The following is a 55969-nucleotide window of genomic DNA, read 5'->3' on the forward strand; positions in this document are numbered from 1 at the left end:
CGATGACCGAACGGTCATTGGCGTCGACCCGCGGGTAGCCTTCGGGCCAGTCCCACAGACCTTGGTCCCAGTCGAAGGCCTGGAGGGTCGAGGCGTCCTTGGCCAGATCCAGCCCGACCAGGCCCTGCCAGGCGCGGGCCTGCGCAACCAGGGCGCCCAGATCGAATTGTCCGTCGGCACTGTGGGCGATCACCGCGTGCGGCGCGCCACTCTCGCGGATGCGCGCGGTCAGGGCCCGGGTGTCGACCCCGGCCAGCCCCACCACATTGCGGCTCTTCATCCAGTCATCGAAGGACTGGCCCGACCGCCAGTTGGCCGGCGTTGTGGGCACATCGCGAAAGATGGCGCCGCGCGCCGAGGTGGCCGCGCTCTCGCCCATCTGCTCGACGTCTTCGGCATTCACCCCGACATTGCCGACATGCGGGAAGGTGAAAGCCAGGATCTGGCTCATGTACGACGGGTCGGTCAGGATTTCCTGATAGCCGGTCATGGCGGTGTTGAAGACGACTTCGCCCAGCGAAGAGCCCTCGGCGCCACAGCCGAGGCCCTGCAGGATGGTGCCGTCGGCAAGCGCCAGCACGCCGGTTACGCCGGGAAGGGTTCGGGTCATGGCGGCATCCTATCGCGGAGTTCGCCCCCGCGCACCCGTCGCGTATCGACAGGGGCCGGAAGCGGCCGGGTGTTAGGGGCCATGCTCCGTCCGGTCAACCTCTGCCGCTAAAGGCTGAGGGGCTCCATGGGGGCGAACACCGCATGGGTGGCCCCCGCCTCGTGGGCCGCCGGCGCCCAGTCCGGCCTCAGATTGACCAGCAGTACCGTCGGCGCCACGCGTCGGGCGGTTGCGATCAGGTCCCGGGCCTCGGCCTTGCCCTCGGGGGACAGGTGATCGACGCCGGCAAAGTCGAGGCACAGACAGGAGGCCCGTGTCGCCGCCGCATGACGGACGATACCGATATCCGGCGCGGCATGCAGGATCATGCCGATCGGCCCGCTCTGGAACTGCTCGATGACGTCGGCCACCGCGTCCAGCCGCGACGTCTCGGTGCCGCCCATGATTTCCATCGACAGGCCGGCGGGGCGGGTCTCGTCGTTCGTGCCGGCATACAGCAGGGCAAACCGGCCATGGCTGGTGGCCAGGGTCCGCCAGAAAACCGGCAGGACGCCTGTCAGCCCCGGCGTACGGCGCAGCAGGTCCAGACCGATCCGCAGGGTCTGCAGGTCGATCCGGCGCAGGTCCGCGCCCTCCAGTGTGCCGCGGCCGAACAGGTTCAGCCCGGCCTCGCCCCCGGTATGGCGAATGATCCGACGCACGCGGCGCGATACCGCCTCGCCGCTGTCCAGGTCGACAATATCCTGCGCGATCAAGCTGACCGCCAGCCCCCGCCGTCCGCGCGTCACCAGCTCAAAGCCCGCGTGCTCGGGGGCGAACTGCAGCGGCGGCGAGGACAGGCTGGCTGTGCCCGCCAAGGAAGCATCTGTAGGCCCGGCGGAGCCCGCCGGGTCATTGGGAAAGGTCCGCATGGGCCACCTCCAGGTGACAAGTCGGTCCCCGACGCCTGCAGGATGCGCCCCGGATCGTCTACGGACGATCAACAAAGGCGGTGAACCGCCGGTTCACCCTCTTTTCCGCTCAGGCAGGGATGCGCTGGCCGTCCCACGCAAAGACACCGCCGCTGTCTCCGGGGGTCAGCCCCTCGACCACCGACAACAGGGCGGATGCCGAATGCTCCGGTGTGAACAGTTTTTCGGGCGCGACTCCGGCCTGAAACGGCGCGCTCAGGTCCGTCGCCACAGTGCCGGGATGCAGGCCGACCACGATGCCCGCCTTGTGCGTCCGGCCATGCTCGATGGCCAGATTGCGGATCAGCATGTTCAGCGCGGCCTTGGACGCCCGATAGGCGTGCCAGCCGCCCAGCCGGTTATCCCCGATCGACCCCACCCGCGCCGACAGGGCAGCGAACACCCCCCGGTCCTGCCGCGGCATCAGCGGCAGGATGTGTTTGGCCACCAGCGCGGGCCCGACGGCATTAAGCCGATAGTCGCGCATCAGATGCTCGGCCGTCAGCATGCGATAGGCGCGTTCAGGCTGATGGTCGCCGTGCAGCACCCCTGTGGCTACGATCACAAGCGCGGGGGGCGGCCCCTCGGCAATCCGCGCGGCGGCCGCCGCGATAGAGGCCTCATCTTCCAGATCCAGCCCGGTGCCTGACCGCGACAGGGCATGGACGACCGCATGGTGGCCCGCAGCCTCCAACTGCCGGACCAACGCTGAACCGATGCCGCCCGACGCGCCGATCACGACCGCAGATGTCTCGCTCATGGCCTCTCCCAAACGCCTGATTCCGGTGTTAGGCAGCGCGCCATGCGCATCACCACCCTCGGCCTCGATGCCGACGACACCCTCTGGCACAATGAGACGATCTTTCGCCTCACCCAAGCCCGCTTTCTCGACCTTCTGACCGATCACGACAATGCGGTGATCGCGCACAGGCTGGCCGAGGTCGAGCGTCGCAACCTGCGTCTCTACGGCTATGGCGTGAAGGGGTTCACCCTGTCGATGATCGAGACGGCGATGGAGCTGTGCGACGGCGATCCCCCGTCCTCGGCCATCCGCGAGATCCTGGCCGCCGGGCGCGAGATGCTGTCCCACCCCGTCGAGACCCTGCCCGGTGTCGCCGAGACCCTGGCGCAGCTGACCGACACCTACCGGCTGGTGCTGGTGACCAAGGGCGACCTGATGGATCAGGAACGCAAGCTGGCCGCCTCGGGTCTGGGCGAGCTGTTCTCGGGCGTCGAGATCGTCTCGGAAAAGGACCGCTCGACCTATGAACGGGTCTTCGCCCGCCACGGCACCGGTCCGGAAGAGGGCGTCATGGTCGGCAATTCCATGCGCTCGGATGTGCTGCCCGCGATCGAGGCCGGCGCGTGGGGCGTGCATATTCCCTATGAGGTGACCTGGGCCCATGAACTGGCCGACGCCCCCGAAGGCCACCCCCGCTATGTCACCCTGGCCCGCTTCGACGAGCTGCCGGAATGGCTGGCGCGAATTGAACGCGATCCGGGCTGATTCAGGCCTTGCTAGCAGGCCCCCGCGTCTTTAGACCGGCCGCTTAACCGACAACCAGACGTGACCGCGCCGGGGGCCCTCCCTCCGTCGGGTTTTCGTGCGCCGAAGGACCGCCGTTCCGTGACCGCTGCCGATATCCCGCATGACGAGCGTGATGCCATGATCCGGGCAGCCCTGGCGGAGCAGGGCGACAGCGGCCTGACCCCGCGCCACACCCTGTTCTACTTCTACGGCGAGGGCGACCACGACGATCTGAACGAGGTCGCCCGCCGGGCCGGCTTCATCACGCGTGGCGCCGACGACTCGACCATACTTGAGACGACCATGGCGGTGGACGAAGCCTCGTTCGCGCCCGTTTCCGCCATGATGCAATCCTGGGCCGCGGCCTTCCAGCTGGACTATGACGGCTGGGAGTGTGCGGTCGTGACGAACTGACAAGAAGAGGCCGCGATGCCCAGACGCACAGACATCCAGTCGATCCTGATCATCGGCGCCGGGCCGATCATCATCGGTCAGGCCTGCGAGTTCGACTATTCGGGGGTTCAGGCCTGCAAGGCGCTGAAGGCCGAGGGCTATCGGGTCATTCTGGTGAACTCGAACCCCGCCACCATCATGACCGACCCGGAGGTGGCCGACGCCACCTATATCGAGCCGATCACGCCCGAGTTCGTCGAGAAGATCATCGAGAAGGAACGCCATGTCCTGCCCGGCGGCTTTGCCCTGCTGCCGACCATGGGCGGCCAGACGGCGCTGAACACGGCCCTGGCGCTGGATGCCTCGGGCGCGCTGGCCCGTCATGACGTCGAGATGATCGGCGCCCGCGCCGATGTCATCGACAAGGCCGAGGACCGCCAGAAATTCCGCGACGCCATGGACAAGCTGGGTCTGGAAAGCCCCCGCTCGCGCGCCATCCACCACATCGACGAGGCCGAGGAGGCGCTGGAGTTCGTCGGCTTGCCCGCCATCGTGCGCCCCAGCTTTACCCTGGCCGGGACGGGTGGCGGCATCGCCTACAATGTCGAGGAATACCGCGAGATCGTCGAGCGCGGTCTCGACCTGTCGCCGACCACCGAAGTGCTGATCGAGGAAAGCGTCCTCGGCTGGAAGGAGTATGAGATGGAAGTCGTCCGCGACAAGGCGGACAACTGCATCATCATCTGCTCGATCGAGAACATCGACCCGATGGGGGTCCACACCGGCGACAGCATCACCGTCGCCCCGGCCCTGACGCTGACCGACAAGGAATATCAGCGGATGCGGACGGGCTCGATCAACGTCTTGCGCGAAATTGGGGTCGAGACGGGCGGCTCGAACGTCCAGTGGGCCATCAATCCGGCCGACGGCCGCATGGTGGTCATCGAGATGAACCCGCGCGTGTCGCGGTCCTCGGCGCTGGCGTCCAAGGCCACCGGCTTCCCGATCGCCAAGGTCGCGGCCCGTCTGGCGGTCGGCTATACGCTGGACGAACTGACCAATGACATCACGGGTGTGACCCCGGCCTCGTTCGAGCCCTCGATCGACTATGTGGTCACCAAGATCCCCCGCTTCGCCTTCGAGAAATATCCGGGCTCCGAGCCGCTGCTGTCGACCTCGATGAAGTCGGTGGGCGAGGTCATGGCCATCGGCCGGACCTTCCAGGAATCGATGCAGAAGGCCCTGCGCGGGCTGGAAACCGGTCTGTCGGGCTTTGACGAGATCGAGATCGACGGCACCACCGACACCGATGACGAAGGTGCCATCCGCGCGGCCGTGGTGCGGGCCCTCGGCACGCCCACGCCCGACCGCATCCGCGTCATCGCCCAGGCCTTCCGCCACGGCTTGACGGTGGAAGAAGTCCAGGCCGCCTGTTCGTACGAGCCCTGGTTCCTGCGCCAGATCCAGGAGCTGATCCGCGACGAGGGTCATCTGCGGGTGCGGGGTCTGCCGACCGACGCCCGCGCCTTCCGCCAGCTCAAGGCCAAGGGCTTTGCCGATGCCCGCATCGCCGCCCTGACCGGCACCACCGAGGCCGCGGTGCGCAAGGCCCGTCGCGCGCTGGACGTCCGCCCCGTGTTCAAGCGGATCGACACCTGCGCCGCCGAGTTCGCCTCGGCCACCGCCTATATGTACTCGACCTATGAGACCGGCGCCGTCGGCCAGATCCCCGAGTGCGAGTCCCGCCCGTCGGATCGGAAGAAGGCCATCATCCTCGGCGGCGGGCCGAACCGGATCGGGCAGGGGATCGAGTTCGACTACTGCTGCTGTCATGCGGCCTTTGCCTTTGCCGAGATCGACGTCGAGTCGATCATGGTCAACTGCAACCCCGAGACCGTCTCGACCGACTATGACACCTCGGACCGCCTCTATTTCGAGCCGCTGACCGCCGAGGATGTGCTGGAGCTGATCGACGTCGAGCGCTCGAAGGGCGAGCTGATCGGCGTGGTCGTGCAGTTCGGGGGCCAGACGCCGCTGAAACTGGCCCATGCCCTGCAGGAGGACGGCGTGCCGATCCTTGGCACCAGCGTCGACTCCATCGATCTGGCCGAGGACCGCGAGCGTTTCCAGGTCATGCTGCACGACATCGGCCTGATGCAGCCGCCCAACGGCCTGGCCCGCTCGGCCCAGGAGGCCGCCGACAAGGCGGACGAGGTCGGCTATCCGGTGGTGCTGCGTCCCTCATATGTGCTGGGCGGCCGCGGCATGATGATCGTTCATGACCGCGAACAGCTGGACCGCTACGTCGGCGAGGCCATGCGGGTGTCGGGCGACGATCCCGTCCTGATCGATCACTATCTGAACCGCGCCACCGAGGTCGACGTCGACGCCCTGTGCGACGACGAGACCGTCTTTGTCGCCGGCGTGCTGGAGCATATCGAGGAAGCCGGCGTCCATTCCGGCGACAGCGCCTGTTCCATGCCGCCCTATTCCCTGTCGGCCGAGGTGGTGGCCGAGCTGATGCGCCAGACCGAGGCCATGGCCAAGGCGCTCAAGGTGCGCGGCCTGATGAACGTCCAGTTCGCCATTGAGAAGCCGCATAGCGACACCCCGCGCATCTTCGTGCTGGAGGTCAATCCGCGCGCCAGCCGTACGGCGCCCTTCGTTGCCAAGACCATCGGCCAGCCGATCGCCGCCATCGCCGCCAAGGTCATGGCCGGGGTGCCGCTGGCCTCGTTCGGGCTGGAGCACCGCCCCTATGACCATATCGCGGTCAAGGAAGCGGTCTTCCCCTTCGCCCGCTTTGCCGGCGTCGATACGGTTCTGGGGCCCGAGATGCGCTCGACCGGCGAGGTCATGGGGCTGGACTGGAAGCGCGAGGGCGAGCCCGACATGGCCGACGCCTTCGCCCGGGCCTTTGCCAAGAGCCAGATCGGCGGCGGCACCACCCTGCCGGTCCAGGGCTGCGCTTTCGTCTCGGTCAAGGATTCGGACAAGCCCTTCATCGTCGAACCGGTCGCCCTGTTGCTGAAACAGGGTTTCGAGGTGATCGCCACCGGCGGCACCCACGCCTGGCTGGTCCAGCAGGGCCTGCCGGTCGGCCATGTTAAAAAGGTGCTGGAGGGCCGGCCCAACATCGTCGACGCCATGAAGAACCGCGACGTCCAGCTGGTCTTCAACACCACCGAGGGCAAACAGTCCCTGCAGGACAGTTTCAGCCTCCGGCGCACAGCCCTGATGATGAAGATCCCCTACTACACCACCACCGCCGGGGCCCTTGCCGCCGTCCACGCCATCGCCGCCATCCGCAACGACGATCTGGACGTCCGCCCGCTGCAGGCTTACGCCTGACAGAAGTTTAACGGGACAACCGTCTCCTCGACTGGCCTCATGGGTCGGGGAGGTGCGCCATGGTCAGACGACAGCGGATCGGAGCGGGATTCTACGTCCTGCTCTTCGGGGTGATGGTCCTGACCTTCGTGATGCACGAGGCTGGCCACTGGGCTGCGGGCCGCGCCCTTGGCTATGAGGCCTATTTCAGCCTGAACAGCGCGGGCGTGCGCGACCCGTCGATCCCCGTGGAACACATGATCGCCGTCCGCGCCGGTGGCGTGGTCGTGACGCTGCTTCAGGCCCTGCTGGGGCTGACGCTGGTCCTGACACGCGGCAGTCTCGCGGCCTATGCGGTCCTGTTCTCGGCGGCCTTCATGCGCTTCATGGCCGCGGTCATGACCCTGATGCAGCCGAACGACGAGGCCGCCATCACCCTGGCGATGGGGTGGGGACGGTGGTCGGGCCATGCCCTTGTGGTGGCTGTGCTGGTCGGGATGACGATCTGGGGCGCCCGGCACCTCCGGATCGGCTGGAAGGCCAATCTTCTGGCCTGGGCAGTCGCCAGCGTGGCCGTTACCGCCGTGGTCGGGCTGGACATGGCCTTGCAAGGCGGGCTTTGATCCGGACTTCATCCCTCCCGAGCGCCGGACGCCCTCATGATCACCGTACATCACCTGAACGACAGCCGGTCCCAGCGGGTGCTGTGGCTGCTCGAGGAACTGGGCCTGCCCTATGAGGTCAAACGCTATCAGCGCGATGCGAAAACCATGCTGGCGCCGCCCGAGCTGAAGGCCATCCATCCGCTGGGCAAGTCCCCGGTGGTCGATGACGGCGACATTCGCGTCGCCGAGACCGGCGCCATCGTCGACTATCTGGTCGAGACCCACGGCAAGGGGCGGCTGGCCCCACCGTCCGGCACCGAGGCGGGGCGCCGCTATCGCTACTGGCTGCACTACGCCGAGGGCTCGGCCATGCCGCCGCTGTTGCTCAAGCTGGTGTTCAGCCAGCTGCCCAAACGCGCGCCCGGTCTGGTGCGGCCGCTGGTCAACTCCATCGCCGGCAAGGCCCAGTCGGGCTTCATCGATCCCCAGCTGCAGTCGCATATCGATTTCTGGGAAGCCGAGCTGACCGCCCATCCGTGGTTCGCGGGTGGCGCGTTCTCGGCCGCCGACATCATGATGAGCTTTCCGATCGAGGCGGGCGCCACGCGCATCCCCGGCTTTGGCCGGCGTCCGAAGCTGAAGGCCTTCCTCGAGACCATCCACGCCCGCCCGGCCTATCAGCGCGCCCTCGAACGCGGCGGTCCCTACAGCTACGCCTGAGGCGGTCAACGGCGAGTGTGGCATCAACAGCGCACGCGCGCTGAACCTTCACTCACGCCCGAACCGGTGAAACCAGCCGCGCGGGACGGCGTTAATCCGTCATGAAGATCACTGTCCTCTATCTTGCCGCCGTTGCGCTCGTCGTCGTCGCCTTCAGCCTGGCACTGGTGTTTGCCAAGCTGGCGCTGGTGTCCGTGGCGTTCATGGTCGCGGCCTTGGCCGGCCTCGCCTGGCTGACCCGCAGCCTGATGCACAAGGTGCGCCGCACAAGGATGCGTCCGACCGCTTGAGTTCAGCGAGATCGTGACCTATCCTTTTTGCCCCGGTCGCGCGCGCCCCGCGACCTTCTATCAAGGTTGACCTTCCTCTCCGCAGTCGGGCGAAACAAGAAACTCACCATCCTATGGAAAAAGTGCCGATGACGGCCCCCGGCTATCGCGCCCTGGACGATCAGCTCAAGCAATTGAAGTCCGTGGAACGTCCCGCGGTGATTTCGGCGATCTCGGAGGCCCGTGAGCACGGCGACCTGTCCGAAAACGCCGAGTATCACGCCGCCAAGGAACGCCAGGGCTGGATCGAAGGCCAGATCGCCGAGATCGAGGACCGCATGTCGCGGGCCCAGGTCATCGACGTGTCCAAGCTTTCGGGCGAGCAGGTGAAGTTCGGCGCTACGGTCACCGTGGTCGATGAGGACACCGAGGAAGAGGCCCGCTACCAGATCGTCGGCGAGCACGAAGCCGATGTGAAACAGGGCCGGATCTCGATCACTTCGCCCCTGTCACGCGCCATGATCTCGAAAGAGGTCGGCGACGTCGTCGAGGTCAACACGCCCGGTGGCGTCAAGGCCTATGAAATCCTCAAGGTCGAGTGGATCTGACACGCGACAGCGCGTCTCCCCTCCGGATCCGGGTCGTCTCTGACGGCCGGGCCGGCATCCAGAATCAGGCGCTGGGACTGGCCGAGGCTGTCCAGCGCCTGCGTCCGGCCGCCATCGAAGTCTGCCGTATCGGTTGGCGTCCCGCTTTCGACAAATGGCCCTCCGCGCTGAAACAGCCGTGGATGCGCAATCCGGCATCCGATCCTGTCCTGCCGCCCGATGGCGCGCCCTGGCCGGACATCTGGATCGCCACCGGCCGTGCCTCCTTGCCGCTGTCTGTCAGGGCCACAAGCGCGGGACCTGATCGTCCCTTCGTCGTCCAGACCCAGGACCCGCGCTGGCGCACCGACCGCTTCGATCTGGTCGTCGCCCCCGAGCATGACGGGCTCAGCGGGCCCAATGTGGTCTCCATCCTCGGCTCTCCCCACCGCATCACCCCCGCCCGGATCGCCGATGCGGTGGCGGCCTTCGCCGACCGTCTTGACCCCTTGCCCCGTCCCCGTGTGGCCGTGCTGGTAGGGGGGCGCTCGGCCAGTCACGACCTGCCGCCCGACCATGCGGCCCGGCTGGCCGATCAGATCGCAGGGGCCGTGCAGGCCGTCGGCGGCTCGGTCATGGTCACCTTGTCGCGCCGCACCCCCCCGGAGGCCGAAGCCCTCATCCGTCGGCGTCTGGACACCGGGCCCGGCTGGGTCTGGGACGGGCAGGGCGACAATCCCTATTTCGCGTTTCTGGGTGCGGCCGACCATGTGCTGGTGACCGAGGACAGCGCCAATATGGCGGCCGAGGCCGCCTCGACCGGTCGCCCGGTGCACCTTCTGCCCATGGTGGCCCGCAAGGCCGGGTCCAAGTTTGACCGCCTGCGCCAGGCCCTGATCACGCGCGGTCTGGCCCGCCCGTTCGACGGCACGCTCGATTTTCCGGCGACGCCGCGCGTGCCCCTGGCCGAGACCGACCGCGCCGCCCGCGAACTGCTCCGTCGCTACGACGCCTGGCGCGCCTAGTTCAGCAAGGACAGCCGGGCGGTATTGATGTCGCCGCGCTGACAGGTCGGTGCGCCGTCCGTGGTCGTCGACACCCCCGCCGCAGCCAGTTCGGCGACGAAGGTCTCACCCGAATCCAGACGGGCCGGTGCGGCCTCGCCCTCGGCGGGCGGGGTTTCAGGCTCGGGCGGCTGTTCCGGGCGACACATGCGGATGGCCGGGGTGGCCCGCCACCGGGACAGGGCCCAGACCGCCCGGGCACGCGCCTGCGGATCGCCCAGATCCACGGTGTCGAACAGCTGCACGGGCGGCGTCACCAGAACCGACAGGCCCTCGAACCGCTGGGTCAGGGCCGTTTCCAGCGCATAGGCGCTCTGCAGGTTCAGTCCGGCCTCGGGCCGCAACAGCACGACGGCCTGCGAGCCTTCGGTGTTCAGCATGATGGCGTCGGTGGCAAAGGGAATGGCGTCGATCAGGCGACCGCGCAGCGCCGCGACCGGATCGGGGGCCGAGACCGGGCTGGCCTGGACCGCGCGCGAGGCGGCCTGCGGATCAGCGACGACGATCTGGTCGAGGTTTGCGGCCACCGGCACATGCAGGGCTGCGGTCAGCCGCTGCTGCAACTGGCGCTCGGCGTCGGCCACCAGAGCCCGGGTGCTGATCAGGGCCGATACCGTCACCTCGCCCGACTGGCTGCGTACCTCGAGAAGGGTGATGCGGGATTCCGACCCGGCGAAGATGGCATCGACGGCCAGCCGCGTCTCGGCGGTCGCGCGGCTTTCCAGACCGATGGCGCGCAGCGACAGCGCCAGCGGGGCGGCCAGCACGGCAAAGACCAGCACCACGGCCAGTCCCCGCCACTTCACCGGTCGCTCCATCAGCCGGGGCCGGAAGCCATAGAAGCCCGCCGTCAGGGTCGCGGCCAGCGCAATGGCCACCAGGTTGGTCATGAACAGGAAGAAGGCCCCGCCGGCGATCCCCATGTCGCCGGTGCCGAGGCCAAAGCCCACCGTCGCCACGGGCGGCATCAGGGCGGTGGCGATGGCCACACCGATGATCGTCTCGCCCCGTTGCTTGATCACCGCATAGGCGCCGGCAATGCCGGAAAAGACCGCGATCAGCAGGTCAAAGAAGTTGGGCCGCGTCCGCGCCAGGATCTCGGCCGTCGGCTCCTTCAGTGGTGACAGCAGGGTCAGGACCACGGCCACGATGAGCGCCAGGCCAAAGCCGAGTGCCAGCGCCCGGAGCGCCCGGTTCATCTCGCTGAAGTCCAGCAGGGCCAGAGAAAAACCCAGGGCCACGATCGGACCCATCATCGGCGACATCAACATCGCCCCGATGACCACGGCCGGGGACGACAGCATCAGGCCCAGGATGGCGATGGCCGCCGAAATCCCGGTCATGATCAGATAGCGCCCGCTCAGGCCGCCGTTTTCATAGACATTTTCCGCGACCGCCTCGTGGTCGACGTTGCGCCGTGCGATCGCCAGAAACCGGCGAATGAAGGTCCGCGTCTCGCGCGCGCTGTGTCCGAGGTCGCTCATGCGGTCTTCTTTATCGGCCGGGGGCGGGCGTCAATCGCCGCCGCCGCCACCGCCGTCTCCGCCGCCGTCACCCGCGTCGAAATCCTTCGAGGACCGCTCGCTGGTGTCGCTGGCTGCGACGCCCGCCGACCCGTCGCCGTCCTTCTTCTTCCGGTTGCCGGCCGCCATGCCGCTGGCGCCGAGACCGGCCCCGATGGCCACGCCCAGCGCCAGTCCCAGCGCCAGATTGTCCAACGCCGTGCCCAGCGCCACACCGATGGCGATCCCCACGCCCATGCCCAGCGGCAGGAAGGCCGCGTTCTTGTTCTCACTCATCCCCAGCTCCTTCTCCACCTCGCGCCACACTAGCCATCGCATGATCGGGAATCAGCCCCTAAATAGGCGGCATGAGCAGTTCCTCTTCCCAACCCCGCACCGTCCGTGTCGCCATCATCGGGTCCGGCCCCGCCGGCTGGACCGCCGCCATCTACGCCGCGCGCGCCTCGCTTGAGCCCGTGGTCATTGCCGGCATCCAGCCGGGCGGCCAGCTGACCATCACCACGGATGTCGAAAACTATCCGGGCTTTGCCGAGGTGATTCAGGGCCCCTGGCTGATGGAGCAGATGCAGGCCCAGGCCGAACACGTCGGCACCGAGGTCATCCAGGACATTGTTACCAAGGCCGACCTCTCGCAGCGCCCCTTCCGGCTGACGCTCGACTCCGGCACTGAACTGCTGGCCGAGACGGTGATCATCTCGACGGGTGCCCAGGCCAAATGGCTGGGTCTGGAAAGCGAGCAGAAATATCAGGGGTTCGGCGTTTCGGCCTGTGCGACCTGCGACGGCTTCTTCTACCGCGGCAAACAGGTGGTGGTGGTCGGCGGCGGCAATACGGCGGTCGAGGAAGCGCTGTTCCTGACGAATTTTGCCTCGAAGGTCACGGTCGTGCACCGTCGGGACGAGTTCCGTGCCGAGAAGATCCTGCAGGAGCGGCTGTTCGCCCACCCCAAGATCGAGGTGGTCTGGAACCATGTCGTCGAGGAAATCCTCGGCCAGACGGACGGCATCGCCTCGAACGTCACCGGCGTCCGGATCCGCGAGACCGAAGGCACGGCGACACGGGACCTGCCGGCCGACGGGGTCTTCATCGCCATCGGCCATGCCCCGTCATCCGAACTGTTCAATGGTCAACTGGAAACCAAGTCGGGCGGCTATCTGGTGGTCAAGCCGGGCACGACAGCCACCTCCATCGAGGGAGTCTATGCGGCAGGGGACGTCACCGACGATGTCTACCGTCAGGCGGTCACGGCGGCGGGCATGGGCTGTATGGCGGCGCTGGAGGCGGCGCGCTATCTGGCCGAGGTCGACCACGCCCGGGCCGGCAATCCCATTTCACATGCGGAAGCAGAAAAGATCGGCGTCTGGTAAGCCTGATCAGGCCGTGCGTTCGGCCTCGTCATCGTTCGACGCTTCAGGGCGAGGGGCGTCGCTCAGGGTCCGGGCCTCGTGCAGGACCTCGCTCTGACGGGCCAGAGCGGTCTGCAGCGGACCGATAAAATCGTCCAGCCCGCCCCGTGAGTCATCCCGCATCAGCCGGCGCAGGTCGTCGATCTCGGCGGTCACAAGGACCGGGCTCAGCATGTCCCATTGCGGGAAGGCGCGCTCCGCGACCGTGCGCCGTTCCAGGACGCGAAGTTCGGTGTGGCGCTCGTCACGAAGCAGGCGGTTGATCAGATCGTCGAGCTTGTCGGCCTCGCCCTCGATCACCTGCACGAACCGGCCATCGATGGCCGTCAGGCAGCCGGTAATGCCGTCGCGCGCGTTGTTGGGGCGCGCCTCTGCCAGAATGTCTGACATGCCGATGGCGCTGCTGACGCTCCGGACACTGCGGCTGACATACACGAGCTGCTCCACGGTAGAGCCTTTCACGTCTTGCATGCTCAGGCCCGGGCACCGTCGTCGAACAACTGCAGTTGGGGCGGCGCCATATTGCGAACCTGCCCACTGCGACAATCGAGGGCATAGGCCACCGCATCCTGCACGATCCGTTCCTCGGTCGGCTTGGACAGCACACCAATGGCGCCCGCTACGCCGTTGCGGACCATGCCGGGGTTAGCCGTCATGAACAGCACGGCGACCTTGTGATCGACCGCGAGTTCGCGCCCGATCGTCACCCCGGTCGGTCCGTCCGAAAGGTGGATGTCGACCAGGGCCAGATCGACCTCGGTCTCCTTGGCGATCTTCATGGCCGCCGCCGAATCCGCAGCCGTGCCCACGACCTCGTGGCCGAGGTCTTCGAGCACGAAGCGCAGCTCCATGGCCACGAGGGCTTCATCTTCGACGATAAGGATACGGGCAGACATGGGCTTTACGGGGATGGGTTCCAGTTAGAGGTTAAGGGGCGTTGCTTAAAGAACGTGCAATAGACGTGCCGGTTGCGGGGGTTACGCCCTTGTAAGGTCGCGGGCGGCTTTGCGTCTGGACAGGGCGGTTCCGGGAAGATCAATGAGTACTTCCAGCCCGTCCGGGTTCCAGTTGCGCGACAATTTGCCCGCCAGCTGACCCTCGACGGACAGGGTGGCCAGAGACGATCCGAAACCCGCTGTCTGCGGCACGCCCTTGACCTCGGGCCCGCCGCGCTCGCGCCAGGCCAGATGGAAGGTACCGCTGTCTGACTGCTCCGTGGTCACCTCGACGTACCCTCCCTCAACCGACAGGGCGCCGTATTTGGACGCATTGGTCGCCAGTTCGTGGAACAGCAGCGCGACCGAGGTTGCGGCCTGGTCGTCGAAGGCAGCGTCGTCACCGCTGATCCGCACCCGGGCGTTCCCCTGATCGTCGGTATAGGGACTGAACAGGGCCGCCAGAAAGCCGTGCAGGGTCATATTCCCCATCAGCGGCTGCGACACATCGCTGTGCGGGCGGACGAACTCATGGGCCCGTGCCAGGGCATTGATGCGCGTGCGCAGCGCCTGGGCAAAGGGTTTGGCCTCGGGGTACTTCCGGGCGGACAGGGCCACGAGGGCCGAGACCACGGCAAAGATGTTCTTGATCCGATGGCTCAGTTCCTGACTCAGCAGTTCCTTGGCCTGATCCATCTTCTTCAGATCGTCGATGTCGGTGCAGGTGCCGAACCAGCGCACGATCCTGCCCGTCTCGTCCCGGACCGCCGTGGCCCGGCCCAGTGTCCAGCAATAGACGCCGTCGTGCCGCTTCAACCGGTATTCGATCTCATAGGGATCGCCCGTCTCCAGCGAGTGCCGCCACAGACCCCAGGCGCGCTGCTGGTCGTCCGGATGAAAGACGTCGTTCCAGCCCTCCCCGTCCGTCGAGCCCGGCGCCGTACCGGTAAACTCGTACCAGCGGGCGTTATAATAGTCGTGGAATCCATCCGGCCGGGTCGCCCAGACCATCTGCGGCAGGGAGTCGGTGATTGCGCGGAACTCGGCTTCGGAGCGCTGCTGCTGCTTCAGCGCCCGGCGCAGGTTCAACTGCGTCATGACCTGGGCGGCCAGGACCTCCAGGGCCCTCATCTGGATGTCGGTGGGGCCCTCCGGGCGGGCCTCGGTGTCCAGAACACACAGGGTGCCCAGCGGCAGCCCTTCGGCGGATTTCAGCAACTGCCCGGCATAGAAGCGCAAGCCCGGCGCTTCGGTCACCAGCGGATTGCAGACAAAGCGCGGATCCTGCGTGGCATCCGGCACGACCATACGCTCGGCTTCGAGGATGGCATGGGCGCAAAAGCTGGTGTCCAGCGGCGTCTCGCGGACGCCCAGACCCTTCTCGGCCTTGAACCACTGGCGGCCTTCATCGATCAGATTGACGACCGCGATCGGCGCGTCGAACAGGGTCGCGACCAGATCGACAATCTCGTCAAAGGCGCGTTCCGGCTCGGTGTCCAGAATTTCGTAATCGAGGAGCGCAGCCAGCCGCTCGGCTTCGGTCCAGGATGGGCTGTCGGGCGATGTATCAGGCATCCAGGTCTCGGAAGCGGCGCTGTGTGCCGGAACCGTATGAATGCCGCTGCGCCGTTCAGGTTTCAATAGGCCAGTCTCATCGCGTCGGGAAATGCCCTAGCGGGTGGGCCGACCGACTTCCTCGACGTCCAGGGACACGACACCCGGCACAGGGGCGGGGGCCGCCCGGGGCGCGGGGGCTTCCTCCGTCTCGAAGTCCGCCAGATTGCGGTTGATCTCGGCGATCTCCTCGGGGGTCGGCTGGCGACGTCCGCCCAGGCTCACGGCCCCGACGACCCGGGTCTGCCCGTTGATCTCGACGGTCCGGGGTGCGGCGCCCACAACCGTACCGTCGGCCGCTGTCTCAAGCTCACCGTCCAGTGTCGCGTCGGCCACCAGCAGGCGGGGCCGCGAAAAGCGGGCTTCGTCGATCACCGGCTCGCGCCCGGCATAGGCTTGGGAAAAGGCGGCGGATTCGCCCGGATAGCCCTTCCAGCGATAAAAGATATGCGCGCCGATCTGGTCGATCTTGCCCAGGCTGGGCGCCCACCACGGGTGCACATAGTCGGCGTGATAGTGGGTGGCCGTGCCGACCCGCTCGGAAACATGGCCATCCAGCGCGCGGCGGGCGACATCCTCGGCCCGCTTCCAGGCCCAGCCTACCGGGGCCTGTGACAGGGCTCCGTCACAGGTGAAACTGAACTGGCAGCCCGTCACCCGCTCGGCGCCCTGAAAGACCACGCCACAGACGCTATTGGGGAAGTTCGGATCCCGGACCCGGTTCAGCACCACCTGCGCCACGGCTTCCTGACCGGGGCGCGGCTCCAGCGCCGCTTCATAATAGACGGCCTGCGTCAGGCAGCGCAGGGCGCGGTTTCGATCGGCCGTGGCGATCTTGCCCAGCGAAAAGGGCCGCGCGGGTCGCAGCAGGCCCCGGGACACCGGCCGGGCAGCGTTCAGGCGGTGGGCCTCAAGCCCGGTCTCGCCCTGCTCCAGGGTCGGCTTGCCGCCGAGCGAGAGGGTCTCCCAGCCCGGCGTCATGCCGAAATGGCCCACCGTCTGGAAACCCGGATCGTGTCGCATGGCCAGGGCCAGCTGGGCGGGGTTCATGCGGGCCGCCATGGCCTCAAGCCCGCCCGGTCCCAGGTCGCCCCGGGTGGCATCCATCACCGCCTGGACCCGCAGGTCCAGTTCCGGCCGCGCGGTCGAGCTGGCGGTCATGGCCACACCGGACAGCGCCAGCAGGGCGACAACGCTCAGCCCCGTCCCCCGACCGTCGGGAAACCGGGCCTTCAGCCAGTCGAGAATGGGTGCGATCAGGCGCATGGGGCGGGATATAGGACTTTCATCGGTTCAGCACACGATGCTAGCCGCTCAACCGGGCGAATTTCAGGCAGGCTGAGGCGACCGGGAGACGGTCGCCTCACAGCGCCGCTTAGCGGCCACCCAGGGTGGAACGCAGCATCCAGGCGAACTTCTCGTGCGCCGCCAGACGCTGGGTCATCAGGTCAGCGGTCGCCTCGTCACCCGCGTCGTCAGCCAGCGACAGGGTATCGCGGGTCGTGGCGATCAGGGTCTCATGGTCCCGCATCAGCTCCTTGAGCATGGCCTCGGCCTCCTGCTCCGGATCGCCGTCCTTGATCGCGGTCAGATTGCCGAAGGTCGCATAGCCCTGGGGGGCCAGGATGCCGAGCGCGCGGATCCGTTCGGCGATGTCGTCCAGCGCGCCCCAGATTTCCGTATATTGCTGCTCCAGCAGGTTGTGCAGGGTGAAGAATTCGGGTCCCCGGACGTTCCAGTGATAGCCGTGGGTCTTCAGATAGACGGCAAAGCTGTCGGCCAGCACCTTGGTCAGGGCCTGCGAGACTTCGCTGCGGTCGGCTTTTTTCAGTCCGGTCTGGATGGTGGCGGTGGTCATATACGCTCCTGGGAATGGGTGTCCGGGTCAGACCCAAAGATAGGAAGGGTCGCGGCCGGAACAACTGCGCCGGTCGCTCCGGCTCTCCGTAGGAACGCAATAGTCACGCTTGCGTTCATCGCCGGGTGAGCGTGTTGTGACGCGGTGGGGACCGATCCGATGAATCAGGGCGAGGGCCGGGGCGGTGTGCCCGCTGATCGCGCGTGGTTGAGTGCGGACCTATTTCTGGCACGGCTGGCACGCACGCCGCCTCCCACGATCTTTCAAGCCATCCTGATTGGTCTTGTCGCGGCGGTGGTGGCCATCGCGCTGCGCTATGCGCTCTCGAAGTTCTACGCCGAAGTTACAGGCTTCATGATCCTGCTGCCGGCCGTGATCCTGGCGGCGCTGGCGGGCGGACGGATCGCGGGTGCGGTCGCGGTCGTCCTGTGCCTGCTGGGCGGCTGGGTTGTAGCCGGGCCGAACGCCGATGGGGTCGGACTGACCAGCAATCTCGGTCGGGTCGCGACCGTCAACTTCATCGTCGTCGGCCTGTTCGTCACCTGGGTGGCGTCGGCCCTCAGGCGCGCCATACGGCGTCTGGACACGACCGTGGCTGACCTCCAGGCGGCGGCGGCGCGGGTGGATGAATACGAGGCCCGTTTCCGGGATATCGCCGATGTCGCGCCGGTCATGCTGTGGACCGGGGATGACGAGGGCCGGGTCTATCTCAACGCCGAGTTTCGCCGCTTCTGGGGAGACCGCCCGACGGATCTGACGGATCTGGCGCCGTGGATGGAGGCCATTCACCCCGAAGACCGTGATCGCGTCTGGTCGGCCTGCATGAACGCCCTGCAGACCCGCACCCCGCTCGAGATCGAGGCCCGCTATCTGCGCGCGGATGGAGAATGGCGGATTCTGTCGACCCATGCCCGCCCGCGTTTCGATGCGGAAGGGGGTTTCCTCGGCGTGGTCGGAGCCAATATCGACCTGTCCGAGGTCCGGCAGGTCGAGTCTGCCCTGCGCGAGAGCGAGCAACGCTTCCGCGCCATGGCCGACGATGCACCCGTCCTGATCTGGGTCACGGCCGAGGATCGCAAACGGGAATTCGTCAACCAGGCCTACGTCCAGTTCATGGGCGTCGAGGATGCCGCGACGCTCAACACCGACTGGCGCGAATTCATCCACCCCGACGACCGCGACCGGATCATTGCCGAGTCCGTGGCGGGGGAGGCCACCGGCCAACCCTTCAGCCTTGAGGGGCGGTATCGTCGACAGGATGGCGTCTGGCGCTGGCTGAAATCCTTCTCGCGCCCCCGTCTGGACGCCCAGGGCCAGGTGCAGGGCTTTGTCGGCGTCGCCTTTGACGTCACCGATGCCAAACAGGCCGAGGTCGACCTGAAGCGCATCAACGAATTGCTCGAGGACCGGGTCGGCAGGGCCCTGCTCGACAAGGCCCAGGCCGAGGCCGACCTGATGCACGCCCAGCGCATGGAAGCGGTCGGACGTCTGACCGGCGGCGTGGCCCACGACTTCAACAATCTGCTGACGGTGGTCATCGGCGGCCTCGACATGCTGCTCAACAACAAGGTCGACGAAGCCAAGCGGCTGAAGCTGACCGAGGCGGCCCTCAGCGCGGCCCGGCGCGGCGAACGCCTGACCCACCAGCTGCTGGCCTTTTCACGTCGGCAGGCGCTGCGGCCCGAGTCCGTCGACGTCAACGCCCTGATCCGTGAGGGTGAGCCCCTGATCCGGGGGGCGCTGGGCGGGGGCATGACCTATCACACCCGCCTGCGGCGTGGTGGGGCCCGGGTCCGGGTCGACACGGCCCAGTTCGAGGCGGCCTTGCTCAATCTGCTGGTCAATGCGCGCGACGCCGTGGGCGGCAAGGGCTGTGTCGAGGTCGAGACCCGTCGCCTCAAGGTCAAGGCGGGCGAGATCAGTGACCTTGAGCCCGGTGACTATGTCCGCATCACGGTCAGCGATGACGGCCCCGGCATTCCCGATGAGGTCCGAGAGCGCATCTTCGAGCCCTTCTACACCACCAAGGCGGTCGGCAAGGGCACGGGTCTCGGCCTGTCGCAGGTCTATGGCTTCCTCAAGCAAAGTGGCGGCGCCATCCACGTCGTGACCGGTTCGGCCAAGGGCACGCGCATGGAGATGTATCTTCCGGTAGCCATGGAGCAGGATGAGGCTGTGGCCGTGCCGGCCCGCAAGACCTCACCGGTCCGTGGGGGAGAGCACTCTGCTTTGCTGGTCGAGGACGATCCCGAGGTCCAGGCCATCGCCATGGCCCTCCTGGAGGCCATGGGGCTGAGCGTCACCACAGCGTCGGATCCTGCCACGGCCCTGAAGCGGCTCAAGGCCGAACGGTTTGATATCCTGCTGACGGATATTGTCATGCCGGGGGAAATGTCCGGCCTCGATCTCGCCCGCCGCGCCAGCACCCTCTATCCGGACATGCGGATCGTGCTGGCCACCGGCTATGCGGGCGACGACGTCGATGCAGCCTTGCGCGACGCCCCCTGGACGCTGGTGCGCAAGCCCTTCGCGATAGATGCACTCAGGGCCGCCCTGGAGGCCTGATCTCCAGCCGCTGAGGCCCTAGCGGCGAACCTTCTTCTCGGCCCGACGCGCCCGCTGTTCAGCCTTGATCGCGGCCTTGCGCTCACGGCGCTCGTTGCGGCGCTGTTCTTCGATCTGCTCGGCGGTCTGGGCCTTGGCCTGTTCGGCGGCGGCCTTCTTCGCTTCGGCTTCCAGACGGGCCTTTTCCTTGGCCGCCAGCTTCTCGGCTTCCTTCTCCTGCTTCAGCCGCTCCTTCTCGAGGCGCGCGGCTTCCTTTTCAGCAGCCAGAATCTCGGCCCGCCGATCGAAATCGGGATCCGGGATGGAGGGCTTGGGCTTGAAACGGGCCAGAAGGGCTTTTTTGGCTTCGGCCTGTGTGGCCAGGCGATCGGCAAAGCCGGTCTGCTTCAGATCTTTCATCAAGTCTCGGTCTGCTAGGGTGGGTCGGTCGAATGATCCGCGGAGCCTCGACACTCATGGCCGGACCCGGTCGGCGACAGGCATCACCGACCGGGGGGCTTTAGGGCTCAAGCCTGCGCGGATCAAGTCTCAGCGGGGTTGCGGCGGCCTTCCCGCCTCATCTGTGGCCGGAAGGTCAATCGTCCTTGGTGGCCTGGCCGACAGCGGTACCGGCCGCACCGCCCACGGCGGCTCCCACGGGTCCGCCCACGACGGCGCCGGCGACGGCACCGGTTGCGGCCTTCTGTTCAATCGTGGCGCCACAAGCGGCCAAGGCCAGGCCGAAGGTCGAGATCAGGGCGGCGGTCATCACGGTCTTGCGGGTCATGTCATCACCTTCTGGGTCGGGGTGGCCGGCTCGGGACGATCCCGGTCAGGCTTTGCATTGACGGGAAAACGTGTCCCCGGCTCTGGCGGTTCCCGGGTCTTCGCAAGCCCTTGAGAAACCACACCGGAACAGCAAGTTGTCCAAGGTTTCGTCCACACTGCACTTGAGCGCACCAAGAATGCGTCCATCTGACCTTTGAACTCAGCTTGAACCCTTGAGCCCAGATATCGCGCCATGATCTGTCGCGCACAACACAGAGTGTGCACGGATCATCTATCGCATCGACAATGGGTGGGGCAAAAATGCTTCACCCCCTCTGATTCTTGCGAATCAACCCTATTTGGGTCACATTGGCTATGTTAAAGGCGCGTCCCCGACGAACGGCGGACTGCCGGTGCGTCGGCCTCGTCGTGTGCGTGGTTTCGCGAAACCCCCGCACATCGACAGACTAAATAAGGGGCGGCATTGCGCCCTGCGGACTGGATAAAGCCTTTGTCATCGCCCCTGTCGCCTCGAACGCCCGACACCTCGGCTGCCCGTACACGACTGACGCCCGGTGTTGCCGCGGCGCTCGTGGGTGGACTGTTCGGTCTGGCGATCGGCGTGGCCTATCTGGGCGGCACCGTGGCCAAGGCGACGACCCTGCGCGCCCAGGCGGTCCGTCTGGACGGGGCGGCCTCGGCCGGCTTTACCGAAGAAGCCCTTGCTGCCGCTGCGGGCGGGCTCAACGCCAGTGCCCTGGCCATCGCCCGCCGCCATGACCCCTATACTGTTGCCGGGCCCAGCCGCCGTGACCGTCAGTCCGAGCTGCTGACTGCGCGTCTGGAACAGCTGCGCCCGACCGGCCCCGATATGACGCCCGGGCTGCGCCTCGCGTCCACCGATCCGTCGCATCCGGCGGCCCAGCCGTTCCGCCTCGGCAGTGCGCTGGACGCCAGCCGCGATCTCGAATGCCTGACCCAGGCCGTCTATTACGAAGCCCGCGGCGAGGGTCGTGACGGCCAGCGTGCGGTGGCCCAGGTGGTCATCAACCGCGCCCGCCACCCCGCCTTCCCCAAGACTGTCTGTGCCGTGGTCTTCCAGGGCGCCGGTCGCCGCACCGGCTGCCAGTTCAGCTTCACCTGCGACGGCTCCATGCGTCGCGGTGTGAACCAGGGCGCCTGGAACCGGGCCCGTCAGGTCGCCTCCGAGGCCCTGTCCGGCGGGGTCTATGCCCCGGTCGGCAATGCCACCCACTTCCACACCACGGGCGTCAGCCCGCGCTGGCGCACCTCGCTGATCCGCGTGGGTCAGGTCGGCGATCACGTCTTCTACCGCTTCGGCGGGCGTTCGGGCTCCAGCCGCGCCTTCGCCTATGACCCGGCCCCCTCGACCGGTAGCGATCAGCCCCGTCTGGTTCAGGCGGGCCTCGATCCGGCCGAACCCGTCCGTCAAGTCGGCCAGGCCGTCGCCTACAGCCTGCTGCTGGCCCAGGAAGGTCGCACCGAGGATGAGGTCCGCGCCGAGGCGGCGCCGGCTCCTGCCCCGGCTGCCACCCCCGCGGCGCCGCGGCCTGCGACGGCCACCCCGGCTCCGGCGGAAACGCCCGCGCGCCGTCAGGCGACTCCGGCTCCGGTCAGCCCTGTCGCTTCGGAAAGCTGATACCCCTCAGGCCGCGTCCAGCCCGATGTCCAGATTGGGCGCCGAATGGGTCAGGGCGCCGACCGAGATGACGTCGACGCCGGTCTCTGCGATCGCCCGAACCGTCTCCAGCGTTACCCCGCCCGAGGCCTCCAGCGTCACGCGCCCCGCCACGCGCGCCACCGCGTGCCGCAGATCGTCCAGGCTGAAGTTGTCGAGCATGATCACGTCCGGCCCCTCGGCCAGGGCCGCCTCCAGCTGATCCAGCCCGTCGACCTCGACCTCGACCTTCATCAGATGCCCGGCATGGGCCTTTGCCCGCCGCACGGCCTCGGCCACACCGCCACAGACGGCGACATGGTTGTCCTTGATCAGGATGGCGTCATCCAGACCGAAGCGGTGGTTGGTCCCGCCGCCACAGGCCACGGCGTGCTTTTCCAGGGCGCGCAAGCCCGGGGTGGTCTTGCGGGTATCCGCGATCCGCGCGCCCGTGCCCTCGACCGCCTGCACATAGGCCCGCGCCAGGGTCGCGATCCCGCACAGCCGCCCCAGCAGGTTCAGCGCCGTCCGCTCGGCCCCCAGAATGGCGCGCGCCCGACCCTCGACCGCGATCAGCACATCGCCCGCTCCGAACCTCTGCCCGTCGGCGACCCGCACCTCGACGGCAGCCTCGGCATCCAGGGCGTGCAGCGCCAGCCGCGCACAGGCCCCGCCCGCCATCACACCGTCCTTGCGGGCGGCGAACACGGCCTTCACCCGCGCGTCTTCCGGAATACAGGCCGCCGCCGTCACATCCCCCGCGCGGCCCAGATCCTCGGCCAGCGCGGCGCGGATCACCGGTTCGATCAACAGGTCGGGGAGGGCAGGGGCCATGGGGGCTACGTCCTTCATTCGGCCGCCATCAGCGGTTGCGGCACCTCGGCGGCATCGCGCACCACCCGGCTGTGACGCGCTTCGGTACGTGTGTCGGGATAGTCAGCACGGTAGTGGCCGCCCCGGCTCTCTTCGCGGGCCAGCGCCGCCCGCACCACCAGGGTCGCGGCGACGACAGCCAGGGCCCCCGGATGCTCCGCCTCGATCTGCGCCAGTTCGTCCAGGGCCGTGGTCAGTCCCTCCGCCTCGCGCACCACCCCGACATGGCGGTCCATCAACTCCCGCACCCGGGCAAGGGCCGCCTCGGGCAGGTCCGTCCCCATGATCTCGACCAGCGCTGACGGTGCCGGCAGGGTCTCGACCCGCGCCGCCCGTCCGGCCCGGCGGCCAAAGGCGGCGGCTTCCAGCAGCGAATTGGACGCCAGCCGGTTCGCGCCATGCACGCCGGTGGCCGCGCATTCACCCACGGCATAGAGGCCCCCGACTGTCGTGCGGCCGTCGGCATCGGCGGTGATCCCGCCCATGTGATAGTGGGCCGCGGCGACCACCGGGATCGGCTGACGGCGCGGGTCCAGCCCCATCCGCATACAGGCGGCATAGACCGCCGGAAACGCCGTTGGGAAGGCGGCGCCGATGGCTTGCGTTGCGTCCAGAAATGCTCCGCGCCCATCCATCTCGGCGGCATATACGGCCCGCGCTACCTGATCGCGGGGCGCCAGATCGGCACTGTCCGCCTCGCCCAGCAGGAACCGGCCCTCGCGGTCGACCAGCCGTGCCCCTTCGCCCCGCAGGGCCTCGGTTGCCAGCGGCAGGGGCGACACCAGATCGCTGTCCGGGCCCGCCGTCGTCAGGCGGATGGCGGTCGGGTGAAACTGCACAAACTCAGGGTCCAGAATCTCTGCCCCGGCCTGCCAGGCCAGCGCCATGCCCGCCCCCTGCAGCGCGCCGGGCGTGGTCGTCCGCCCATACAGGCCGCCGATCCCGCCGGTGGCCAGAATGACCGCCGGGGCAATCACCCGCACGCGCCGCTCGCCGCGCGTCAGGATCGCCCCGCGCACGCGGCCGTCTGCGTCCCGCACCAGACCGGTCAGTCGGGCGTCTTCCCAAAGAGTGATATGGGCACTGGCCCGGACCGCCGTCACCAGCGCCGACAGGATCGCGCGTCCGGCGCCGTCGCCGCCGACCCGCGCCACCCGCGCCCGCGAATGGGCCGCTTCCCGGCTCAGGTGATAGTGACCGTCCGCCTCGCGGTCGAAGGGCGCCCCCAGTTGGTCCAGCCAGTGGATGGTGTCTTTGGCCGCATCGGTGAGAGCCCGGGCGCGCTCCGGCTCGACCAGTCCCGCGCCGGCGGCGATCGTATCGTCCGCGTGCAGGCTCGAGGTGTCATCCTCTGCCAGCGCGGCGGCCATTCCGCCCTGCGCCCAGGCCGAGGCACAGGCCTCCAGCAGGGTTGCGGGCGTGGCCACCAGCACCGGGGCGGGGGCTGCCTCCAGCGCGGCCGACAGGCCGGCCAGTCCGCCGCCGATGATCAGCGGCCCCTCATGGCGTACGGTCTTCATCGGCCGATCGACAGGAAGCGTCCGACGACGTCCAGTGCCCCTTTCACATCGCCCCCGGTCGGGATCAGGAAGGCAGCGGCCGTGACACCCAGACAGGCGGTCGCCGTCACACTGAACAGGCCGACGCTATAGCCGGCCTCGCGCCAGTTCAGCTGCCGCCCCTCGGGCCGCCACTGGCCGCGCTTCAGATGGCCGATCAGGGCGATGGCCAGGAAGGCGGCAAAGATGAAGCTGCCGTTCGAAATCCCCCACCAGACCACCAGGGCGCCGATGGCGATCATGACGGCGTATTCGACCATGGGATGGATGCGGGCCAGCACCGGGCCCAGCGCCTTGGATCCGTCCAGCGGCGGGGCCGGTGCCAGATTGACCAGATTGATCAGGCCGATGGCGAACACCCCGTTCAGCCACATCGTCTCTCCCGTTCCGAAATAGAGGGCGAAGAAGGGCAGGGCCGCGAGCAGGCCGAGCGCTGGCCCCGCCAGCGACACCAGCACGCCATCCCATTCGCTCTTCGGCATCCGCTGACCCTTCGCCAGCCCGCCGAGGAAGGGAATGATATAGACCTTGGCCGGGCCCATCCCCAGCCGGTTCATGGCCAGCACATGGCCGTATTCGTGCACGAACAGGCCGATGATGGCCGCCACCGCGATCACCCAGCTGCCGCTGATCCACCAGATGAAGCCGCCCAAGAGCACGGTCGACAGCACCGCCCAGACCAGCCCCTGACCCTTGTCCTCGGGGGCAGTCGCGACGCGCGTCTCCGACGGCTGCGCGCGGGTGCCCGACGCGGACCCCCAGGGTCCGGCATGGGAGCCGGGGCGGGTCGGACGGGTCGGGGGCAGGGTGTCGCTCATTTCCGCAATGTGGGCTGTGTCACGCCCAGCCACAATGCAAGCAGCGTCATCAGTTTCAGCGTGCGCGGCTCGATCTTCGCCACCACCCGGGTCGGGGCCACATAGTGCATCAGATCAGCTCCACATCGACATGGTGGCGGGCCTTGATCATGTCATAACGCGCCGGGACTGCGGGCGGCGGCAGGTCCACCATCCGCTGCACTGCGAGCCGCGCGGGCTCGATCAGCGCCTCAGGCACCGTCACCTCGAACTGCATGTTCACCAGACAGTCGCGGATATTTTCCAGCGTGATCCGCTTCATGTGCGGGCACAGGTTGCAGGGACCGATGAAGCGGGTGTCCGGCGCATCGGCGGCGACATTCGATGCCATCGAGCACTCGGTGATCATGACCACCTGTTTGGGACGGCGCTGGGTCACATAATCGCTCATGGCGGCCGTCGATCCTGCAAAGTCCGCAGCGGCCAGCACCTCTTCCGGGCATTCCGGATGCGCCAGGATTTCCGCGCCCGGATAGGCCGCGCGCATCTCGGCGATGTCGTCGACGGTGAAGCGCTCGTGCACCTCGCACCGGCCCTTCCAGGCGATGATCCCGACGCTGGTCTGCGCCGCGACATTCCGCGCCAGGAATTCGTCGGGGATCAGGATGACCCGGTCGACGCCCCATTCCTTCGCGGCCCATTCCACCACCTGCACGGCATTGGCGCTGGTGCAGCAGATGTCGGTCTCGGCCTTCACATCGGCGGTGGTGTTCACATAGGTGACGACGGGCAGGCCCGGATAGCGGGCCTTGATCAGCCGCACGTCCGCCCCGGTGATCGAGGCCGCCAGCGAGCAGCCCGCGCGCAGGTCCGGGATCAGCACCGTCTTGTCGGGGCTCAGGATCTTGGAGGTCTCGGCCATGAAGTGCACGCCGGCCTGGACGATCACCTTCGCCTCGGACTTCGCGGCTTCCTTGGCCAGGCCCAGGCTGTCGCCGACATAATCGCCGACCCCGTGGAAAATCTCCGGCGTCATATAGTTGTGGGCCAGGATGACGGCGTTCCGCTCGCGCTTCAGCCGGTTGATCTCGACGATCAGCTCGGCCTGCACCGGCCACTCCAGCGGCGTCACATGATCTCGAACCTTGGGCCAGATGGCCGCCGTGGCCGCCTCTGTCGCCGGGCTCAGTCCGAATGCGCCGTCTGCCATCTCTCTCTCCTTTTGCTCAATCTGAGCAAATATGAGGCCCGAAACAGGACGGCGGGATCGCCCCGGCCGTCCCACTTATGCTCACTTTCAGCATAAGTGGGCATGAACATAGTCCCTTGGCGCGCGAACGCAAGCGAAACCGTCAGCCTTCGCCGCGCTCCAGTTCCAGCAGCCACTGCTTCCGCTCCAGCCCGCCGGCATAGCCGGTCAGGGTGCCGTCGCGGCCGATCACCCGATGGCAGGGCACGATCACAGCGATGGCATTGGCGCCGTTCGCCAGACCGACGGCCCGCACGGCGGTGGGGCGCCCGATGGCCTCAGCCAGCTGGCCATAGGTGCGGGTCTGGCCGTGCGGAATGGCGCGCAGGGCCTGCCACACCGACCTCTGGAATTCCGTGCCGCCCGTCTCGATCGGCAGCCGGTCCAGCGCCGTGGCCTCTCCGCCGAAATAGGCATCGAGCGCCGCGCGGACCGGCCCGGTTTCGCCACCCGCCGACAGGTCCACGGTCCCGTGACGCAGCTTCATCAGCCGGCGCATGCGCGGCTCATAGTCGGCAAAGTCCAGCGCGTGGACCACCCCCCCGGCATCCGTCACGACCAGCAGGGGGCCGAGCGGCGACTCCACCCGGTCCAGCGATAGCTCACGCGCATGTCGCATGATCGGTCTCCTCGTCCATCATCAGATACAGGGCCGCATAGGCCCGCCAGGGGCGCCAGCGTTCAGCCAGCGCCTCGGTGTCCGGATCGGGCCAGCGGTCGGCGGGCGCCACGGCCCCGTCGTCCAGCACCCACGGCCCCGGCAGGCGCAGGCCGGGCCGGGCGGCCACCCTCGGCCCCAGCACCGGATCCCCGCCCAGATCGCGCATCAGCGCCTCGGGGTCATGCCCCAGGTCGAACACCCGCCGCACCCGTGCCAGCACCCGGGGCAGTGCGTCCAGCCGGTCGGCCTCGACCCGCACCTGCAGGGCATTCCCACGGCCCGCCCTCGCCTCGACCCGTCCGGACGCGCCGTCCCTCTCGCGGTCGAGGGCGCGCGACCAGACGCCTCCCTCGACCGCATCGCCCCGCGCGGCCAGCGCCGCCATCAGGGCGTCGAGCTCATACGGCGGACGCCAGCTCAGCGACAGCTCGACTCCCGCCCCGGGCTCTTCACCCGCGCCCCGTCGCAGGGCCGAGGGCGGCCGGTCATAGAGCGCCTGAAAGGTCTCGTTGAAGCGCCGCACACTGCCGAACCCCGAGGCCATGGCCACCTCGGCCATCGGCAGGCGCGTCTGATGCAGCAGGGCCTTGGCCAGTCGCACCCGCCGGGTCTGGGCCACGGCCACGGGCGAGGCGCCCAGATGCGCCCGGAACAGCCGCCTCAGGTGCCGCTCCCCCACGCCCAGCCGGTCGCACAACCGGTCCAGCCCGCCCTCATCCAGCGCGCCCTCATCGATCATTTGAAGGGCCCGGCTGACGGTATTGGCGGTCCCGCGCCAGGCGCCCCCGGTCGAAACCTCTCCGCGCCAGGCGGAATAGTCGGGTGCGGTCTCGGGCCGACACCGCAGGCAGGGCCTGTAGCCCTTCGCCTCGGCTTCGGCGGCGCTCGCGACAAACTCGATATTGCCGAACAGCGGCGTCCGCGCCGGACACACCGGACGGCAATAGATGCCCGTCGTCTTCACACAGGTGTGGAAGCGCCCGTCGAATCGCGCATCGCGGGCGACGACCGCGCGGTAACAGGCTTCAGCCGACAGGGGGGGCGGGCTCTCCATGTCGCGAACCTTGCCCCGGCGCCCGCGCCCTGTCTCGCGGTTTTCGGACTCAGACCTTCGTCAGCCTCAGGTCCTGGTAGTCATAGCTGAAGTCGATGTCGGGGCTGACGCCCTTGACCGTCGCCCGCACCGGCTGGCCGTTCTCCAGCTCGAAGGTGACAAAGGCGTCCTCCTCGCGCTTGTCCGGGAAGCGGGTGCGGAAGGTCTCGCCGTCATAGGGCTCCAGCGGCCCCTGCAGCGCGGGGTTATGGGTGAAGCGCAGCCAAAGCTGCACGTCGCGCCGCTCGATGACGATGTCCCCGTACCACGGGTCGCGCCAGGTCCCCGCATAGGCCGACAGCGGCAGGGAGGGGGCAGCGCCCGCCGCCTGTTTCGCGTCAATCTCGACGGCGGCGGCCAGCGACCGCTGGGTCGACTCGGCCTCATAGCGTTTGCTGTCGGCGATCCAGTCAAAGCCGGTCTTGTCCATGACGATGTCGGCGATGCCGCTCCGCAGCGCCCTGAGCAGATAGCTCTCCTCGGCGTTCGAGAAGATCGCAAAACCGGCGTTCCGGCCGGGCAGCAGTACGGTCGCTGAAATCCCGCCGGGCGAGCCGCCGCCGTGGCTGATCAGCCGCTCGCCGCGATAGTCCTGCACCGCGAGGCCCATGGCATAGGTCGAGGCGATTGACCGCCCCGGCAGCTCGGCCGTCGGCCCGGGCGAGGACGAACTGATGATGTTTGGTCGATACATCTCCCGCGCCGAGGCTTCCGAAAACAGCTGCGACCCGTCAGGCAGCTTGCCGTCCGCCAGCCGCACGGCGATCCATTTGGCCCAGTCGTGCGGACTGGCGCACAGGCCACCCGCGGCCGCCGCGGAATCCCAGTTCCAGACCTCGGCGATACTGTCGGCGATGCGGGTCATCTCGCCCTGATAGCGCAGGGGCGGTCCCACCCGCGCGTGGGGCAGGGCTGACTTCGACGGGTCCGCTCGGGTGGCCATCACGGCGGTCTCGGACATGCCCACGCGGTCCAGAATGCGCGTCTGGACAAAGTCCTCCCACGCCATGCCCGAGGCCGCGGCCAGCACCTCGCCCGCCACCACGAACATCAGGTTGCAGTAATGGTACCGCGCCCGGAACTGGTCCTCGATCGGCACATGGGGGATGGCCGCCATCACCTCGGCCCGCGTCCGGTCGCTGTTCGGCCAGAACAGCAGGTCCCCGGCCCCCAGTCCGAACCCGGCCCGGTGGCTCAGCGTATCGCGCACCGTGATCCGCTCGCCGATGAACGGGTCCGACAGGGTAAAGCCGGGCAGATAGGTCCGCACCGGCTCGTCCCACTTCACCTTGCCCTCATCGACCATGATGGCGAGGGCGGCGGCCGTGACATTCTTGGTGTTCGACGCAATGGCGAACAGGGTGTGTTCGTCCGCCCGCCCCGGCCGGTCCATGGCCTTGACGCCATAGCCGCGCGTCAGGATCGCCTGACCGTCCTTGACCAGCGCCACACCCAGTGCGGGCTGATCCGGAAAGGCCGCCATACAGCGGATCACATAGGCATCGACCGCCGCCGCCAGCTCCGAATGGTCCCGGGCCGCGTCCTGCGCCCAGGCCTTCATTGGCAGGGCCACAGCCCCCGCACCGGCAAACAGCGCCGACCGGCGCGACAGGGACAGGCTCATGGGGCACTCCTTGGACAACTGCGCGAACGCTAGCCCCCTGCGGCCGCCTTCGCTAGCCCCGCCGCCACCGCTCCAGCTGCTCCAGGATGGCGGCCTCGATCTGGGTGCGGGTAAAGCCGGTCAGGTCATGCTGGCGACCGTCCTGCCCGCGCCCGGTCAGGCGCCATTCGCTGGCCCGCCGACCTTCGGGTGCGTTCAGCGCGGAAAAGGCGGGCAGGGCGCGCGAGGTCGCAACCAGGGACCAGCGGAAATCTGACCAGCCGGGGTGATGGACCACCAGCTCGGCCCCGTCCTCGCCGCGAACCACTTCTGCCGTCTCCATCCCCCCGAGCGTTAAGGCGGCGGCCACGGCCTCCATGGCCGGCAAGCCGTGCCGCTCGATCTGTCGGTCGATGTCCTTGCGGCGGGCCGGCGACAGGATGCGCTTGACCCGTTCGGCCAGCGGCGGGGCCTCGGTCTCGATCTCGCGCCCGGCGACATCGGCATACATCTGTCGGATCAGCCCGACGCTCAGCGCGATCATGATGATGGCAAACGGCAGGGCGGCGACCAGGGTCGCAGCCTGCAAGGCGCCCAGACCTCCGGCCAGCAGCAACAGCGCCGCCGCCAGACCTTGCAGCGAGCACCAGTAAACCCTCTGCCAACGGGGGGTGTCGTCCGCGCCTCCCGACGCAATGGTGTCGATCACCAGCGACCCGGAATCCGCACTGGTCACAAAGAACACCGCCACCAGCAACACCGCCAGCGTCGAGGTGATCGCCGTGCCCGGCAGATACTCCAGGAACCGGAACAGCGCCGTCGACAGGTCCGTCTGCACCGCCTGGGTGATGGCGCCCGCCGCCGTACCCATGTCGAGGGCGATGGCCGTATTGCCGAACACCGTCATCCACAAAAAGGTAAAGCCGGTCGGCACCAGCAGCACCCCCATGGCGAACTCGCGCACCGTCCGCCCGCGCGAGATGCGGGCGATGAACATGCCGACGAAGGGCGACCAGGCGATCCACCACGCCCAGTAGAACAGCGTCCAGCTGGCCATCCAGCCGCGCGGCTCATAGGCATAGAGGTTGAAGGTCCGCTCGAAGAAATGGTCCAGATACAGACCGAAATTCTGCACCAGCGCCTTCAGCAGAAACCCGGTCGGACCCGCCACGAGTACGAACAGCATCAGCCCGACGGCGATCACCAGATTGAGCTCGGACAGCCGCCGCACCCCCCGGTCCAGACCAGTCAGGACCGAGATTGTCGCGGCCCCCATGACCAGGGCGATCAGCCCCACCTGCACCCACGGCCCGGTCGGCAGGCCGGTCAGATAGTTCAGCCCGCTGTTGATCTGGGCCACGCCCAGCCCCAGCGAGGTGGCGATCCCGAACAGCGTCCCGCAGATGGCGAAAATGTCCACCGCATCGCCGATCGGCCCGTTGATCCGCCGTCCCAGCAACGGGTGCAGTCCGGACCGCAAGGTCAGCGGCAGGCCCTTGCGGTGGGCGAAATAGGCCAGACTCAGCCCTACGACCGCATAGATGGCCCAGGCATGCACGCCCCAGTGGACGAAGGTGATCACCATCCCCTCGCGGGCGGCGGCGAAAGTGCCCGGGACGGCGTCCGGCGGCGCGGCATAGTGCTGCACCGGCTCGGCCACGGCGAAATACATCAGGCCGATGCCCATGCCTGCGGCGAACAGCATGGCCAGCCAGGACAGATAGGGAAAGTCCGGCTCGGCGTCGTCTGGCCCCAGTTTCAGCCGCCCGGTCGGGCCCATGGCCAACACCAGAACCACAAGCACGAACCCTGCCACCGAGGCCACATAGAACCAGCCGAAGGTGTCGATCACCCAGGCCTGGGCATGGCTGAACGCATAGTCCGAGGCGCCGGGTGCGATCAGCGCTGCGGCCAGCAAAAGGCCGATGATCAGGCTGGCGCCCCAGAAGACGCGCGGGTTCATTCTTGATTTGAGCATGGGGGACCAGCGTGACCGTTGCCGTCCGGTTCCTCAACCCCCTGACTTTGTGGCAAGGCGGAAGGGGAGGGTCCGATGAGACGCACACTCGACATCGCCGTGGTGGGGGCCGGGCCGGCGGGGCTGGCGGTCGCGACCCTTCTGGCGCGCGCCGGGCATCGCGTTGTCGTCCATGAGCGCTTCGATCAGGCCGCCCCTGTCGGCGCGGGCTTCATGCTGCAGCCGACCGGTCTGGCGGTGCTGGATGCCATGGGGCTGACCGGCGAGGTCGAGGCTCTGGCCCAGCCCATAGACCGGCTGTTCGGGCGAGAGGCCCGGCGCGGGCGGATCGTCCTCGACGTCGGCTATGCGGCCCTGTCGCGTCCCCGCCGGGCGCTGGGTGTCCACCGCGCGACCCTGTTCGACGTGCTGTACCGCGCGGCCCTCGACGCCGGGGTGACGGTCGAGACGGGGCGGGAGATCGTGTCCGCGCAGGCCGGCCGCCTGACCGATGCCGGAGGGCGAACCGGCCCCGCCTTCGATCTGGTCATCGACGCCTCCGGCGCGCGCTCGGCCATCGCCGCATCGCTCGGCGCCCGGCGGCGCGAGCTGTCCTATGGCGCGCTGTGGGCCACCGTCCCCTGGCCCGGCGCGCCCTTCGATCCCCATGCGCTGGAGCAGGTCTATCGCGGCGCGGCCAAGATGATCGGCGTCCTGCCCGTCGGTCGCCAGCCCGGCCGCGACCCGCCGCTGGCCACCTTCTTCTGGAGCCTCAAGACCGCCTCATACGCCGACTGGCGCGCCGCCGGGCTCGACGTCTGGAAGGCCGAGGTGCGGACCCTCTGGCCCGAGGTCGCCCCCGTGCTCGACAGCCTGACCGACCCCGACCAGCTGACCCTCGCCCGCTATGGCCATCATACGCTAGCCCGCCCGGTCGCCGACCGGCTGGCGGTGATCGGCGACGCCGCCCATTCCACCAGTCCGCAACTGGGGCAGGGGGTGAATATGGGCCTGCTGGATGCCTTCGCCCTGTCGCAGGCGCTGGCCGTCCATACCGATCTGGATCAGGCGCTCGCCGCCTATGCGAGCGCTCGCCGCTGGCACATCCGCCTCTATCAGGCGCTCAGCCTCGGCTTTACCCCCTTCTATCAGGCTGACGGCCGGCTGCTGCCGTGGGTGCGCGACCATGTGCTGGGCAAGCTGGCCCGCCTGCCGCTGGCCGACCGCCTGCTGGCGGCGACCGTCTCGGGCCTGCTGCTCGATCCGCGGCCCCGGGCGCTGGATCGCCCTCGGGACCTGCGCTAATCCTCGTCCATCACAGGAGGGATCATGTCCGGCATTCGTCACACCGTCGCAGTCCTGGCCTCTGCCCTTGTCCTGATCCCGGCCGTCACCGCGCGGGCGCAATCCGCTGACCCGGACCGGGCGCCGAAATTTCCCGGCGTCTATCGCTATGTCGGCATCATGGAAGGCTTCCATCTGCCCGAGACCTGCGTCGAGCGCTGGACACTCCGGGCAGACGGCACCCTGCTTCTCGAGAGCGGTGCCTCGGTCAGCCGGGGCCGCTGGTCTGTCGACAGGGATGCGGATGACCTGGACTGGCTCACGGTCAGTGAGCAGGTGCCGAACGGCGCGCGTGATTGCAGCGGGGGCATTACGCCCCCCGATCTCGAACCGATCCGCCATCACGTGGTCCTCATGAACAGCGGCGACTTCCAGATTTGTCTGACGCCGCGCCGGCTGGCCGATGGCTCGTCGATCCAGGGCCCCTGCCTCTATGCCCTCCGCCGCGAGGGCGATGCCCCTGCGAAAGAGGGTGTTTCGCCCTAGCGCGTCTCCCACGCCATCCACAGGGCGACCAGCAGGATACCGCCGCCCATCACGCCGCGCGCCAGCGGCCCCTCCAGCCGCCTCAGCAGCGGCCCGCCGGCGCCGGCTGCCGTCACCACGATCACGGCGTGGATGGCGGTCGCCACCGCCAGATGTAGCCCGCCCAGCGTCAGCGCCTGGGCCACCGTCGACCCGGCCCCGGGCCGCATGAAGGTGGGCAGCAGGGCGGTATAGAAGACCGCCGCCTTGGGATTGAGCAGATTGGCCAGCAGCCCCTTGAGGAACAGGGTCCGGCGCGAGCCGTCCTCGCTGCTCGCCGGGTCGGTGCCCGACCCCCGCCACGCCTCCCACGCCAGCCAGGCCAGATACAGCACCCCGGCCCAGCGGATGATCTGGAACAGCCACGGCCACTGGATCACCAGCGCGCTGACCCCGGCCACCGCCGCCAGCATCCACGCCGCCAGCCCCAGCGTCACCCCGGCCACCGCCGCCAGCGCCGCCGTCCGGCCCCGTCCTGCCGCGATCAGCGCCAGCCAGCCCATGTTCGGCCCGGGCGTCAGCTCGACCAGCGCCACCGCCACCAGAAACGGCAGGATCACAGCAGGCTCGAACAGGGACAGCAGGGGCATGGGCGGGGGTCTCCGGCCCCCTGCATAGCTTGCCTGTGTCCGCCTGCCATCCTCCTCTTGCGTTGCGGATCGGCCACACCCATGTCCGGTCCAGCCGGTTGGCGTGTCGCTTGCTACAAGGGCACCGGGCCGGATCTGCCTGACCCAGGGGATGACCACCGATGAATCTCGACCTCTATTCCGACCGCGCCAAATCCGCCGTCCAGGCCGCCCAGTCGCTGGCGCTGGCCCGCCGGCACCAGCAGTTCGCGCCCGAACACCTGCTCAAGGTGCTGCTGGAGGAACGCGACGGCCTCGCCCGCAATCTGATCACGGCCGCCGGTGGCGATGCCGCCAAGGCCGAGCGCGCCGTGGAAACCGCCCTGTCGAAGCGCGCCCAGGTCTCGGGGGGCTCGGGCCAGCTGTATCTGGACGGCGACACCGCCCGCGTCTTCGCCACCGCCGAGGCCTCGGCCAAGAAGGCCGGCGACCAGTTCGTCACGACCGAGCGCCTGCTGTCGGCGATTGCGAAGGACGGCGGCGTGGCCGCGACCGTGCTCGGCTCGGTCGGCGTCACCCCGGACAAGCTCGAGGCCGCCATCACCGAACTGCGCAAGGGCCAGACGGCCGACAGCGCCGGCGCCGAAGACGCCTATGACGCCCTGAAACGCTACGCCCGCGACCTGACCCAGGCCGCCCGCGACGGCAAGGTCGACCCGGTCATCGGCCGCGACGAGGAGATCCGCCGCACCATCCAGGTCCTCGCCCGCCGCACCAAGAACAACCCCGTCCTGATCGGCGAGCCCGGCGTCGGCAAGACCGCCATCGTCGAGGGCCTCGCCCTGCGCATCGTCAACGGCGATGTGCCGGAATCGCTCAAGGACAAGAAGGTCCTGGCGCTGGACATGGGCAGCCTGATCGCCGGCGCCAAATACCGCGGCGAGTTCGAGGAGCGTCTCAAGGCCGTGCTGAACGAGGTCGCCGCCGCCGAGGGCCAGATCGTCCTGTTCATCGACGAAATGCACACCCTGGTCGGCGCGGGCAAGGGCGACGGCGCCATGGACGCCTCCAATCTGCTGAAGCCCGCCCTTGCGCGCGGCGAGCTGCACTGCGTCGGCGCCACCACGCTCGATGAGTACCGCAAGCACGTGGAAAAGGACGCGGCCCTCGCCCGCCGCTTCCAGCCTGTCTTTGTCGAGGAGCCGACGGTGGAGGACACCGTCTCCATCCTGCGCGGCCTCAAGGAGAAGTATGAGGTCCACCACGGCGTGCGCATTTCCGACAGCGCCATCGTCGCGGCCGCGACCCTGTCGAACCGCTACATCACCGACCGCTTCCTGCCGGACAAGGCCATCGACCTGATCGACGAGGCCGCGTCGCGCGTGCGCATGGCAGTCGACTCCAAGCCCGAGGCGCTGGACGAGATCGACCGCCGGCTGGTCCAGCTCAAGATCGAGCGCGAGGCCCTGAAGAAGGAAACCGACACCGGCTCCAGGACCCGGCTGGAGAAGCTGGAGACCGAAATCGACGAGCTCCAGACCGAGTCCGACGATCTCACCGCCCGCTGGAAGGCCGAAAAGGACAAGGTCGGCCAGGGCGCCCAGCTGCGCGAGACGCTGGACCGCCTGCGCGCCGAACTGGTCACCGCCCAGAGGAACGGCGACCTCGGCCGCGCCTCCGAAATCGCCTATGGCCAGATCCCCCAGATCGAGCGCCAGCTGGAAGAGGCCGAGGCCAATGAGGCCGACAAGGCCGGCCCGCTGACGCCCGAGGTGGTCGACGCCGAACAGATCGCCGCCGTCGTCTCCCGCTGGACCGGCGTGCCCGTCGACAAGATGCTCGAGGGCGAACGCGAAAAACTGCTCAGCATGGAAGACGCCCTGTCCCGCCGCGTGGTCGGTCAGGACGAGGCTCTGGCCGCCGTCTCCGATGCCGTCCGCCGGGCCCGCGCGGGTCTCAACGACCCCAACCGCCCGCTCGGCTCCTTCCTGTTCCTCGGCCCCACCGGCGTCGGCAAGACCGAGCTGACCAAGGCGCTGGCCGAATTCCTGTTCGATGACGAGGCCGCCATCACCCGCATCGACATGTCGGAATATATGGAAAAACACGCCGTCAGCCGCCTGATCGGCGCCCCTCCCGGCTATGTCGGCTATGACGAGGGCGGGGCCCTGACCGAGGCGGTGCGTAGGCGCCCCTATCAGGTCGTCCTGTTCGATGAGGTGGAAAAGGCCCACCCCGACGTCTTCAACGTCCTGCTCCAGGTGCTCGACGACGGCCGCCTGACCGACAGCCAGGGCCGCACCATCGATTTCAAGAACACCCTGATCATCATGACCTCCAACCTCGGCTCCGACGCCCTCGCGCATCAGGGCGAGGGCGACACGGTGGATGCCGTCCGCCCCATGGTGATGGAGGCCGTCCGCGCCCACTTCCGGCCCGAGTTCGTCAACCGCATCGACGAAATCGTCCTGTTCCAGCGCCTCGGCCGCGCCCAGATGGGCGGCATCGTCCGCATCCAGCTGCAGCGCTTCGAAAAACTGCTGGCCGACCGCAGGCTCACCCTCGCCCTCGACGACACCGCCGCCGCCTGGCTCGCCGACAAGGGCTACGACCCCGTCTACGGCGCCCGCCCCCTCAAACGCGTCATCCAGAAGGACCTGGTCGACCCCATCGCCCGCAAACTGCTGGCCGGCGAGATCGAGGACGGGAGCGTGATCGCCGTGTCAGCCGGGGCGGACGGGCTGGAGATCGGGAAGGCGCGGGTGCACTAGGACCTGGCCCTCTTGTCATCCCGGACGGTCGAGAGCCCGATCCGGGAGGCAAGGCGCGGCTGCATAAGGAGGCTGTTTCCCAGCGGTTGACGCCAAGTATGTGTGGACTAGCGTCTTAAAAGGCTCGTTAAGACCGAAGTGATCGACCTGGGGGTTGTCGAGTGTGCTGCCGAAGGTCTGCCTACAGACGACACACTCCGATGTGTCCATGCTTGCTCTCGAAGTCGCAGTCCCTTCTTGGCCTTTGAGACAAGATGGGCCTGCCATAACGGGTAGGAGTGATTGGCTAGCTGATGTCGCGCGGTTTCTAGCCGGCCAAAATTGTAATCGAAATCTCGCTCGAAAGCTGGTCCGCCAGCGACAAGCTCGTGAACGACAATGGATATATGTTCAATAATCGCAAGCTTGTAGTGTGCGGATAGGGCGTTTTCTGAAACAAGCGATCTAGTATATTCAGTACTAAATCCTTTTTCGTTATTTGTTAGCGGCCTCTCCCACTGGCCGTGAGCAAGTTTATTGCGCATTTCGATAAGCGGCTTTAAGTCTGAATTGATTATAGAAATGATGTCGGTTAATCTATAAAATGCAGTTCGGCCTATTTTTTGTGAAGTCAAAGGAAAGGTAGACGAATATCTCTTGGAAAAACCTAGTTCAACGGCCCGCTTCCAACGGTCCAACTGGTTTCCGTGATCTAAAATGTCATCAATTTCAGCAATTGTGAAGCCAGAAGGTTCGTAGATCAATTTCCTGAGGCGAGCCTCAGCCCACGCACCGGCAAGAAGCATGTACACTCGCAGCAAGGCAGAGGCAGCAGAAGAGTCTTCGCTTGCTAGTGATCGCTTAAGGTATCGGTATGAGTGGTCGATGCCGAGACGAACCGACCTGAGGTTCTTCACGTGAGCTTTGTAGAGAGACTCTTTAGACTCTGCCATCCACCCTATCCCCGGCCATCAGAATGAAGAGCCAAACTATTCATTCTGATGGCCGGGAATCGAACCCGACTAGACTCCCCGAAGGGCGTGTTTCCATTACACTATCATCCGGCTCTATCTTGAATGACTTTTCTTGCGCGGGTCAAGCCGTGGCCCTTGGGAAAAAACCAAAATCCTCGCCCTCAACGGCACCTTGGCTATGGGGACGCCCGGGCCAATACGACCCGGGGCCACCCGTTTTTAGCTCGGCAGCGCCTCGCTGAGCTTTGCGTAAATGCCAGTAATACGAACCAGCGTTGAATAGCAGGCACGGCTCTTACCCATATTCCAAGGGTTGTGATCCGCGATTTCGATGTACGCCTGCTTTGCCGCTTCGATAAGTTCGCTGTCGGAGAATGCGACCGGAACCTGGATAACCCAGGTATCGCCCTCGCCTTGACGAACGAACGCGGAGTGGGCTGCTAGGATGGGGAAGATGACGCCGTCTGGCACGTCGACAATCTTGCCGTCTTCTCGTTCGATTGAACGGATGCGTGTTCCTCTGAAGCCTGCGTGGGTTTTCCAGCGCTGGTAGAGGCTGAAAGCGACCGGCGCGATATCGAGGCAGTATTCGTAGATGTCTGAAAGGTCATCCTCTTCGACGATCCGCTGATACAGCTTCAAGCAGCGCGTCTTCTGGCTGTACGTGAAAACTTTGTTCGCAGGCTCTGCAAAATCCAGCTTGCGCAGGAGATGTTCGGGCATAAGAGCGAATATAACCTGAATGATCTTCTCGGTATCGAGGAACTCGCCGTCGGCAGTGAGGTCGGTTTCCGTTTTCCGGAGCCGAGCAGCGGGAATGCTGCGCCGCATCGCTGCTTCCAGCTCGTCGAGTTGACCGCGACGGCCCGCGATCGAGATGGCCTTCACGTCATTCTGGAAGTTCCGGGCAATCGAGATTTCCGCGATGAGATTGTCGTCATCGGTGACAATCACCTCAAAGCGGATGCTCGGCACAAACCCCGGATCACCGTCATGTCGCTCGAAATAGCGGCGCAGTTCCCCTTGGGTCTGAGATCCGTTGATGATGCTCGGGCGCGTCAGACGCATGGTTCGTTCTTTGTCGTCGACCACAGCGGCACGGGCGACAATGACCATGCCACCGTTCAGAATGCTAAACTGGTCGGTTTGGTCGGCAAGGGTCTTGCGTATGGCTTGGTGAACGAGAGTCGGGCTGCGTTTTTGCTTGCCCTTCGCGTCGACGAGATACTCGCGGACGTTTTCATCGTCCTCAAGAGCAAGGACTGAGGACGCAGGGGCATGACCGGAGTAGACCCGGCGTTCCTGCTTCTCATCTTCGGGGGCGCTAATGTTCCGGCAGGTTGAATAGCGGAACAGGTACTCATCGACAGTTGTCGAGTAGCTCATGATAGTCTCCATCGTTTCCGATGACCGCCGATTTATTGGCGCGCCCACCTGGACGACCGCAGCGAGTCAACGACTTCAGCGTGAACGCGAGCAGGCATACTGTCAAGGTGCCCTCACGCCCCCTTCCACCCCCGCACCGCCTCCGCCGCCACCCCGTCCGTCCAGGCCTGTTTGCACGCCGCATAGGCCGCGCTGTCGTCGGGGTGGAGGGCGGCGCAGCGGGCCTTTTCCTGCGCATAGGCGTCCGCCGTGGCGGGCTCGGCACGCAGGCGGTCGCGGAAGGCCAGATGCCAGGCGATGGCCGGGTCTCCTGTCACATAGACATGCAGGTGGGCGGCGCGGGTGCCGGTCTCCGGATCGTCGCGGGTGAAATAGCGTCGCCCCGCCAGCCCGTTCTCGCCCCGCCAGCGCCAGCCCAGCCCGGCCAGCGCCCTGCGCGCGCCCCCCAGCGCCTCCAGAGCCTCGACCTCGGCCAGCAGATCGATCACCGGCTTGGCGGCAAGCCCCGGAATAGCCGTCGAGCCCATGTGATGCACCGCCCGGAACACCCCCGGCACGGCTGCGTGGATCTCCGCGATCAGCGCTTCCGCCCGCGCGGCCCACGCGGGATCATGGGGAACAAGCACAACGGGTCTGGGCATGCGCCATGTTCCCGACGGGGGAGGGAGGGGTCAAGTCGTCACTCCCTCTGGCACTGACACAGTTTGAAATTCAGGCCCCTCCGCCGCTGGGCCAGCCGTAGCAAGAAGCTTGCGCCCGACATGACGGAGGCAACACCGCCTCTGTCTTCGGAGCACGGCAATGACAGGCCAAGACTACAAGATCGTCGTTCATAAGGGCGAGCGCACCATCACGATCGTCGTCGATCCCGATGTCGCGAACGACCGCTTCATCGGCCTCGTCGATGGTGTCGAGGTCGCCATCGCAGAAGACCCGTCCAAGGTCATGGCGATGCTGCTGTCGGAGTGGGGCTGACCATAAACGGCGCGTCGGTGACGACGCGCCGTTCGTCTGCCGCCTCTAGTGCTTCAGGTTGCTGCCGCCCTTGCCGCGTCCAGTGTCGAGGCGGTGATACGCGCCAAGGCAGATTTTGCAGACATCCACGTCGTCGGGCATGAAGTCGTAGGCGAGGTTCTGAGCGGCGTCGAAGGTTTCGCACTGGAATTTGTGAGAGTCGCCCCTCTTGCTCTGCCGGCCAGGGGTGTCGCGCAGATGCACGCAGGCGGTCAGGTGAATCTTGGCGTATTTCTGGTGCAGGCTGACCATGACGGTGTATTCGCCCGCCTGCTCGTCGCGGGGGGCTTTCAGGCGGATGATGTTCTCGTCATCAACGTGGCGGGCGGCCTCCAACTGACCGGCACGCCGGGCTGCCTTCTGAGCCGCCGCCCTTTCATCGACGAGGTCCATGAAGTTCTCCCAGGTCCAGCGGTCGTCATCGATGCCGGCCTCCATCGCCGGCGTCGTCTTGATCGTCATGTGGATGCGCTGGAAGTTGTAGTGATAGATGTAGAGCGCGAGCGCCCGCTTGAGATTGATCAGCGTTTTCGAGTGGAGCGCCGACTTGCGCGCGAACCGCCCAAGGTTCTGGCGCAGCTTCTGGAAGAAGCTTTCGATGTGATTGGTTGTGATCCAGTCCTCATCCGGGGTGCCGCTGCGAACGACGGGCGGGTGCATTTCACGCTTGGGACGCTTCTTCGGCCGGTAAGGCATTTTCACGCCGGTGTATTCCTCAACGACCAGTTGCTGCTCGTTGTCGTCCTGCTTTTTCACCGTCGCATAATCGATGTCGTCGCCGAACTCCGACCCGACCGCCTCGAAGTAGGCGCGGTGCGAGTCGGTCGTCAATTGGATGCGGCCAGCGCACCGCGCCTTCAGGTCGGCGATGAAAATCTTTGCGTCCGCGTTACCTCGACCGCCGACATGCCAGGCGACGATCAGCTTGCTGACGGGATCGATAGCCATCCAAATCCAGAAGACGCCCTGCCCCTTGGGTGCGCGCATCTGGTTCTTCAACAGGGTCAGGCCCCGGATGCCGACAAAGGCGAACATCTCGTCGGCCTCGACATACCTGACAGGGAGATCACGCATCTTCTGGTCGAGGAAGTCGATGGCGGTATCGCCCGCGTCAGCAAGCAGCTTCAGGACCGTCACCTGGCTCGGGCGGCCAGACTGCCCCGTGTTACCGTCTTTGGTCCGCGCCAGCGCGTTGATGCCTTGGCGTTCCATCATATCCCGGAGGATCGCGGACCTCTTGCTGGTGCTGAGTTGGTTGACCATCGACAAGCGTATGCGTCAGGAGCCAAAAGCAGGTCAACGCTTGTCGATACGAGAAAACGAGAAATCTCGTAATATGTTGCTTTGGGGCAACGCTGTTATTTCCGTGTGCATCGATTAAAGTCGTCCTTAGGCTTCGTTCGGATAACCTACGGAAAATAATTAGGACTTCGAGGCTTAGGTCCTCCAGTGTCAAGATTCTTGACAGGATGTGTCAATAATCGCGACGTATAGACCTCAGTGGTGTCAACCATCGTGACATCATATTTGTTGAGATAGCGACAATCCGCCACATGAACAAACCAGCAACTACGGAAAGTTGCTCGAACTGATCTTTAACCCACCCAACCGATGGCGACAATTGGGGGGGGCTTGACCAATACGACTATTCGACTAGGTTCAAAATATGGAAACGAGGATTGCGGTAGAGTCTCTTTCGGCACTGGGTCACGAGCCCAGGCTGGAGGTCTTTAAAATGCTGATCGACGCGGAGCCCGGCGGGATGAAGCCGACCGCAATGCTGGAGAAACTGAACAGTTCGACGCCGAACGCCAAGCTGCCGGCGAGCAGCCTGTCGTCGCATTTGTCGGTCCTCAAGAAAGCGCACCTGATAACAAGCGACCGGATCAGCCGTGAGATTCTCTACCGAGCCAACATGGCTCATGTGCAGAACCTGCTCTTGTTCCTAGTCGCCGACTGTTGTGGCGGCCAGCGGCACGTCTATGAACCCATGATCGCCAAGCTTTTCACCAAGCCACCGCCTTAGAAGACGAAATCATGGCTACCGGACGCTGGCGGCCTTGGCTTCGGCCCGCGGGAAGAAGATGGACCTAGCGGAACACAAGTCGGGAACGTTCGACAAACGCTGTTCGACAAATCCCATCCGAAGGCTCAAGGAGGTTCCGTGAACTCCGGATGGGGTTCAGGGGATCAAGCCAGGTCGCGTCTTATAATTGCACGATCATTGGCGCAGAGGCTCTCATCCCATGAACGTCAAGGAGACCCCTCACTACCTGCACTTCATTCTGACGAAGAAGCAGCCGGATGAAACGCCTCACACCCTCCCCGCGGGTCGCCGTCGACACGGTGACGCCGCCCTCGGAAATTCTGCTACCCTGGCCCCCTCAGCCTCCGACACCGTCAGGTGGAGACGTTCGGACGCGTGCGCCCGCACCCCTTCCACCCCGCTCATCGAGTTTTTCAGGCGCCCAGGGGCCGCAGCTTGTCACCCCCGAGGCGGCGGACTTCGTCTAGATGGTTTTGGGCCGAGAGGCTGGCTGCCTGGGCATGAGACTTCAGACGTGGATCGTCGGCGTGAAGCGAGAAAGTGGTGTGCAGCAGAGAGGAGTCGAGCAGCACGGTGATTTGCTGCGTCAACCAGAGTCGATCACGCTCCAGCGGAGCGGCGGCTTCGAGATCGGCGACATAGGCGGCATGTCGGGCCGACAGGTGCGAGGGCGCCGCTGCCCCGCCGAGATCCGCGAGAAAGGTTGACTGAATCGCCAGCAACTGGATGTGTCTTGTCTCCAGACGGGTGGCCAGAGCCCTGATCTCCGGGTCCAGGGATCGGGCCTTGATCGCCTTTGCCGCCGCGAGGACATAGAGGTCGTCATAGCAGGCTGCGACAAGATATCCCTCGGGCGCATGAACGTCCCTGATCACCGGGTCAGCAGCGGCGGCCGCCGTTGGCGACTCCAGGGGAACCGCGTCGATCGGTTCCGGAGCCCCTTTTTCCTGCTCGCAGGCCCCGACGCTCACCATAGCGCAAGCCATCAGCATCGTAATTTTCCGCACAGATTAGCCCACCACAAAGCGCCTTCAGGACGAAGACCCGAGATGGAACGCTCGGGTACCCTAGTGAGTTTCGTCAATGCCCTTGTCTGGGTGTACTTCCCCCCGGCGCAGCGCGGTCGTTCGCCGCGCTGCGCTTCCCCCCGCTTCATGCGGCTGTTTCAGGATCATCATGTTGCGAAAATCCATAGCTATCATCCTGCTCGTCGGCCCGCTGGCCGCATGCAACGGCGGCATGTCCATCGACCGAGGAGCGCAGACGTTCAGCGAGGGCGTGGGCGACGCGGCCGCGACACCGCTGGAAGATCTGAACGTCCGGCGCGACGAGATTCCCGCCGTTTTGACAGAGGCGGCCGCGCATCCCTACGGGCTCGCAGGCCTCAGCCGATGCAGCCAGATATCGGCGGAGGTCTCACGCCTGGACGAAGCGCTGGGGCCCGATCTCGACGATCCGCAGCGCATGAGCGGTGAGCGGATGGACGACGTTGCGGCGGGCGCGGCCCTCGACGTCGTTCGAGACACGGTGACGGATTTCATTCCCATGCGCAGCTGGGTCCGCCGTCTGTCCGGCGCGGAACAGCACAGCCGCCGGGTTCAGCAATCAATTCAGGCGGGGTTGGTGCGCCGATCGTTCCTCAAGGGCGTCGGCCTGCAAAGAAACTGCCGCCCGCCGGCCGCGCCGCTGGGCGTTCGCCCCCTGCGCTAAGGCTGGTTTTCCACCCAACGGTCGTTAGACCGGCCCCCGTGAAGAGGGACTATGCTTCCACCCGCCCGCACCCATACAGCTGTAGAAATCGGTCAGCGGCGGTGCGGGCGTCCTTTGAGGCGTCGCTGATCTCGGTGGCGTCGAACAAGCCGGCGAGCATGCGCAATTGGGTCCGCGTCACCGTCATGGCGCGAAACTCAGCGGCGGCCTCGTCCGGATCCGCGCCCATCAGGCGTCCTGCTCTCATCTCCCGCTCGAGGAAGTCTCTGAGGCTGGACTGCACGCTTCCGAGATTTCAGCGCAGATCGCATTCGCCAAGGCCTTGTCGTCGGGCAGGACCCGGCCCACGGCTCGGATCGCGCGGTGGTACCGGGCGGCGCCCATGTGCCTCAAGGCGGATTCCGCATAGGCGGCCAAGGCGGTTCGGGTGTCCGATTGGGCGGGAAAGTTTTCAAACGGTTCCCGGAGCGCCGCCTCGCACCAGTTGAGAACCGCACGCCGCACGCCCTGCGCGCCGCCGAACGGGTCGTAAACGGTCTGGCGTGATACCCGCGCCCGGGGCGATCGCGGCCGGGGATGGGTTTGCGCTGCCCGCGAGATCGATCGCCGCCTCAAGAATGGCGTTCTGCTTGTCCCGGTCGATCGCTCCGCATTGTCGACTCAACGTGCGGCCTCCGCCGATCAACTGGCCTCCCGAAGGTCCAGGGCGTTCCGAGACTGCGCTCGCGCGCCAAGGTGAGGACGACCGAGGCGCCGAGTTGAAGCCCCTCTTCGGCCTTCGTCAACTCAGGCGGGCCAACGTCTTGAACGTCCGGAGTCGCCACGGCGGAGTTGAAGAACCCGGGCAGCCATCCCCCTCGGTCAGCGAAAGCGGTAGGTCATCACCAGGCCGCCGGTGTCGATCCCCTGGTTGCGTCCATCTCCCAAGACCTGGCCATGGGACAGATGCACCCACTGCACCCCGATGCTGACGTCCCTTGAGACTTCCCAGTCGAGACCCAGGGCGGTGCGAAAGAGATCTCGTGAGCCCAGCAGAAGCCGGGACCGCGCCTCCACCGGATCGTCCGTATCCAGCACCCCGTCATGAACGGCGTAACCGAACTGAAACTCGCCGCTGACCCGGTCCGAGACGGCGCGGCGCCAGGAAAGCCCCACGGAAGCGAAATTCGTGTCGCCGTCGCTGTTCAGCGATCCGCTTATGTAGGCCCGGGGCCGCCCGACCGCATCGAGGGCGGTGATGGGACGGCTCAGCAGCGCCATCTCAAGGTTGGCTCCGCCTTCCCGATCATCTGACCCCTGGTGAAGAACATCGTGCTGCATGACGGCGACCCGGATTTCGCGGGTGGCTTCCTGCGACCGGACCTCGCCTGCAAAGCCCAAGGCGGCCAGGCAGCCGATCGCCGCCGCCGACGGGACCCGTCGGGAATCTTTTCTCGTCTGCATAATCATGTTCCGTTGGGCTACAGGGCGTCGGGAGCCGGTTCGGCGGCCGGTTCAGCGTCCTGCGGGGAGGGCGGCTCAACCACTTCGGCATCCAGGGGGACCCAGCCATTGCCGCTCACGGCCCGGCGGCGCCCCTCTTCGAAGAGGGCTTTCATGGCGTCCTGATCAAAATCGAGGGCGGATGCCTCAACCTCCTGCGGGATGGCGGCTACGCTGATGCGCATGCCGTTGCGGCGTGCGAACGCGCCTTGCGCCGCAAGGCTGGTTCGCAGGAGCGACTGGGTCATGCTCTGGTAGGAGCGGGCGAAGACAGACGGCAGACTCCCGCGGGTCTGACGCGGACTCAGCCCCAGCTTTCCGTTGACGATGATGAAGAGTTCGCTGCCACGCCAGCCGGGCAGCGTTTCGCCGCTGAGGATCATGCCTTCCGGAACGCCGAGGAAGGGCGTGTTCACCCCGCCGTCAACGTGCAGCTCCTGCTGCACCGTCCCCGATTCGGTCACCCCAGCAATCAGGACCGGAGGGAAGACGCCCGGAATGCTGGCCGAGGCGAGCAGAACCTGACGGAAAAGGCGAAGCGCGTTCTCGTCCCCGGCTTCGGCCAAAAGCCCCATGTCCCAGATCACTGTCTCGCCTGAATCCAGGTTGGTCGTGGCGACGAGAAGCCTGCGTCCCTCCCGATTCGCTTGCGCGATTTCCGTCAGCAGCGCCGGCGTGACGTGCTCTTCAACGAGCGCTTCCAGCGTTCGGGGACTGAACAGGCCGGGGGACAGAAATGCGGCGAAGCTTCGCCAGCTCAACAATCCCGCTGTATGGCCTTGGGTATAGGCTGCGGCGAGTTCGTCGTCCCAGTCCGAACCGAGGAAGGCGTAGGGTGCGGCGAGCGCGCCCGTACTCACGCCCGTAACGATGTCGAACTCGGGCCGGTCGCCGCGCTGGCTCCAACCGACCAGCATGCCAGCGCCGTAGGCCCCGTTTGCGCCACCCCCCGAGAGGGCGAGGATGGAGCGCCGCTGATCGCCGCGAGTGAGCCGTCTGTGGAAATCCTCGGCGATGCGGTCCAGGCGGGCTTGATCGTTAGGCAAAATCCTCGGGTCCTGCGTTGCGACCAGGCCGCGCTCCAGCTCGTGAAGCGCCATTTCGGGAGCACGGTCGACGGTCGCGCACGCGCTGAGGATCAGAAGGCTGGGTGCGATCAGGGCGATCCGGATCTGCTTCATACATCGTTTCTGCTTCATACATCGTTCTCCAGTCGCGGGTAATGCGCCGTACCGTTACCCTCGGAAACTCGCTCAACGGGCTTGAGTTCCTTAAGGTATGAGGATGACTCGCCCCGTCCCACCCACGTCCCAGGCCGCACTCGATCGTGATCGGAAGGTGGGACGTCCCACGCCCGAGGCGGCTGAGCTTATCGAGCCGGACCTGCTGGCGGCGACATGGCGGATTTTCGTAGAACGCGGATACTCACGGACCACCATCGAGGCGGTCGCCCGACAGGCGCGCATGAGCAAGCGCACGATCTATCAACGGTATAGCTCCAAGGACCAGCTCATTGAGGCCGCGATCCGGGCGGCGCTGGAACGCTGGCGTTCGCATGTTCGGGAAACCTTGACCAATACGGGTCCCGGGGCGGAGGACTGGTTGGAAGAGTTCGTCGGTCGGTGCCTCGGAATCATGGTCGCGTCGGAAGGGCGCGCCCTGATGGGGTTTCTGCTCACGGAAGATGAGACCTTCCAACCCGTTCGCGATACCGTTTTCGCGGCCGTCCGGCAAAGCATAGGGGTCTTCTCGGTGCTTTTGGCGCAGAGGGCCCCTGGCCTGTCGGCGGAGCTTGCGGAGGACATCTCGTTCGCCGTGCTCGACGTAATGATCGGCTTCGCGACGCGGCTCAACGCCCTGCAGCCCCAACTCGCGCTCGAGCAGATCAGGGCGCGGGGTCCACGGTTCACCGCCGTCGTGCGCCTCCTCGTGGAGGTTCGGGGCGGAGCGATTGCCAAGGCCGATTGAAACCGTCAGGCGGCGCCCCTCTTCCGCTGCGGCCCTGTATCGTCCGGCAGAACCGGTTCGAGCGCGAATCCGGCTTCGATGTCCCCTTCGGCCTCCAGCGCCGTCGGCGCCGCCGCGGAAGGCTTTCGGTTCGTCTGCAGGGCGCGGTGGAGAATGTAGGTGGGCAGGAGGGCCCCCGCGAAGACGACCGCCGTGATCAGAAAACCGTCGCGATAGGCGGCGGCCGCGGCCTGATAGACGACCGTCTGGCCCAGCAGCCAACCGGAGGCGGCGGCCTGGTCCAGCCCGCTGACGCCGAGTTCGCCGATCACCCGGCCGGTGCCCTGAACATAGGCCGAGGTGGCGACGTTGTCCGGCGTCTGGGTTGCGGCGATGAGATCGCCATGGAAGGCGGTGCGCCGTTCCACTATGACCGCAAGCAGGCCGGTGCCCAGGGCGCCGCCGAGCTGTCGGGTGAAATTCATCGCGCCTGACCCCTGGCTCAGAAGCTGCGGCGGCAAGACGGTCAGCGAACCAGCGCTGAGCGACGGAAAGACGAACCCCATGCCGACCCGGCTGATCACCGTCCACCAGGCCAACGTCCAGAAGGCGGTGTCGACGCTGACATGCGAGAGGAGCCAGGAGGCATAGGCGAAAATGGCCATGCCGAGACCGATCAGCACGCCCGGGGGCGCCATGTCGCTGAGTTTTCCGGCAAGGGGGAAGACGAAAACGAGGGCGAACCCCGCCGGCATGAGAAGAAGTCCGGCCTGCGTTGGCGTAAGATTCTGAATTTGCTGAACAAAAATGGGCAGCAGATAGGTTGAGCCGAACAGGCCCGCCCCCAGGACGAAACTGACGACACAGGCTGCGGCGAACGGCCCGTTGGAGAACAGTCGCAGATCAAGCATCGGATGAGGGGTTCGGTGTTCGTGCCAGAGGAAGGCTCCACCGGCTGCGAGCGCCAGAGCAATCTCGCCGATCACGATGTTGGAATCCCACCCCAGCCGCTGGCCGCTCGAAATCGCCTGAAGCACCGACAGCAGGAACACGGAGAGATACAGGATCGCCGGCCAGTCGAGCCTTTGCCGCTCGAGGTCCGGGTTCCGGGACGGCAGGAACAGGTTGGCGAGGACGATGCCGACGACCCCGAACGGGATCCCCAGATAGAAGAGGAAGCGCCAATCGAAATTGTCCATCAGCACCCCGCCCACCCAGGGACCGAGGGCCGGCGCCAGCACCACGCCGATGCCGAAAATGCCCATCGCCGCTCCTCGCTGCTGCGGCGAGAAGACCTGGAACATCACCACCATGGCCAACGGTTGGACGAGGCCGGCGGCCAGGCCCTGGAGAATGCGGGAGATCACCAGAACCGTCTGATCGGGCGCGATGCCGCCGACAACCGATCCGAACAGGAACAGCGCCAGCGCCCCGATCATCGTCATCCGCTGACCGAAGGCGCGTTCGCACCACGCCGTCATCAGCATCGTCACCGTCATGGCGGCGAGAAAGCCCGTCGAGAGCCATTGGGCCTGGACCGAGTCGATGCCGAACTGGCCCATGATGGCGGGAATCGCGACATTGACGATCGTCGAAGACAGCACGACCGCGACGGCGGCGACCATCGCCGTCAGAGTGGCCAGCCAGCGATACCCGGGGCCGAAGCGGGCGAAAAAGGCGTCAGTCGACGACATCGATCGTCGCCTCGACCATCATGCCGGGCCTTAGCCGGCCTTGCTGCTGGACGATCTCGAGACGGACCGGGATGCGCTGCGTGACCTTGGTGAAATTCCCGCTGGGATTCGGGTTGGGCAACAGGGCGAACTGACTGGTCGCGGCCCCTCCCACGTACGACACCCGGGCTTCGAAGACTTCGCCCGGGTAGGCGTCGATCTTGATCCGGGCGGGCGCGCCGATGGAAATCTTGCGGACATCGGTCTCCTTGACGTTTGCGTCGATCCAGACCTGGGAAGGATTGTGATACATCAGCAGCCGCGTGCCTGCGGCGACGAACTCGCCCGGATCGACGAAGGTCTGATCGACGATCCCGTCGAACGCGGCGCGGATCTCACGACGACCGAGATCCAGGTTCTGCTGGCCGCGTTGAGCCCGTAGTCCCTCCTTTTGGGCCTCGAGGGCGGCGATCTGCGCCTCCAGCACCTCGACCTCGCTGGAGCCTTCGCGGGTGACGCCGACCTGGGCGCGCGACCCGGCGATCTGCGCCTCGGCCCGCGCCGCGTTTTGCTCGGCCGCGCGAAGCCGGGCCTGATCTTCGTCGAAACGGCTTTGGGCCACCAAGCCCCGCTCGAACAGGGTCCTGGACCGCTCGAAGGCGCTGCGCGCCGCCGCGACCTCCGCCTGGCGGGCCAGGGCATCCGCCTGGGCCGCTGAGACTCCGGCCGCCGACACGCCCATCTGCTCTCCGACCCGCCGCACTACCGCCGCCTGTTGCGCCCGGAGCTGGCTCTGCTGGGCCTCGATCCGCGCGATCTCCGCGTCGATCCGTTCGAGGGCCAGTCGGGAGTCCGCGGGATCAATCCGCGCCAAGAGTTGCCCGGCGCGGACCCGTTGACCCGCGCGGACCTGAAGATCAACCACCCGTCCCGAGACCTCGCTGCTGACGGCGACGACGTGAGCGCCAATGCGCGCGTCGTTGGTCGACACACTTCCCGCCCGCAGGTGAATCCAGCCGAAAACGAGTGCGACGACGGCCACGACCACGCCGACGAGGATGATCAGCCTGCGCCGCCCTGGTTTGGACTTTTCCTTCGGGGCGGAGGGGGCAGGCGAGGGAGCGTCGCTCATTTGTCGTCTAGTCTTTCGTTGATGTGCGCAATGACCCGGGTGGCGGTGGCCAGGTCGTCCCTGGACAATCCCCCGGTGATCTCGCGCCGGACCTGTTCGGCGATCTCCAGAATCGCATCCAGAACGGGCCCGGCGGCCTCTGTCAGATAGACAGCGTTGGCCCTTCGGTCTCCTTCGATCGCCTCGCGGCGAACAAGTCCGCGGCGTTCCAGGTCGTCCAGCTGACGGACGAGCGTGGGAGGCTCGATGCCGATGCGCGCCGCCAGATCTTTCTGGCTCAACATCCTGTCCGCTTTTTTGAGTTCAAGCAGCACATGCCAACGCGCCTGCGTCAGGTCGAGGTGCCTGAGGCGCTCGTCCAGACGCAGACGCCATTTGCGGCTTGCCAAGCCGATCGCGCGGCCGAGCGGGATGTCGGTGGTGGTCATTCCCGCCATATAGGTTGCAAATAAATAGCAGGCAAATCATATTGTCGACATGCATTTTAGGCCCGCTGCGAACGATGTCCTGGTCGCCGAAGACCTTGCATTCGTGCAGTGGTTTGGTGTGTCCGCAGGCCGCGCGCGGGTGCTTTCCATGCTCTGGCGAGCCCAGGGCGAGATCGTCAGCGCCAGCTGTTTTGGGCTCAGCCGCCGTAGCGTTTATGTTTATGTTTCTGAGTTGCGCACGGCGCTCGATCCTGGCGCCATCCGCACACGGTCAAAATCCGGATACGCCTTGACCCAATCGGGCCTGAATGAATGCCGGGCCGCGCTTGGGGCGATGCATCGCTGGTGGTCGTCAGAGGCCGCGGACTCGAGAAGCATCGCCGCTTAGGCGGCCAAATGGGGTGCTTGACGCGATATCAGTCGAGCGTGGTCCGGTAGCGCACGATCGCGAGGGCCGTGACGACGACGACGAAGGCGGCCAGCGCAATTACGCTTGGCCAGGCGTCCGCCAGACCGACGCCCTTCAGCAGGGCGCCGCGGACGATCCTCAGGAAATGGGTGACCGGGATCAATGAGCCCAGGGCCTGGGCCCAGTCCGGCATGCCGCGGAAGGGGAACAGGAAGCCGGAGAGCAGCATGGACGGCAGGATGTAGAAGATGGACATCTGCATGGCCTGCATCTGGGTCTGGGCGAGGGTGGACAGGAAGAAGCCGAGGGCCAGCGATCCCACGATGAAGAGCATGACGCCGACCACAAGGGCGTCCCAGCCGCCGACCATGGGGACGTCGAACAGGAGCCGCGCCATCACCAGGAAGAGCGTCACCTGGACAACGCCCACCCCGACATAGGGGGCCAGCTTGCCGATCATGACTTCGAGCGGCCGCACGGGCGTCGCCAGCAGGCTTTCCAGCGTTCCTCGCTCCCGCTCGCGCGCCATGGCCAGCGACGTCATCATGACCAGGGTCATCGACAGGATGACCCCGAGAAGGCCGGGAACGATATTGAAGGCCGTTATCCCCTCCGGATTATAGCGCCTGTGAACGATGACTTCGAACGGGGCGCCCTGTGTTGACCGGACCAGCGGGCCGGTCAGATCGCGAGCCAGCGCTTGACCCGGTAGGCCCGCGAGCGCGGCCAGGGCCCCGCCGGTCGCCGAAGGATCCGCGGCGTCGGCTTCGATCAGGATCGTGGGATTTTCCCCGCGGACAACCCGACGCGTGAAATCCTGGGGGATCACCACGGCGAACTGCACCTCTCCGCGGGCCAGCGCCCGGTCCAGCTCGGCCTGACTGTTCGCCGACTGCGTTATGCGAAAATAGCCGCTGTTCGTAAGGGCGCTCAGAAACGAGCGCGAAAAGCTTCCGTGGTCCTGCACATAGACGGCGGTCGGCAGATTCCGGGGATCGTCGTTGATCGCATAGCCGAACAGCACCAGCTGGAGGATCGGCATGATGAGGATCATGGCGTAGGCGAGGTGATCGCGCGTGAGCTGGATGAATTCCTTGGCCATCACGGCCCAGATGCGGGTCGCGGAGAGCATCAGTCCGCCTCTCGCTGAAGGTCGGCCGTCAACTGGATGAACACGTCCTCCAGGGTCGGCCGGGTTTCCGTCCAGACGATCGGCGCTTGGCTGAGGGGTGCAATCGCCTTTTCCAGTGCGGCGCGATCTCGTCCGGAGACGTGCAGGGTCGTTCCGAACACCGTCGCCATTTCGACGCCGGCGTGGTTCCGGAGGCGTGGAATGAGCCGACCGACGTTCGGACCTTCCGCCAGGAATGTGGTCAGGCCGGACTCATCGATGACCTGGTCGGCCGTACCGCGGGCAAGCGTTCGACCGCCCGCGATATAGGCGATTTCGTGACACCGTTCCGCCTCGTCCATGTAATGCGTGGACACCAGAACGGTCATGCCCTCGTCGGACAGCGCATGAATCTCGTCCCAGAAGGTCCGCCGAGCTTCGGGATCGACGCCGGCGGTTGGCTCGTCGAGCAGGAGCAACTCGGGTTCATGCAGCGTCGCGGCGGCCAGCGCCAGGCGTTGCTTCCAGCCGCCGGAGAGCGTGCCTGCCAACTGTCGACGCCGCTTGACCAGCCCCAGACGTTCAAGAGCGGCTTCGACCCGGGCGGCCCGGCGGTCCAGTTCGTGAACCCGGCTGGTGAAGATCAGGTTCTGCTCGATGGACAGGTCGTCATAAAGCGAGAACTTCTGCGTCATGTAACCGACCCGACGTTTGATCAGCTCGGACTGGCTCATGACGTTGTAGCCAAGAACCTCGCCCTCGCCGCTATCTGGAGTCAGCAGACCGCACAGGAGACGAAGCGTGGTCGTCTTCCCGGCCCCGTTCGGACCGAGAAATCCGCATATTCGTCCCCGCTCGACGGTGATGCCAAAGTCGTGCACCGCGTGTAGGGCTCCGAACGACTTATTAAGGCCCCGCACATCGATAACCGGACTTGCAACGATCATCTTGAACCCCGCAACCGCTCGACATCCACCGGCAAACCCGGCTGGAGCGAGCGGGGATTTTCCGGCGCCGCCTCGATCATGAAGACCAGCCGATCCCGGCTGCCCTGGCTGTAGAGGATAGGCGGAGTGAACTCCGGTCGCGGGCTGATCCAGGTGATCCGGGCCTTGCGCGGCGCACCGCAGCCGTCACAGCTGAACCTGACCACGCCCCCGGGTCGATAGTGGATCAACTCGCGCTCCGGCACGAAGAACCGCAACTTGACCTCTGCGTCGGGCAGCAGCGCGAGGACGGGTTGATTGGCGGGGACGAATTCGCCCTGGCGGAAGAATATTTCTTCGACACGAGCTTCCACCGGCGCCCGGGGAGAAAGGGTGCGCAGGCGAACCTCGGCTTCGTTCAATCCGCCCTCGGCCTGGCGGATCTGCTGTTCGGCGGCGCGCAGCGCGTCTTCCCGCGCCCCAAGCGTGGCCACCTCTCGCCTACGGCGGACGGCCTCGACCTGCGCCCTTGCCGTGTCCCGGTTCGCCCGCTCCTGGTCGAGCCTGGCCGGCGCGTAGATGCCCCGGCGCACCAGGGGTTCGATCCGCGCATAGCTGGCTTCGGCTTCGCGGAGCTGCGCCTGGGCGGCGGCGAGTTCGGTGTCGAACACCTCGAGTTCCTGCGCCCTCTGTCCCGTGCGAAGATCGTCCGCACGGGCTCGGGCGGCCTCGACGGACGCGGCCGCGCCGCGCTCCTGGGCCTCCTGCACGCCGGGGTCGATCTGGAAGGTCACCGCGCCGGCCTGGACGCGGTCGCCCTCCCGGACATATAGGGTTTCAAGGGCGCCGGAGGCGGGCGCCGCGAGATAGACCGACTCGCCCTCGACGTAGCCGGAAAGGGGCCGGTTCGTCTGGTCGGTCTGTAGAAACGACCAGACCGCGGCCCCCGTCGCGACGACACCGACAACGGCGGCGATCCTGTAGATGAGCCGGCGCCTCATGCCTTCATTCCCTTGAGGACCGTGTCCAGGTGCTGGGATGCGAGCGTCTCAAGCGGCAATGGATCGGCCCCGATTGGTTCGAAGGTTTCCCGCCACAGCAGCCCCAGCACCAACGGACCCAGCAGGCCCATTGCGAACAATTCGGGGTCGCCGGACCGGACTTCGCCGGACCGTTGACCGCGACGGATGATGTCTGAGATCAGAGAAAGCAGCGGCGTTATCACCGTTTGATGCCAGATCAGGGCCAGTTCGGGCAGGTTCCGGCTTTCCGCGACAATCAGCTTCAACACTCCGCCGATGCGGGGATTCGACTGGATCGCGGAGACGAGAACGCCGACGCCCAGCCGCGCGGCTTCGTCGAAGGGGATTTCGGTCCCGGCGCCGGTTCGAATCTTCAACAGTCTCGGTTCGATGGCGTCCTGCACCACGGCCTTGAACAGATCCTGTTTCGTTTCGAAATACAGGTATAGCGCGCCTTTCGAGACCCCGGCCGCCCTGGCGATGTCGTCCAGCCGGGCTCGGGTGAAGCCGTGCTCGGAAAAGACCTCAAGCGCGGCCGCGATGATCTCTTTGGGCCGGTCAGCCGCGCGGCGGCGCCATTTGGGTTCACCAGGAGGCAACATCGAGGGTCGTCCTAATAACTGATCAGTCGGTTATTAGCGTGCCCGCAATCCTTGAGCAAGGGGCCGTGGCGTCTGGCCCTTAGCGCCTCGGGCCGGTCCGGACTGATCTCAGGCCGTAGCCGTCCCGATTGATCTGCCGTCTCGCGAGCATCGACCGGAGCGGCCACCCGTCCTCGCGTTGGTAACGAACGACGTTCGACGAAGTCGCGCCCTTGCTTTGGCACGATCTCTCAGGGCCTGGACGTTGCCATCGCGAACGCCGCCCCGGGGCCGGATTGAGTCGCCAGGGAATCAAGCTGCCGTCTTGATCCTCCGGAATGGTCCGGCGGTCCGGCGGTCCGGCGCCCATCCGGGCGTTTGATCCTGATCACGGCGGCTACTTCTCCTCCGTGCAGCGATAGGGTCCCAACGAACGGTTCCTGTCCGCCCGGCTTGACCTGCGGGCCGAGGAAGTGCTGGCGAAGACCGTGGCCCAGCGGGAGATACGTCATGTGACGCGCGCCTCGCTGTCAGGCCGGGTTAGTTCTTGACCCGGTCAGTCGGCGGCTTGCGCCCCATACGCTCGGCGAGCGCCTTGATCTTCTCGCGAGAGGGTTGGGAGAACCGGGACAACACCTTCGGATCGGTGATTTCCCCGTCGTCGATGAACGGGCTGCCGTCCGGGTTGATCTGGCCGGTGGTGCGTTTCAGTTCCTGAAGGAGAGCGGCGCGTTCTGCCTTGTTCATCAACTGCCTCCTGCGCCT

At 66.5% G+C, this 55969-nt stretch carries 55 protein-coding genes (1 of these 55 running past the window's edge); 18 read left to right on the forward strand and 37 right to left on the reverse strand.

What is annotated here, in order from left to right; all coding sequences use genetic code 11:
* The 3 genes from carA to V7672_RS09520 form a co-directional block, all read right to left on the reverse strand.
* Positions 1-610, reverse strand: the 5' portion of a protein-coding gene (gene carA / locus V7672_RS09510; RefSeq protein WP_335624350.1) for a glutamine-hydrolyzing carbamoyl-phosphate synthase small subunit. It extends 548 nt beyond the left edge of the window; only the first 610 of its 1158 coding nucleotides appear in the window; it begins with the start codon at positions 608-610; the stop codon falls past the left edge of the window.
* Positions 611-717: 107 nt separating this feature from the next.
* Positions 718-1467: a hypothetical protein gene (locus tag V7672_RS09515; RefSeq protein ID WP_335624351.1), complete on the reverse strand. Its 750-nt coding sequence runs from the start codon at positions 1465-1467 to the stop codon at positions 718-720.
* Positions 1468-1630: 163 nt separating this feature from the next.
* On the reverse strand, positions 1631-2320 hold the full coding sequence (locus V7672_RS09520; RefSeq protein ID WP_335624352.1) for an SDR family NAD(P)-dependent oxidoreductase: 690 nt from the start codon (positions 2318-2320) through the stop codon (positions 1631-1633).
* Between the two features lie 42 nt (positions 2321-2362).
* On the opposite strand from V7672_RS09520, the gene V7672_RS09525 reads away from it, so the two are divergent.
* From V7672_RS09525 to V7672_RS09560, 8 genes are all read left to right on the forward strand, one after another.
* Positions 2363-3067, forward strand: coding sequence for an HAD family hydrolase (locus V7672_RS09525; protein ID WP_335624353.1), 705 nt, complete (start codon positions 2363-2365; stop codon positions 3065-3067).
* 120 nt (positions 3068-3187) lie between these two features.
* On the forward strand, positions 3188-3502 hold the full coding sequence (locus V7672_RS09530; RefSeq protein WP_335624354.1) for a ribonuclease E inhibitor RraB: 315 nt from the start codon (positions 3188-3190) through the stop codon (positions 3500-3502).
* 15 nt (positions 3503-3517) lie between these two features.
* Positions 3518-6832 (forward strand): carbamoyl-phosphate synthase large subunit, encoded by a 3315-nt coding sequence (gene carB, locus V7672_RS09535; RefSeq protein WP_335624355.1) that lies wholly within the window; start codon positions 3518-3520, stop codon positions 6830-6832.
* A gap of 59 nt (positions 6833-6891) precedes the next feature.
* On the forward strand, positions 6892-7434 hold the full coding sequence (locus V7672_RS09540; protein WP_335624356.1) for a hypothetical protein: 543 nt from the start codon (positions 6892-6894) through the stop codon (positions 7432-7434).
* 36 nt (positions 7435-7470) lie between these two features.
* Entirely contained in the window at positions 7471-8136 is a 666-nt protein-coding gene (locus V7672_RS09545) for a glutathione S-transferase (RefSeq protein ID WP_335624357.1), read from the forward strand.
* 101 nt (positions 8137-8237) lie between these two features.
* Entirely contained in the window at positions 8238-8426 is a 189-nt protein-coding gene (locus V7672_RS09550; RefSeq protein ID WP_335624358.1) for a hypothetical protein, read from the forward strand.
* A gap of 113 nt (positions 8427-8539) precedes the next feature.
* Positions 8540-9013, forward strand: coding sequence for a transcription elongation factor GreA (greA, locus tag V7672_RS09555; RefSeq protein ID WP_322258876.1), 474 nt, complete (start codon positions 8540-8542; stop codon positions 9011-9013).
* Entirely contained in the window at positions 9004-10017 is a 1014-nt protein-coding gene (locus V7672_RS09560; RefSeq protein WP_335624359.1) for a mitochondrial fission ELM1 family protein, read from the forward strand. Before greA ends, V7672_RS09560 begins: the two co-directional genes overlap by 10 nt.
* On the opposite strand, the gene V7672_RS09565 is transcribed toward V7672_RS09560, so the two are convergent.
* Positions 10014-11540, reverse strand: coding sequence for a TIGR00341 family protein (locus V7672_RS09565; protein WP_335624360.1), 1527 nt, complete (start codon positions 11538-11540; stop codon positions 10014-10016). The two genes, V7672_RS09560 and V7672_RS09565, sit on opposite strands and share 4 nt — an antisense overlap.
* A 30-nt stretch (positions 11541-11570) precedes the next feature.
* On the reverse strand, positions 11571-11855 hold the full coding sequence (locus V7672_RS09570) for a hypothetical protein (protein WP_335624361.1): 285 nt from the start codon (positions 11853-11855) through the stop codon (positions 11571-11573).
* Positions 11856-11926: 71 nt separating this feature from the next.
* On the opposite strand from V7672_RS09570, the gene trxB reads away from it, so the two are divergent.
* A complete protein-coding gene (gene trxB, locus V7672_RS09575; protein ID WP_335624362.1) occupies positions 11927-12946 on the forward strand; it encodes a thioredoxin-disulfide reductase in 1020 nt (339 codons plus the stop codon).
* 6 nt (positions 12947-12952) lie between these two features.
* Here trxB and V7672_RS09580 read toward each other — a convergent pair whose 3' ends face one another.
* The 5 genes from V7672_RS09580 to V7672_RS09600 form a co-directional block, all read right to left on the reverse strand.
* Complete coding sequence (locus V7672_RS09580; RefSeq protein WP_335624363.1) at positions 12953-13432, reverse strand: BLUF domain-containing protein; 480 nt, start codon at positions 13430-13432, stop codon at positions 12953-12955.
* Between the two features lie 26 nt (positions 13433-13458).
* The gene (locus V7672_RS09585; RefSeq protein WP_335624364.1) at positions 13459-13881 is read right to left on the reverse strand and encodes a response regulator; all 423 of its coding nucleotides are present in this window, start codon (positions 13879-13881) and stop codon (positions 13459-13461) included.
* An 81-nt stretch (positions 13882-13962) separates the two neighbouring features.
* Complete coding sequence (locus V7672_RS09590) at positions 13963-15495, reverse strand: sensor histidine kinase (RefSeq protein WP_335624365.1); 1533 nt, start codon at positions 15493-15495, stop codon at positions 13963-13965.
* Positions 15496-15591: 96 nt separating this feature from the next.
* Positions 15592-16800 (reverse strand): cell wall hydrolase, encoded by a 1209-nt coding sequence (locus tag V7672_RS09595; RefSeq protein WP_335624366.1) that lies wholly within the window; start codon positions 16798-16800, stop codon positions 15592-15594.
* Between the two features lie 109 nt (positions 16801-16909).
* Positions 16910-17392, reverse strand: coding sequence for a Dps family protein (locus V7672_RS09600; RefSeq protein ID WP_335624367.1), 483 nt, complete (start codon positions 17390-17392; stop codon positions 16910-16912).
* A 159-nt stretch (positions 17393-17551) separates the two neighbouring features.
* Here V7672_RS09600 and V7672_RS09605 point away from each other — a divergent pair, with 159 nt between their 5' ends.
* Positions 17552-19957, forward strand: a complete 2406-nt coding sequence (locus V7672_RS09605; RefSeq protein ID WP_335624368.1) for a PAS domain-containing protein — start codon at positions 17552-17554, stop codon at positions 19955-19957.
* 18 nt (positions 19958-19975) lie between these two features.
* Here V7672_RS09605 and V7672_RS09610 read toward each other — a convergent pair whose 3' ends face one another.
* On the reverse strand, positions 19976-20356 hold the full coding sequence (locus V7672_RS09610) for a DUF6481 family protein (protein ID WP_335624369.1): 381 nt from the start codon (positions 20354-20356) through the stop codon (positions 19976-19978).
* A gap of 175 nt (positions 20357-20531) precedes the next feature.
* Positions 20532-20723: a hypothetical protein gene (locus V7672_RS09615; protein WP_335624370.1), complete on the reverse strand. Its 192-nt coding sequence runs from the start codon at positions 20721-20723 to the stop codon at positions 20532-20534.
* A gap of 492 nt (positions 20724-21215) precedes the next feature.
* Here V7672_RS09615 and V7672_RS09620 point away from each other — a divergent pair, with 492 nt between their 5' ends.
* On the forward strand, positions 21216-22364 hold the full coding sequence (locus V7672_RS09620; protein WP_335624371.1) for a cell wall hydrolase: 1149 nt from the start codon (positions 21216-21218) through the stop codon (positions 22362-22364).
* 6 nt (positions 22365-22370) lie between these two features.
* On the opposite strand, the gene nadC is transcribed toward V7672_RS09620, so the two are convergent.
* The 8 genes from nadC to V7672_RS09660 all read right to left on the reverse strand — a co-directional run bounded on the left by nadC (position 22371) and on the right by V7672_RS09660 (position 32195).
* On the reverse strand, positions 22371-23216 hold the full coding sequence (gene nadC, locus V7672_RS09625) for a carboxylating nicotinate-nucleotide diphosphorylase (RefSeq protein WP_335624372.1): 846 nt from the start codon (positions 23214-23216) through the stop codon (positions 22371-22373).
* A gap of 14 nt (positions 23217-23230) precedes the next feature.
* A complete protein-coding gene (locus V7672_RS09630) occupies positions 23231-24775 on the reverse strand; it encodes an L-aspartate oxidase (RefSeq protein ID WP_335624373.1) in 1545 nt (514 codons plus the stop codon).
* The gene (locus tag V7672_RS09635; protein WP_335624374.1) at positions 24772-25632 is read right to left on the reverse strand and encodes a metalloprotease; all 861 of its coding nucleotides are present in this window, start codon (positions 25630-25632) and stop codon (positions 24772-24774) included. The genes V7672_RS09630 and V7672_RS09635 overlap by 4 nt, the downstream gene beginning before the upstream one ends.
* Before the next feature lie 109 nt (positions 25633-25741).
* On the reverse strand, positions 25742-26821 hold the full coding sequence (nadA, locus tag V7672_RS09640; protein ID WP_335624375.1) for a quinolinate synthase NadA: 1080 nt from the start codon (positions 26819-26821) through the stop codon (positions 25742-25744).
* A gap of 142 nt (positions 26822-26963) precedes the next feature.
* Positions 26964-27479, reverse strand: coding sequence for a methylated-DNA--[protein]-cysteine S-methyltransferase (locus V7672_RS09645; RefSeq protein ID WP_335624376.1), 516 nt, complete (start codon positions 27477-27479; stop codon positions 26964-26966).
* Positions 27463-28575: a bifunctional transcriptional activator/DNA repair enzyme AdaA gene (locus V7672_RS09650; RefSeq protein ID WP_335624377.1), complete on the reverse strand. Its 1113-nt coding sequence runs from the start codon at positions 28573-28575 to the stop codon at positions 27463-27465. The genes V7672_RS09645 and V7672_RS09650 overlap by 17 nt, the downstream gene beginning before the upstream one ends.
* A 49-nt stretch (positions 28576-28624) precedes the next feature.
* The gene (locus V7672_RS09655; RefSeq protein WP_335624378.1) at positions 28625-30238 is read right to left on the reverse strand and encodes a serine hydrolase; all 1614 of its coding nucleotides are present in this window, start codon (positions 30236-30238) and stop codon (positions 28625-28627) included.
* 52 nt (positions 30239-30290) lie between these two features.
* Positions 30291-32195 (reverse strand): BCCT family transporter, encoded by a 1905-nt coding sequence (locus V7672_RS09660; RefSeq protein WP_335624379.1) that lies wholly within the window; start codon positions 32193-32195, stop codon positions 30291-30293.
* A 75-nt stretch (positions 32196-32270) separates the two neighbouring features.
* Here V7672_RS09660 and V7672_RS09665 point away from each other — a divergent pair, with 75 nt between their 5' ends.
* Together V7672_RS09665 and V7672_RS09670 are read left to right on the forward strand one after the other, a co-directional pair.
* Complete coding sequence (locus V7672_RS09665) at positions 32271-33479, forward strand: FAD-dependent oxidoreductase (RefSeq protein ID WP_335624380.1); 1209 nt, start codon at positions 32271-32273, stop codon at positions 33477-33479.
* Between the two features lie 24 nt (positions 33480-33503).
* The gene (locus V7672_RS09670; protein WP_335624381.1) at positions 33504-34004 is read left to right on the forward strand and encodes a hypothetical protein; all 501 of its coding nucleotides are present in this window, start codon (positions 33504-33506) and stop codon (positions 34002-34004) included.
* On the opposite strand, the gene V7672_RS09675 is transcribed toward V7672_RS09670, so the two are convergent.
* Positions 34001-34633, reverse strand: coding sequence for a LysE family translocator (locus V7672_RS09675; RefSeq protein ID WP_335624382.1), 633 nt, complete (start codon positions 34631-34633; stop codon positions 34001-34003). The genes V7672_RS09670 and V7672_RS09675 overlap by 4 nt on opposite strands.
* A 161-nt stretch (positions 34634-34794) precedes the next feature.
* Between V7672_RS09675 and clpB the strand changes: the two genes are divergently transcribed.
* The gene (gene clpB, locus V7672_RS09680) at positions 34795-37383 is read left to right on the forward strand and encodes an ATP-dependent chaperone ClpB (RefSeq protein WP_335624383.1); all 2589 of its coding nucleotides are present in this window, start codon (positions 34795-34797) and stop codon (positions 37381-37383) included.
* A gap of 107 nt (positions 37384-37490) precedes the next feature.
* On the opposite strand, the gene V7672_RS09685 is transcribed toward clpB, so the two are convergent.
* The 3 genes from V7672_RS09685 to V7672_RS09695 form a co-directional block, all read right to left on the reverse strand.
* Positions 37491-38315: a hypothetical protein gene (locus tag V7672_RS09685; RefSeq protein WP_335624384.1), complete on the reverse strand. Its 825-nt coding sequence runs from the start codon at positions 38313-38315 to the stop codon at positions 37491-37493.
* Positions 38316-38555: 240 nt separating this feature from the next.
* A complete protein-coding gene (locus tag V7672_RS09690) occupies positions 38556-39722 on the reverse strand; it encodes an AIPR family protein (protein WP_335624385.1) in 1167 nt (388 codons plus the stop codon).
* Positions 39723-39835: 113 nt separating this feature from the next.
* A complete protein-coding gene (locus V7672_RS09695; protein ID WP_335624386.1) occupies positions 39836-40363 on the reverse strand; it encodes a GrpB family protein in 528 nt (175 codons plus the stop codon).
* 160 nt (positions 40364-40523) lie between these two features.
* Here V7672_RS09695 and V7672_RS09700 point away from each other — a divergent pair, with 160 nt between their 5' ends.
* The gene (locus V7672_RS09700) at positions 40524-40697 is read left to right on the forward strand and encodes a hypothetical protein (RefSeq protein ID WP_335624387.1); all 174 of its coding nucleotides are present in this window, start codon (positions 40524-40526) and stop codon (positions 40695-40697) included.
* 45 nt (positions 40698-40742) lie between these two features.
* Here V7672_RS09700 and V7672_RS09705 read toward each other — a convergent pair whose 3' ends face one another.
* Positions 40743-41999 (reverse strand): hypothetical protein, encoded by a 1257-nt coding sequence (locus V7672_RS09705; RefSeq protein ID WP_409732903.1) that lies wholly within the window; start codon positions 41997-41999, stop codon positions 40743-40745.
* A gap of 472 nt (positions 42000-42471) precedes the next feature.
* Here V7672_RS09705 and V7672_RS09710 point away from each other — a divergent pair, with 472 nt between their 5' ends.
* Positions 42472-42762 carry a hypothetical protein gene (locus tag V7672_RS09710; RefSeq protein WP_092307151.1) on the forward strand — a complete coding sequence of 97 codons (291 nt, stop codon included), beginning with the start codon at positions 42472-42474 and terminating at the stop codon, positions 42760-42762.
* A 434-nt stretch (positions 42763-43196) separates the two neighbouring features.
* Here V7672_RS09710 and V7672_RS09715 read toward each other — a convergent pair whose 3' ends face one another.
* A complete protein-coding gene (locus V7672_RS09715) occupies positions 43197-43775 on the reverse strand; it encodes a DUF4142 domain-containing protein (RefSeq protein ID WP_335624388.1) in 579 nt (192 codons plus the stop codon).
* Between the two features lie 184 nt (positions 43776-43959).
* Between V7672_RS09715 and V7672_RS09720 the strand changes: the two genes are divergently transcribed.
* Positions 43960-44493 (forward strand): hypothetical protein, encoded by a 534-nt coding sequence (locus V7672_RS09720; RefSeq protein ID WP_335624389.1) that lies wholly within the window; start codon positions 43960-43962, stop codon positions 44491-44493.
* A 49-nt stretch (positions 44494-44542) separates the two neighbouring features.
* On the opposite strand, the gene V7672_RS09725 is transcribed toward V7672_RS09720, so the two are convergent.
* The 3 genes from V7672_RS09725 to V7672_RS09735 form a co-directional block, all read right to left on the reverse strand.
* Positions 44543-44776, reverse strand: a complete 234-nt coding sequence (locus V7672_RS09725) for a TetR/AcrR family transcriptional regulator C-terminal domain-containing protein (RefSeq protein WP_335624390.1) — start codon at positions 44774-44776, stop codon at positions 44543-44545.
* Positions 44777-45354: 578 nt separating this feature from the next.
* Positions 45355-45936 carry a hypothetical protein gene (locus tag V7672_RS09730; RefSeq protein WP_335624391.1) on the reverse strand — a complete coding sequence of 194 codons (582 nt, stop codon included), beginning with the start codon at positions 45934-45936 and terminating at the stop codon, positions 45355-45357.
* Positions 45937-45953: 17 nt separating this feature from the next.
* Positions 45954-47156, reverse strand: a complete 1203-nt coding sequence (locus tag V7672_RS09735; RefSeq protein WP_335624392.1) for a patatin-like phospholipase family protein — start codon at positions 47154-47156, stop codon at positions 45954-45956.
* 157 nt (positions 47157-47313) lie between these two features.
* Between V7672_RS09735 and V7672_RS09740 the strand changes: the two genes are divergently transcribed.
* Positions 47314-47943 carry a TetR/AcrR family transcriptional regulator gene (locus V7672_RS09740; protein WP_335624393.1) on the forward strand — a complete coding sequence of 210 codons (630 nt, stop codon included), beginning with the start codon at positions 47314-47316 and terminating at the stop codon, positions 47941-47943.
* Positions 47944-47948: 5 nt separating this feature from the next.
* Here the strand turns inward: V7672_RS09740 and V7672_RS09745 are convergent, their stop codons facing one another.
* From V7672_RS09745 to V7672_RS09780, 8 genes are all read right to left on the reverse strand, one after another.
* The gene (locus V7672_RS09745) at positions 47949-49616 is read right to left on the reverse strand and encodes a DHA2 family efflux MFS transporter permease subunit (RefSeq protein WP_335624394.1); all 1668 of its coding nucleotides are present in this window, start codon (positions 49614-49616) and stop codon (positions 47949-47951) included.
* Positions 49603-50727 (reverse strand): HlyD family secretion protein, encoded by a 1125-nt coding sequence (locus tag V7672_RS09750; RefSeq protein ID WP_335624395.1) that lies wholly within the window; start codon positions 50725-50727, stop codon positions 49603-49605. The genes V7672_RS09745 and V7672_RS09750 overlap by 14 nt, the downstream gene beginning before the upstream one ends.
* Complete coding sequence (locus V7672_RS09755) at positions 50724-51155, reverse strand: MarR family transcriptional regulator (protein ID WP_335624396.1); 432 nt, start codon at positions 51153-51155, stop codon at positions 50724-50726. Before V7672_RS09755 ends, V7672_RS09750 begins: the two co-directional genes overlap by 4 nt.
* A gap of 416 nt (positions 51156-51571) precedes the next feature.
* On the reverse strand, positions 51572-52696 hold the full coding sequence (locus V7672_RS09760) for an ABC transporter permease (RefSeq protein ID WP_335624397.1): 1125 nt from the start codon (positions 52694-52696) through the stop codon (positions 51572-51574).
* Positions 52696-53622, reverse strand: a complete 927-nt coding sequence (locus tag V7672_RS09765) for an ABC transporter ATP-binding protein (protein WP_335624398.1) — start codon at positions 53620-53622, stop codon at positions 52696-52698. Before V7672_RS09765 ends, V7672_RS09760 begins: the two co-directional genes overlap by 1 nt.
* A complete protein-coding gene (locus V7672_RS09770) occupies positions 53619-54602 on the reverse strand; it encodes an HlyD family secretion protein (RefSeq protein WP_335624399.1) in 984 nt (327 codons plus the stop codon). Before V7672_RS09770 ends, V7672_RS09765 begins: the two co-directional genes overlap by 4 nt.
* Positions 54599-55225: a TetR/AcrR family transcriptional regulator gene (locus V7672_RS09775; protein WP_092307176.1), complete on the reverse strand. Its 627-nt coding sequence runs from the start codon at positions 55223-55225 to the stop codon at positions 54599-54601. The genes V7672_RS09770 and V7672_RS09775 overlap by 4 nt, the downstream gene beginning before the upstream one ends.
* A 519-nt stretch (positions 55226-55744) precedes the next feature.
* Positions 55745-55951: a hypothetical protein gene (locus tag V7672_RS09780; protein ID WP_335624400.1), complete on the reverse strand. Its 207-nt coding sequence runs from the start codon at positions 55949-55951 to the stop codon at positions 55745-55747.
* Positions 55952-55969: the final 18 nt, after the last annotated feature.

Origin of the sequence: Brevundimonas sp. (assembly GCF_036963785.1) — a bacterium.
Classification (GTDB): Bacteria; Pseudomonadota; Alphaproteobacteria; order Caulobacterales; family Caulobacteraceae; genus Brevundimonas.

Coding starts and splice junctions, on each gene's coding strand:
- V7672_RS09520 (WP_335624352.1), bottom strand. CDS start 2,320: ATGAGCGAGACATCTGCGGTCGTGATCGGCGCGTCGGGCGGCATCGGT.
- V7672_RS09525 (WP_335624353.1), top strand. CDS start 2,363: ATGCGCATCACCACCCTCGGCCTCGATGCCGACGACACCCTCTGGCAC.
- carB (WP_335624355.1), top strand. CDS start 3,518: ATGCCCAGACGCACAGACATCCAGTCGATCCTGATCATCGGCGCCGGG.
- V7672_RS09540 (WP_335624356.1), top strand. CDS start 6,892: ATGGTCAGACGACAGCGGATCGGAGCGGGATTCTACGTCCTGCTCTTC.
- V7672_RS09545 (WP_335624357.1), top strand. CDS start 7,471: ATGATCACCGTACATCACCTGAACGACAGCCGGTCCCAGCGGGTGCTG.
- V7672_RS09550 (WP_335624358.1), top strand. CDS start 8,238: ATGAAGATCACTGTCCTCTATCTTGCCGCCGTTGCGCTCGTCGTCGTC.
- greA (WP_322258876.1), top strand. CDS start 8,540: ATGGAAAAAGTGCCGATGACGGCCCCCGGCTATCGCGCCCTGGACGAT.
- V7672_RS09565 (WP_335624360.1), bottom strand. CDS start 11,540: ATGAGCGACCTCGGACACAGCGCGCGCGAGACGCGGACCTTCATTCGC.
- V7672_RS09570 (WP_335624361.1), bottom strand. CDS start 11,855: ATGAGTGAGAACAAGAACGCGGCCTTCCTGCCGCTGGGCATGGGCGTG.
- trxB (WP_335624362.1), top strand. CDS start 11,927: ATGAGCAGTTCCTCTTCCCAACCCCGCACCGTCCGTGTCGCCATCATC.
- V7672_RS09585 (WP_335624364.1), bottom strand. CDS start 13,881: ATGTCTGCCCGTATCCTTATCGTCGAAGATGAAGCCCTCGTGGCCATG.
- V7672_RS09590 (WP_335624365.1), bottom strand. CDS start 15,495: ATGCCTGATACATCGCCCGACAGCCCATCCTGGACCGAAGCCGAGCGG.
- V7672_RS09595 (WP_335624366.1), bottom strand. CDS start 16,800: ATGCGCCTGATCGCACCCATTCTCGACTGGCTGAAGGCCCGGTTTCCC.
- V7672_RS09600 (WP_335624367.1), bottom strand. CDS start 17,392: ATGACCACCGCCACCATCCAGACCGGACTGAAAAAAGCCGACCGCAGC.
- V7672_RS09605 (WP_335624368.1), top strand. CDS start 17,552: ATGAATCAGGGCGAGGGCCGGGGCGGTGTGCCCGCTGATCGCGCGTGG.
- V7672_RS09610 (WP_335624369.1), bottom strand. CDS start 20,356: ATGAAAGATCTGAAGCAGACCGGCTTTGCCGATCGCCTGGCCACACAG.
- V7672_RS09615 (WP_335624370.1), bottom strand. CDS start 20,723: ATGACCCGCAAGACCGTGATGACCGCCGCCCTGATCTCGACCTTCGGC.
- nadC (WP_335624372.1), bottom strand. CDS start 23,216: ATGGCCCCTGCCCTCCCCGACCTGTTGATCGAACCGGTGATCCGCGCC.
- V7672_RS09630 (WP_335624373.1), bottom strand. CDS start 24,775: ATGAAGACCGTACGCCATGAGGGGCCGCTGATCATCGGCGGCGGACTG.
- V7672_RS09635 (WP_335624374.1), bottom strand. CDS start 25,632: ATGAGCGACACCCTGCCCCCGACCCGTCCGACCCGCCCCGGCTCCCAT.
- nadA (WP_335624375.1), bottom strand. CDS start 26,821: ATGGCAGACGGCGCATTCGGACTGAGCCCGGCGACAGAGGCGGCCACG.
- V7672_RS09645 (WP_335624376.1), bottom strand. CDS start 27,479: ATGCGACATGCGCGTGAGCTATCGCTGGACCGGGTGGAGTCGCCGCTC.
- V7672_RS09650 (WP_335624377.1), bottom strand. CDS start 28,575: ATGGAGAGCCCGCCCCCCCTGTCGGCTGAAGCCTGTTACCGCGCGGTC.
- V7672_RS09655 (WP_335624378.1), bottom strand. CDS start 30,238: ATGAGCCTGTCCCTGTCGCGCCGGTCGGCGCTGTTTGCCGGTGCGGGG.
- V7672_RS09660 (WP_335624379.1), bottom strand. CDS start 32,195: ATGCTCAAATCAAGAATGAACCCGCGCGTCTTCTGGGGCGCCAGCCTG.
- V7672_RS09665 (WP_335624380.1), top strand. CDS start 32,271: ATGAGACGCACACTCGACATCGCCGTGGTGGGGGCCGGGCCGGCGGGG.
- V7672_RS09670 (WP_335624381.1), top strand. CDS start 33,504: ATGTCCGGCATTCGTCACACCGTCGCAGTCCTGGCCTCTGCCCTTGTC.
- V7672_RS09675 (WP_335624382.1), bottom strand. CDS start 34,633: ATGCCCCTGCTGTCCCTGTTCGAGCCTGCTGTGATCCTGCCGTTTCTG.
- clpB (WP_335624383.1), top strand. CDS start 34,795: ATGAATCTCGACCTCTATTCCGACCGCGCCAAATCCGCCGTCCAGGCC.
- V7672_RS09685 (WP_335624384.1), bottom strand. CDS start 38,315: ATGGCAGAGTCTAAAGAGTCTCTCTACAAAGCTCACGTGAAGAACCTC.
- V7672_RS09690 (WP_335624385.1), bottom strand. CDS start 39,722: ATGAGCTACTCGACAACTGTCGATGAGTACCTGTTCCGCTATTCAACC.
- V7672_RS09695 (WP_335624386.1), bottom strand. CDS start 40,363: ATGCCCAGACCCGTTGTGCTTGTTCCCCATGATCCCGCGTGGGCCGCG.
- V7672_RS09700 (WP_335624387.1), top strand. CDS start 40,524: ATGACAGGCCAAGACTACAAGATCGTCGTTCATAAGGGCGAGCGCACC.
- V7672_RS09705 (WP_409732903.1), bottom strand. CDS start 41,999: ATGGTCAACCAACTCAGCACCAGCAAGAGGTCCGCGATCCTCCGGGAT.
- V7672_RS09710 (WP_092307151.1), top strand. CDS start 42,472: ATGCTGATCGACGCGGAGCCCGGCGGGATGAAGCCGACCGCAATGCTG.
- V7672_RS09715 (WP_335624388.1), bottom strand. CDS start 43,775: ATGCTGATGGCTTGCGCTATGGTGAGCGTCGGGGCCTGCGAGCAGGAA.
- V7672_RS09720 (WP_335624389.1), top strand. CDS start 43,960: ATGTTGCGAAAATCCATAGCTATCATCCTGCTCGTCGGCCCGCTGGCC.
- V7672_RS09730 (WP_335624391.1), bottom strand. CDS start 45,936: ATGCAGACGAGAAAAGATTCCCGACGGGTCCCGTCGGCGGCGGCGATC.
- V7672_RS09735 (WP_335624392.1), bottom strand. CDS start 47,156: ATGAAGCAGATCCGGATCGCCCTGATCGCACCCAGCCTTCTGATCCTC.
- V7672_RS09745 (WP_335624394.1), bottom strand. CDS start 49,616: ATGTCGTCGACTGACGCCTTTTTCGCCCGCTTCGGCCCCGGGTATCGC.
- V7672_RS09750 (WP_335624395.1), bottom strand. CDS start 50,727: ATGAGCGACGCTCCCTCGCCTGCCCCCTCCGCCCCGAAGGAAAAGTCC.
- V7672_RS09755 (WP_335624396.1), bottom strand. CDS start 51,155: ATGACCACCACCGACATCCCGCTCGGCCGCGCGATCGGCTTGGCAAGC.
- V7672_RS09760 (WP_335624397.1), bottom strand. CDS start 52,696: ATGCTCTCCGCGACCCGCATCTGGGCCGTGATGGCCAAGGAATTCATC.
- V7672_RS09765 (WP_335624398.1), bottom strand. CDS start 53,622: ATGATCGTTGCAAGTCCGGTTATCGATGTGCGGGGCCTTAATAAGTCG.
- V7672_RS09770 (WP_335624399.1), bottom strand. CDS start 54,602: ATGAGGCGCCGGCTCATCTACAGGATCGCCGCCGTTGTCGGTGTCGTC.
- V7672_RS09775 (WP_092307176.1), bottom strand. CDS start 55,225: ATGTTGCCTCCTGGTGAACCCAAATGGCGCCGCCGCGCGGCTGACCGG.
- V7672_RS09780 (WP_335624400.1), bottom strand. CDS start 55,951: ATGAACAAGGCAGAACGCGCCGCTCTCCTTCAGGAACTGAAACGCACC.